The sequence below is a fragment of the Palleronia aestuarii genome, assembly GCF_003253995.1.
Taxonomy (GTDB): Bacteria; Pseudomonadota; Alphaproteobacteria; order Rhodobacterales; family Rhodobacteraceae; genus Palleronia; species Palleronia aestuarii.
Window position 1 is genome coordinate 1 of sequence record NZ_QKZL01000021.1, and the last position, 56,393, is coordinate 56,393.

56 protein-coding genes (1 of these 56 running past the window's edge) are annotated in these 56,393 nt (G+C 66.2%); 28 read left to right on the forward strand and 28 right to left on the reverse strand.

All coding sequences use genetic code 11. The features are described 5' to 3' along the window. From LX81_RS16845 to LX81_RS16855, 3 genes are all read right to left on the reverse strand, one after another. A partial coding sequence (locus tag LX81_RS16845; RefSeq protein ID WP_211322801.1) for a transposase occupies window positions 1-235 on the reverse strand: 235 nt, incomplete at its 3' end. A gap of 158 nt (window positions 236-393) precedes the next feature. After that, on the reverse strand, window positions 394-1,734 hold the full coding sequence (locus LX81_RS16850) for an ABC transporter substrate-binding protein (protein ID WP_111538478.1): 1,341 nt from the start codon (window positions 1,732-1,734) through the stop codon (window positions 394-396). A gap of 40 nt (window positions 1,735-1,774) precedes the next feature. Further along, the gene (locus LX81_RS16855) at window positions 1,775-3,004 is read right to left on the reverse strand and encodes an ROK family protein (protein ID WP_111538479.1); all 1,230 of its coding nucleotides are present in this window, start codon (window positions 3,002-3,004) and stop codon (window positions 1,775-1,777) included. A gap of 506 nt (window positions 3,005-3,510) precedes the next feature. On the opposite strand from LX81_RS16855, the gene cysP reads away from it, so the two are divergent. The 4 genes from cysP (at window position 3,511) to LX81_RS16875 (ending at window position 6,957) form a co-directional block, all read left to right on the forward strand. Further along, window positions 3,511-4,497 carry a thiosulfate ABC transporter substrate-binding protein CysP gene (cysP, locus tag LX81_RS16860; RefSeq protein ID WP_111538480.1) on the forward strand — a complete coding sequence of 329 codons (987 nt, stop codon included), beginning with the start codon at window positions 3,511-3,513 and terminating at the stop codon, window positions 4,495-4,497. A 65-nt stretch (window positions 4,498-4,562) separates the two neighbouring features. Continuing rightward, the gene (gene cysT, locus LX81_RS16865; RefSeq protein WP_111538481.1) at window positions 4,563-5,426 is read left to right on the forward strand and encodes a sulfate ABC transporter permease subunit CysT; all 864 of its coding nucleotides are present in this window, start codon (window positions 4,563-4,565) and stop codon (window positions 5,424-5,426) included. Continuing rightward, window positions 5,426-6,229, forward strand: coding sequence for a sulfate ABC transporter permease subunit CysW (gene cysW, locus LX81_RS16870; RefSeq protein ID WP_111538527.1), 804 nt, complete (start codon window positions 5,426-5,428; stop codon window positions 6,227-6,229). The genes cysT and cysW overlap by 1 nt, the downstream gene beginning before the upstream one ends. Beyond that, a complete protein-coding gene (locus LX81_RS16875; protein WP_111538482.1) occupies window positions 6,226-6,957 on the forward strand; it encodes an ABC transporter ATP-binding protein in 732 nt (243 codons plus the stop codon). The genes cysW and LX81_RS16875 overlap by 4 nt, the downstream gene beginning before the upstream one ends. 9 nt (window positions 6,958-6,966) lie before the next feature. On the opposite strand, the gene LX81_RS16880 is transcribed toward LX81_RS16875, so the two are convergent. The 6 genes from LX81_RS16880 to LX81_RS16905 are packed head-to-tail and all read right to left on the reverse strand — an operon-like array spanning window position 6,967 to window position 13,483. After that, window positions 6,967-8,310, reverse strand: a complete 1,344-nt coding sequence (locus LX81_RS16880) for an aspartate aminotransferase family protein (protein WP_111538483.1) — start codon at window positions 8,308-8,310, stop codon at window positions 6,967-6,969. 23 nt (window positions 8,311-8,333) lie between these two features. Beyond that, on the reverse strand, window positions 8,334-9,317 hold the full coding sequence (locus LX81_RS16885) for a phosphotransferase enzyme family protein (RefSeq protein ID WP_111538484.1): 984 nt from the start codon (window positions 9,315-9,317) through the stop codon (window positions 8,334-8,336). 3 nt (window positions 9,318-9,320) lie between these two features. Further along, window positions 9,321-10,436: an ABC transporter ATP-binding protein gene (locus LX81_RS16890; protein ID WP_111538485.1), complete on the reverse strand. Its 1,116-nt coding sequence runs from the start codon at window positions 10,434-10,436 to the stop codon at window positions 9,321-9,323. Between the two features lie 13 nt (window positions 10,437-10,449). Then, window positions 10,450-11,334 (reverse strand): carbohydrate ABC transporter permease, encoded by an 885-nt coding sequence (locus LX81_RS16895; RefSeq protein WP_234822667.1) that lies wholly within the window; start codon window positions 11,332-11,334, stop codon window positions 10,450-10,452. 12 nt (window positions 11,335-11,346) lie between these two features. After that, window positions 11,347-12,624: an ABC transporter substrate-binding protein gene (locus tag LX81_RS16900; protein ID WP_111538487.1), complete on the reverse strand. Its 1,278-nt coding sequence runs from the start codon at window positions 12,622-12,624 to the stop codon at window positions 11,347-11,349. 43 nt (window positions 12,625-12,667) lie between these two features. Continuing rightward, complete coding sequence (locus LX81_RS16905; protein WP_111538488.1) at window positions 12,668-13,483, reverse strand: carbohydrate ABC transporter permease; 816 nt, start codon at window positions 13,481-13,483, stop codon at window positions 12,668-12,670. A 292-nt stretch (window positions 13,484-13,775) separates the two neighbouring features. Between LX81_RS16905 and LX81_RS16910 the strand changes: the two genes are divergently transcribed. The 3 genes from LX81_RS16910 (at window position 13,776) to LX81_RS16920 (ending at window position 17,107) form a co-directional block, all read left to right on the forward strand. After that, window positions 13,776-14,576 carry a BtpA/SgcQ family protein gene (locus LX81_RS16910; protein ID WP_111538489.1) on the forward strand — a complete coding sequence of 267 codons (801 nt, stop codon included), beginning with the start codon at window positions 13,776-13,778 and terminating at the stop codon, window positions 14,574-14,576. Then, the gene (locus tag LX81_RS16915) at window positions 14,569-16,101 is read left to right on the forward strand and encodes an FGGY-family carbohydrate kinase (protein WP_111538490.1); all 1,533 of its coding nucleotides are present in this window, start codon (window positions 14,569-14,571) and stop codon (window positions 16,099-16,101) included. The genes LX81_RS16910 and LX81_RS16915 overlap by 8 nt, the downstream gene beginning before the upstream one ends. 169 nt (window positions 16,102-16,270) lie before the next feature. Then, a complete protein-coding gene (locus tag LX81_RS16920) occupies window positions 16,271-17,107 on the forward strand; it encodes a DeoR/GlpR family DNA-binding transcription regulator (protein ID WP_111538491.1) in 837 nt (278 codons plus the stop codon). A 201-nt stretch (window positions 17,108-17,308) separates the two neighbouring features. Here the strand turns inward: LX81_RS16920 and LX81_RS16925 are convergent, their stop codons facing one another. The 3 genes from LX81_RS16925 to LX81_RS16940 all read right to left on the reverse strand — a co-directional run bounded on the left by LX81_RS16925 (window position 17,309) and on the right by LX81_RS16940 (window position 20,143). Beyond that, a complete protein-coding gene (locus LX81_RS16925) occupies window positions 17,309-18,475 on the reverse strand; it encodes a M20 family metallopeptidase (RefSeq protein WP_111538492.1) in 1,167 nt (388 codons plus the stop codon). After that, window positions 18,472-19,251 carry an SDR family NAD(P)-dependent oxidoreductase gene (locus LX81_RS16930; protein WP_111538493.1) on the reverse strand — a complete coding sequence of 260 codons (780 nt, stop codon included), beginning with the start codon at window positions 19,249-19,251 and terminating at the stop codon, window positions 18,472-18,474. Before LX81_RS16930 ends, LX81_RS16925 begins: the two co-directional genes overlap by 4 nt. 193 nt (window positions 19,252-19,444) lie before the next feature. After that, window positions 19,445-20,143, reverse strand: coding sequence for an HAD family hydrolase (locus LX81_RS16940; RefSeq protein WP_170134007.1), 699 nt, complete (start codon window positions 20,141-20,143; stop codon window positions 19,445-19,447). Between the two features lie 573 nt (window positions 20,144-20,716). On the opposite strand from LX81_RS16940, the gene LX81_RS16945 reads away from it, so the two are divergent. Beyond that, window positions 20,717-22,267, forward strand: a complete 1,551-nt coding sequence (locus tag LX81_RS16945) for an FGGY-family carbohydrate kinase (RefSeq protein ID WP_111538496.1) — start codon at window positions 20,717-20,719, stop codon at window positions 22,265-22,267. A gap of 55 nt (window positions 22,268-22,322) precedes the next feature. Beyond that, a complete protein-coding gene (locus tag LX81_RS16950) occupies window positions 22,323-24,041 on the forward strand; it encodes a GMC family oxidoreductase (RefSeq protein ID WP_111538497.1) in 1,719 nt (572 codons plus the stop codon). Window positions 24,042-24,117: 76 nt separating this feature from the next. On the opposite strand, the gene LX81_RS16955 is transcribed toward LX81_RS16950, so the two are convergent. Together LX81_RS16955 and LX81_RS16960 are read right to left on the reverse strand one after the other, a co-directional pair. Further along, window positions 24,118-25,707 (reverse strand): alanine/glycine:cation symporter family protein, encoded by a 1,590-nt coding sequence (locus tag LX81_RS16955; protein ID WP_111538498.1) that lies wholly within the window; start codon window positions 25,705-25,707, stop codon window positions 24,118-24,120. A gap of 13 nt (window positions 25,708-25,720) precedes the next feature. Continuing rightward, entirely contained in the window at window positions 25,721-26,161 is a 441-nt protein-coding gene (locus tag LX81_RS16960; protein WP_111538499.1) for a universal stress protein, read from the reverse strand. Between the two features lie 157 nt (window positions 26,162-26,318). Between LX81_RS16960 and rimK the strand changes: the two genes are divergently transcribed. From rimK to LX81_RS16975, 3 genes are all read left to right on the forward strand, one after another. Continuing rightward, window positions 26,319-27,224: a 30S ribosomal protein S6--L-glutamate ligase gene (rimK, locus tag LX81_RS16965; RefSeq protein ID WP_111538500.1), complete on the forward strand. Its 906-nt coding sequence runs from the start codon at window positions 26,319-26,321 to the stop codon at window positions 27,222-27,224. Window positions 27,225-27,260: 36 nt separating this feature from the next. Beyond that, complete coding sequence (locus tag LX81_RS16970) at window positions 27,261-28,295, forward strand: succinylglutamate desuccinylase/aspartoacylase family protein (RefSeq protein ID WP_111538501.1); 1,035 nt, start codon at window positions 27,261-27,263, stop codon at window positions 28,293-28,295. 259 nt (window positions 28,296-28,554) lie between these two features. Then, window positions 28,555-29,256, forward strand: a complete 702-nt coding sequence (locus LX81_RS16975) for a hypothetical protein (protein WP_146259460.1) — start codon at window positions 28,555-28,557, stop codon at window positions 29,254-29,256. 3 nt (window positions 29,257-29,259) lie between these two features. On the opposite strand, the gene LX81_RS16980 is transcribed toward LX81_RS16975, so the two are convergent. Continuing rightward, window positions 29,260-29,688 (reverse strand): BLUF domain-containing protein, encoded by a 429-nt coding sequence (locus LX81_RS16980; protein WP_111538503.1) that lies wholly within the window; start codon window positions 29,686-29,688, stop codon window positions 29,260-29,262. 95 nt (window positions 29,689-29,783) lie between these two features. Between LX81_RS16980 and ettA the strand changes: the two genes are divergently transcribed. Continuing rightward, entirely contained in the window at window positions 29,784-31,439 is a 1,656-nt protein-coding gene (gene ettA / locus LX81_RS16985; protein WP_111538504.1) for an energy-dependent translational throttle protein EttA, read from the forward strand. 4 nt (window positions 31,440-31,443) lie between these two features. Beyond that, on the forward strand, window positions 31,444-32,370 hold the full coding sequence (locus tag LX81_RS21930) for a hypothetical protein (RefSeq protein ID WP_146259461.1): 927 nt from the start codon (window positions 31,444-31,446) through the stop codon (window positions 32,368-32,370). Window positions 32,371-32,694: 324 nt separating this feature from the next. Here the strand turns inward: LX81_RS21930 and LX81_RS22320 are convergent, their stop codons facing one another. Next, a complete protein-coding gene (locus LX81_RS22320; RefSeq protein WP_170134008.1) occupies window positions 32,695-32,862 on the reverse strand; it encodes a hypothetical protein in 168 nt (55 codons plus the stop codon). A 52-nt stretch (window positions 32,863-32,914) separates the two neighbouring features. On the opposite strand from LX81_RS22320, the gene LX81_RS16990 reads away from it, so the two are divergent. Continuing rightward, on the forward strand, window positions 32,915-33,490 hold the full coding sequence (locus LX81_RS16990) for a hypothetical protein (protein WP_146259462.1): 576 nt from the start codon (window positions 32,915-32,917) through the stop codon (window positions 33,488-33,490). A 75-nt stretch (window positions 33,491-33,565) separates the two neighbouring features. Here LX81_RS16990 and LX81_RS22325 read toward each other — a convergent pair whose 3' ends face one another. Next, complete coding sequence (locus tag LX81_RS22325; RefSeq protein ID WP_170134009.1) at window positions 33,566-33,712, reverse strand: hypothetical protein; 147 nt, start codon at window positions 33,710-33,712, stop codon at window positions 33,566-33,568. A 358-nt stretch (window positions 33,713-34,070) separates the two neighbouring features. Between LX81_RS22325 and LX81_RS16995 the strand changes: the two genes are divergently transcribed. Next, window positions 34,071-34,277, forward strand: a complete 207-nt coding sequence (locus LX81_RS16995; RefSeq protein WP_111538506.1) for a cold-shock protein — start codon at window positions 34,071-34,073, stop codon at window positions 34,275-34,277. Window positions 34,278-34,326: 49 nt separating this feature from the next. Here the strand turns inward: LX81_RS16995 and parA are convergent, their stop codons facing one another. Both parA and LX81_RS22895 read right to left on the reverse strand, forming a co-directional pair. After that, a complete protein-coding gene (parA, locus tag LX81_RS17000; RefSeq protein WP_111538507.1) occupies window positions 34,327-34,950 on the reverse strand; it encodes a ParA family partition ATPase in 624 nt (207 codons plus the stop codon). Window positions 34,951-35,009: 59 nt separating this feature from the next. Then, window positions 35,010-36,071 (reverse strand): exopolysaccharide biosynthesis protein, encoded by a 1,062-nt coding sequence (locus LX81_RS22895; protein ID WP_234822668.1) that lies wholly within the window; start codon window positions 36,069-36,071, stop codon window positions 35,010-35,012. Here LX81_RS22895 and LX81_RS17010 point away from each other — a divergent pair. Next, window positions 36,007-37,155 carry a lytic murein transglycosylase gene (locus LX81_RS17010; RefSeq protein ID WP_111538529.1) on the forward strand — a complete coding sequence of 383 codons (1,149 nt, stop codon included), beginning with the start codon at window positions 36,007-36,009 and terminating at the stop codon, window positions 37,153-37,155. The two genes, LX81_RS22895 and LX81_RS17010, sit on opposite strands and share 65 nt — an antisense overlap. Window positions 37,156-37,347: 192 nt before the next feature. Here the strand turns inward: LX81_RS17010 and LX81_RS17015 are convergent, their stop codons facing one another. From LX81_RS17015 to rpsD, 3 genes are all read right to left on the reverse strand, one after another. Continuing rightward, complete coding sequence (locus tag LX81_RS17015; protein WP_111538508.1) at window positions 37,348-39,345, reverse strand: Na+/H+ antiporter NhaC family protein; 1,998 nt, start codon at window positions 39,343-39,345, stop codon at window positions 37,348-37,350. Window positions 39,346-39,504: 159 nt separating this feature from the next. Beyond that, window positions 39,505-40,215: a DUF4396 domain-containing protein gene (locus LX81_RS17020; RefSeq protein ID WP_111538509.1), complete on the reverse strand. Its 711-nt coding sequence runs from the start codon at window positions 40,213-40,215 to the stop codon at window positions 39,505-39,507. A 335-nt stretch (window positions 40,216-40,550) separates the two neighbouring features. Continuing rightward, a complete protein-coding gene (gene rpsD / locus LX81_RS17025; protein ID WP_111538510.1) occupies window positions 40,551-41,171 on the reverse strand; it encodes a 30S ribosomal protein S4 in 621 nt (206 codons plus the stop codon). 198 nt (window positions 41,172-41,369) lie between these two features. Between rpsD and panC the strand changes: the two genes are divergently transcribed. Next, the gene (panC, locus tag LX81_RS17030) at window positions 41,370-42,218 is read left to right on the forward strand and encodes a pantoate--beta-alanine ligase (protein WP_111538511.1); all 849 of its coding nucleotides are present in this window, start codon (window positions 41,370-41,372) and stop codon (window positions 42,216-42,218) included. Further along, window positions 42,215-43,030 (forward strand): 3-methyl-2-oxobutanoate hydroxymethyltransferase, encoded by an 816-nt coding sequence (gene panB, locus LX81_RS17035; protein ID WP_111538512.1) that lies wholly within the window; start codon window positions 42,215-42,217, stop codon window positions 43,028-43,030. The genes panC and panB overlap by 4 nt, the downstream gene beginning before the upstream one ends. A gap of 193 nt (window positions 43,031-43,223) precedes the next feature. Here panB and LX81_RS17040 read toward each other — a convergent pair whose 3' ends face one another. Further along, a complete protein-coding gene (locus LX81_RS17040; protein WP_373280294.1) occupies window positions 43,224-43,451 on the reverse strand; it encodes a CsbD family protein in 228 nt (75 codons plus the stop codon). 124 nt (window positions 43,452-43,575) lie between these two features. Between LX81_RS17040 and LX81_RS17045 the strand changes: the two genes are divergently transcribed. Then, window positions 43,576-44,313 (forward strand): hypothetical protein, encoded by a 738-nt coding sequence (locus tag LX81_RS17045; protein ID WP_146259463.1) that lies wholly within the window; start codon window positions 43,576-43,578, stop codon window positions 44,311-44,313. Here the strand turns inward: LX81_RS17045 and LX81_RS17050 are convergent. Next, a complete protein-coding gene (locus LX81_RS17050) occupies window positions 44,310-45,296 on the reverse strand; it encodes a 2-hydroxyacid dehydrogenase (protein WP_111538515.1) in 987 nt (328 codons plus the stop codon). The two genes, LX81_RS17045 and LX81_RS17050, sit on opposite strands and share 4 nt — an antisense overlap. 103 nt (window positions 45,297-45,399) lie before the next feature. On the opposite strand from LX81_RS17050, the gene LX81_RS17055 reads away from it, so the two are divergent. Beyond that, the gene (locus tag LX81_RS17055) at window positions 45,400-45,924 is read left to right on the forward strand and encodes an SH3 domain-containing protein (protein WP_234822669.1); all 525 of its coding nucleotides are present in this window, start codon (window positions 45,400-45,402) and stop codon (window positions 45,922-45,924) included. 275 nt (window positions 45,925-46,199) lie between these two features. Further along, a complete protein-coding gene (locus tag LX81_RS17060) occupies window positions 46,200-46,736 on the forward strand; it encodes a P-loop NTPase family protein (RefSeq protein WP_146259464.1) in 537 nt (178 codons plus the stop codon). A 9-nt stretch (window positions 46,737-46,745) separates the two neighbouring features. On the opposite strand, the gene LX81_RS17065 is transcribed toward LX81_RS17060, so the two are convergent. Continuing rightward, window positions 46,746-46,979: a DUF1150 family protein gene (locus LX81_RS17065; RefSeq protein ID WP_111538517.1), complete on the reverse strand. Its 234-nt coding sequence runs from the start codon at window positions 46,977-46,979 to the stop codon at window positions 46,746-46,748. Next, on the reverse strand, window positions 46,976-47,422 hold the full coding sequence (locus tag LX81_RS17070; RefSeq protein WP_111538531.1) for an Hsp20 family protein: 447 nt from the start codon (window positions 47,420-47,422) through the stop codon (window positions 46,976-46,978). The genes LX81_RS17065 and LX81_RS17070 overlap by 4 nt, the downstream gene beginning before the upstream one ends. A 184-nt stretch (window positions 47,423-47,606) precedes the next feature. Between LX81_RS17070 and LX81_RS17075 the strand changes: the two genes are divergently transcribed. From LX81_RS17075 to LX81_RS17085, 3 genes are all read left to right on the forward strand, one after another. After that, window positions 47,607-47,807, forward strand: coding sequence for a YdcH family protein (locus LX81_RS17075; protein WP_111538532.1), 201 nt, complete (start codon window positions 47,607-47,609; stop codon window positions 47,805-47,807). Window positions 47,808-47,874: 67 nt separating this feature from the next. Then, entirely contained in the window at window positions 47,875-48,360 is a 486-nt protein-coding gene (gene purE / locus LX81_RS17080; RefSeq protein ID WP_111538518.1) for a 5-(carboxyamino)imidazole ribonucleotide mutase, read from the forward strand. Continuing rightward, the gene (locus tag LX81_RS17085) at window positions 48,353-49,420 is read left to right on the forward strand and encodes a 5-(carboxyamino)imidazole ribonucleotide synthase (protein WP_111538519.1); all 1,068 of its coding nucleotides are present in this window, start codon (window positions 48,353-48,355) and stop codon (window positions 49,418-49,420) included. The genes purE and LX81_RS17085 overlap by 8 nt, the downstream gene beginning before the upstream one ends. A 9-nt stretch (window positions 49,421-49,429) precedes the next feature. Here the strand turns inward: LX81_RS17085 and LX81_RS17090 are convergent, their stop codons facing one another. Then, window positions 49,430-50,125: an esterase/lipase family protein gene (locus tag LX81_RS17090; RefSeq protein WP_111538533.1), complete on the reverse strand. Its 696-nt coding sequence runs from the start codon at window positions 50,123-50,125 to the stop codon at window positions 49,430-49,432. A 186-nt stretch (window positions 50,126-50,311) separates the two neighbouring features. Here LX81_RS17090 and metG point away from each other — a divergent pair, with 186 nt between their 5' ends. Then, window positions 50,312-52,027: a methionine--tRNA ligase gene (metG, locus tag LX81_RS17095; RefSeq protein WP_111538520.1), complete on the forward strand. Its 1,716-nt coding sequence runs from the start codon at window positions 50,312-50,314 to the stop codon at window positions 52,025-52,027. 7 nt (window positions 52,028-52,034) lie between these two features. Here the strand turns inward: metG and LX81_RS17100 are convergent, their stop codons facing one another. After that, window positions 52,035-53,009 (reverse strand): zinc transporter ZntB, encoded by a 975-nt coding sequence (locus LX81_RS17100; RefSeq protein WP_234822670.1) that lies wholly within the window; start codon window positions 53,007-53,009, stop codon window positions 52,035-52,037. Window positions 53,010-53,157: 148 nt separating this feature from the next. Here LX81_RS17100 and treY point away from each other — a divergent pair, with 148 nt between their 5' ends. Together treY and LX81_RS17110 are read left to right on the forward strand one after the other, a co-directional pair. After that, a complete protein-coding gene (gene treY, locus LX81_RS17105; RefSeq protein WP_111538521.1) occupies window positions 53,158-55,326 on the forward strand; it encodes a malto-oligosyltrehalose synthase in 2,169 nt (722 codons plus the stop codon). Window positions 55,327-55,467: 141 nt separating this feature from the next. Beyond that, window positions 55,468-56,393, forward strand: partial view of a monovalent cation/H+ antiporter subunit A gene (locus LX81_RS17110; protein WP_111538522.1) — the start only. It continues 1,939 nt past the right edge of the window; only the first 926 of its 2,865 coding nucleotides appear in the window; it begins with the start codon at window positions 55,468-55,470; its stop codon lies beyond the right edge, outside the window.

The window sequence follows — 56,393 nt, forward strand, 5'->3', positions numbered from 1 at the left end:
TCGCCACGAAGCCCGTTGTCTGGCGAAGCGGCAGGCCGAACAGCACCTTGATGGTCAGGCACGCTTGGATCGCCGCGTCCGAGAAGGTTTGCTGCCGCCCCTGCTTGCCCGAAGGCGCCGCGTGCCAAGCCATGCCCGGGTCGAACCAGACCGTCAGAGACCCGCGCTCACGCAGCGACGCGTTGTAACTCGACCCGTTCAGGGTGCGGCAACGGGTGGGCGCAGGCTTGGACATGCCGGACAGCTATGTCGCTGGACTCACGATGTGAATCCCACGCAGGCTTTCTGCAACAAGGCCCCTTGTCGATCTTCGGCGCCATGGCTTGATCGGTCATCTGTCCCACCCGATGTCGAAGGGACGACGCGCCGTCGGCGCGCCATCTTTCCGGGTCGTCACGGGAGATACCCTTCGTCTTCCAGGATCTCGGTGATGCCTTCCTGCGCATCGGCAAGGGCCTCGGCGGCGCTCGACTGGCCGATCTCGACCGACTGGACCGCCTGGCCCATACGGTCGCTCACGAGTTGCCAGATCGGGGTCGGCGGATAGTAATCCGGCGGCGCCACTTCGAGGCTCGACTGATAGGCATCGAGGAACGATCCGCCGCCATAGTCGAAATTGTACTTCTCGTTGAAGGTCTCGTTCTCCCAGATCGAGGTCCGCGGCGTCGCGAGATATGTGGAGTTCTGCGAGACCTCGATCATGGTCTTCTGGCTCAGCGCCCATTCGAGGAACATGTACGCCGCTTCGGGATTGTCCGAGCTCGCCGAGATGCAGAGACCATGCGCGGCGAAGGCCGGTTTCGGCCCGGCCGGGCCGCCCGGTACGACCGCGAAACCGAGATTGCCGGCGACCCGCGATTGCTCGGGGTCGAGAATCCGGCCCGCAAGCGGCGCGCCCTCGATCGCCATGACGACGTTGCCCTGTTGCATCGCGGTGACGACATCGTCGAAGACGAAGTTCACCGAACCGTCCGGCGTGTAATCCTGCTTCAGCGTCGTGAAGAGCTCGAGCGCCTTCTGGACCTCCGGCGTGTCGACCGTCGGGGTCATGTCATCGGGGAAATCCGCGAAATACTTCCCGCCCTCGCCCAGCATGAAGACGTTGAAGATCCAGATATTGCCCGCCGTCGACGGCGGGCTGCCGCGCAGCGCGAGCGCGGGCACGTCCGGCGTGCCGACCTTCCCCGCCACCTCTAGCAGCTCGTCGAACGTCGAGGGCGGCTCCGTGATGCCGGCCTCTTCGAACTTGTCGATCTGATAATAGAGGATCACCGTCGCCGCGAAGAACGGCAGGCAATATTGCGTGTCGTCATAGGACATCGCCTGAAGCGTCGAGGGGATGAAATCGTCGAGCGCAAGTTGTTCGGGATCGGCGAATTCGCTCTCGAAGTAATCCTCGACCGGCACCACCCAGCCGTTCTCGGCGTAGAGGGGCAGGTTGCCGCTCTGGATGCCGACGATGTCGAAGGCCCCGCTTCCCGTTGCGGACTCGATCTGCGCCTTCTGGCGCGCCGCCCCCTCGGACAACGTCTCGATATTGACGGTGATGCCGGTCATCTCTTCGAAGTCCGGCAGCAGTTCGCGCAATCCCGGTATGAACGAGATCTCGGCGTAGAGCATGTCGAGCTCTGTGCCCTCGAATTGCCGCATGTCGGCATCCTGGGCTGTCGCCCCAGCAACCGACCCGATCAAGAGCGCGGCCGAGGCCGCACCGAATTTCAATGGATTTCTCATCGTTTCCTCCTCCCATGTCCGAAACGTCGGCTCACCCGCATCAGGTGGCCGTGGATCTGTCTCCCTCCGCGGCTGACCATGCGTCGGCCGACGACGCCCCGAGCCGCTTCACATGCGCGTCGGGGGCGTCGAGAAATGCCTTGAGTTCGCGATTGGCTGCACCGTAGCAGATCGCCGCGGTGCCGAGTTCAGACAGGTACAATCGATCACGCAGTGCCCGCCCACCCTCTCGGTCGGGAAGGCCGTCGAGATGCCGCCTGACCCCCTGGAGATACCAGTCGGCCATTCGCGGATGGGAACTGCCAAGGACGATGCGACCCGGCCGAAGAAGGCTGTCCGCATCGACGATTCCGTGCGCGAGATGGTCACCGGCCTCGATCAGGGCAGCCTGCGCGGCTTCGTCTCCGGCATCCGCATTGCGCGCGACGCGGGCGAAAGCGGCCCCGTCGTCGCCATCCAGACGTCCGAGCGCCTGCAGCACGGCCCGCCCGGATGAGTATTGCAGCAGGCATCCCCTGCGCCCGCATTCGCATGCGCGTCCTGCGCGATCGATCGAGAGATGGCCGAGTTCGCCCACCCCGCCATGATCGGTGATCCAGCCCTCTCCACCGGAGATCAGGCCGAGCCCGATCCCGGCATAGTCGATCACGACGAAGGCCACGGAGGTCGCAGGCCGTTGCTGGCGCCGGGCAATCCGCTCTTCGCCGTAGGCCGCGGCGACGGCACCGGTCTGGATCGTGACCGGGATGCCGTGAACCCGTTCGAGATATCCCGCGATGTCGAAGCCCCGCAGGGCCGGGAAATGGATCGACTGGATCACGCCCTCGTCCCCGACGACCGGACCGACCGATCCCACGCCGAGCGCGGTCACGGGCGAGACGGCGGCACCCATCAACTCGACCAGAAGGGCATCGATCGCTGACAGCACGTCACCGCGCGACGCGCCGATGCTGAGCTCGCGCGTGTCGAAGGCGGTCATTTCCCCACGGAGGTCGACGAGGCAGGCCGATATCTTCTCTCGCCGAATGTCCAGGCCGGCGAATTGCAATGCCGACGCCCTGATCCTGAGTGGGGTCGGCCGCGGCCCCCCACGTCTCGACGCCGATGCCGACCCTGTCTCGTAGAGAAAGCCGCAACCAAGAAGGGGACGAACGATATTCGTGACCGTCGCGCGCGTGAGGCCGGTGCGCCGCGCGAGTTCATGCCGCGAGAGGCTGTCGGCAGTGTCGAGCGCCGAAACGATCTGACCGGTCGTCGTCTTCAGGACCAATTCCTCCCAGTTGGTTAATTCATGAAACTTACTAACCGAGTTATGTCAAGGGTGATGCGATGCGCGCCTTACGCCGGTCGCGCCGTTCCACGTCGGTGATCTGCCCCTCATGTGCAGCACGCCCGAAGCCTTGGCACAGTCAGGCAGACCGGAATGACGGGGCTACGAGAAGCGCATGCGCCTTTGGTTCAGGACCTATCGATCTGATCAAGGCTGCCCGCTGGCGTTCTCCATGTCGGCGGGCTGGCCAATCGGACCGTTCCAACTTTGACGACCAATCGGTCTGGAGTCCGGTCGAACGGGTATCGTCCACCCCCGGGCCTACCGGGCGCCTCCGCGGTCCTGGGATGCCTGCCGTTTCGCGAATGGCGCCCCGACGCGAACGCCCATGCCAGACAAGCGGGCGATTGCAGAGCCATCGTCCTTTTCGCTGGAGGCCGGACTTGTCTCGCCCCGGACATCGTGCAGATGGGGAACAAACCCATCCGAACCCACTGGAGGCACGAATGTACCGCCACCTCGCCCTGGCCGCCACGATGGCGACCGGCCTCGCCGCAGGACACGCCCAGGCGCAGCAGACGGAGATCCTGAACGTCTCCTACGACATCGCGCGGGAACTCTACGCCGCGATCAACCCCGCCTTCCTTGAGCAATGGGACGGCGAGGGAGAGCTCACGATCAACCAGAGCCATGCCGGCTCCTCCACGCAGGCGCGTGCGATCCTGCAAGGGCTGCAGGCCGATCTCGTCACCTTCAACCAGGTGACGGACGTGAACATCCTCGCCGAGAACGGCTTCGTCGCGGAGGATTGGCAGGATCGGTTCCCCAACAACGCCTCCCCCTACTATTCCCTGCCCGCCTTCATGGTGCGGGAGGGCAATCCGCAAGGCGTCGAGGGCTGGGCCGATCTGGCGCGCGACGGCGTGTCGGTGATCTTCCCGAACCCCAAGACCTCCGGCAACGGTCGCTACACCTATCTCGCCGCCCTGGCCTGGGCCGAGGAGGAGTTCGACGGCAACGAGGAGGAGGTGCAGTCCTACATGCGGGACTTCATCGGCAACGTGGAGGTCTTCGACACCGGCGGACGGGGTGCGACCACCACCTTCGTCGAGCGTGGCATCGGCGACGTGCTCATCACCTTCGAAGCCGAGACGCTCAACATCTCGGAGGAGACGCCGGGCTACGAGGTCGTGGTGCCCGCGCAATCGCTCCTGGCCGAATTCCCCGTGGCCATCGTCGACCGGGTCGCCGAGAACCGCGGCACGGAAGAGATCGCCCGCGCCTATCTCGATTTCCTCTACACGACCGAGGGGCAGGAGATCGTCGCGTCCTTCAACAACCGCGTGAACGACGAGAGCGTCATGGAGGCGAATGCCGACCGCTTCCCCGAGGTGGAGCTCTTCACCGTGGAGGAGGAGTTCGGCTCCTGGGCGGAGGCGCAGGAAGCGCATTTCGCGTCGGGTGGCAGCTACGACCAGTTGCTTCGTAACTAGAAAACTCCTTATGAGCGGCCCGCGCGCGTCGGTTTTGCGCGCGCGGATGCCCAGAGGCCCAATCCATGCCCGCGTTACAGACCACGATCGGGGCGCTCTCGCGCCGACGGCGCTCGCCGCTGCCGGGCCTCGGGCTGTCGCTCGGGATCACGGTGACCTTCGTCACGCTGATCGTGCTCGTTCCGCTCGCCGGACTCTTCTGGCAGCTCGCGCAACTCGGACCGTCCGATTACCTCTTCATCGTGAGCGATCCCAGGACGCTCGCGGCCCTGCGCATCACGATCACAGCGGCGGCGGCGGCGACCCTCGTCAACGGGACCTTCGGGCTGATCCTCGCCTGGGTGATCGTGCGCTACCGCTTCCGCGGGCGGGCCGCCCTCGACGCGCTCGTGGACCTGCCCTTCGCGCTGCCCACCTCCGTCGCGGGGATCGCGCTCGTCGCGCTCTATTCGGAGAACGGCTGGATCGGCTCGCTCCTCGAACCCCTCGGGCTCCAGGTCGCCTATGCCTGGACGGGAATCGTCATCGCCATGACCTTCACCTCTATCCCCTTCGCCGTGCGTGCCATCCAGCCGCTGATCGAGGAGCTCGATCCGGACGAGGAGGCGGCGGCGCGGACGCTCGGCGCGTCGCCCGCGCAGACTTTCCTGCGCGTGACGATGCCGCAGCTCCTCCCCGGCATCCTCACGGGCACGGGGCTCAGCTTCGTGCGTTCGCTGGGCGAGTTCGGCGCGGTGATCTTCATCGCCGGCAACCGCCCCTTCGAGACCGAGGTCGCCTCCCTTCTTGTGCGGATCCGGCTGGACGAGTTCGACTATCCCGCCGCCTCCGCGATCGCGGGCACGCTTCTGGGCCTGTCGCTGATCCTGCTCGTGGCGATCAACGTGGCGCAGACGCGGATCTACCGCCGTCTCGACGGGGGCGCATGATGGCCCGCGCCGTTCTCATCGCCCTGGCCCTAGCCTTCTCCGTCCTCTTCATCGTGCTGCCGGTGGCCGCGATCTTCACCCGCGCCTTCGCGGACGGACCCGGCGCCTGGATCGCCGCGGTGACCGAGCCCGAGACGCTGGCCGCGATCCGGCTCACGGTGCTGACCGCGCTCATCGTGGTGCCGGTCAACATCGTGTTCGGCCTCGCCGCCGCCTGGGCCATCGCGCGGTTCCGGTTTCCCGGCCGCCGCGCGCTTCTCGTCCTCATCGAGGTGCCCTTCGCGATCTCGCCGATCATCGCGGGGCTGTGCTTCCTACTCGTCTACGGCGCCTATGGCCCCGTGGGGGGCGCGTTGCAGCCGCTGGGTATCCAGCTCATGTTCAACCTGACGGGTATCGTGCTCGTCTCGCTCTTCGTCACCTGCCCCTTCGTGATGCGCGAGGTGCTGCCGGCGCTTTCGGTTTCGGGCGAGGACGAGGAGCATGCGGCGCTCACGCTCGGCGCGTCGGGCTGGCAGGTCTTCCGGCTGGTGACGCTTCCGAACATCACCTGGCCGCTCGTCTACGGCGCGATCCTCGCCACCGCGCGGGCGATCGGGGAATTCGGCGCGGTCAGCGTCGTGTCGGGCGCGATCCGGGGGCAGACGATGACGCTGCCGCTGCAGATCGAGCTTCTCTACAACGATTACAACACGACGGCCGCCTTCGCCGCCGCGACGGTGCTGGCGCTCCTCGCGCTGGTCACGCTGGTGCTGCGCGGGATCGTCGATGCCATCCAGCCCGCCCGGGGAGCCACGCCATGAGCCTCGAGATCGCGAATGTCTCGAAATCCTTCGACGGCGCGGAGGCGGTGCTCGACGACGTGTCGCTCGCCATGCACGAAGGGGAATTCCTCGCACTCCTCGGCCCCTCGGGCTCGGGCAAGACGACGCTCCTGAACGTCGTCGCGGGGCTCACGCGGCCCGATCGCGGGCGGCTCGTCCTCGACGGCGAGGACATCACCGACCGGCACGCGGGGGCGCGGCGGTTCGGGATGGTGTTCCAGTCCTACGCGCTCTTCCGGCACATGAGCGTGGCGCAGAACGTCGATTTCGGGCTGCGCGTCCTGCCCCGGGCGGAGCGACCGCCCAAGGCCGAGCGCGACGCGCGGGTGCGCGAACTTCTCGACCTGATCGAGATGGGCGATCTCGGCGCGCGCTATCCCGCGCAGCTTTCGGGCGGACAGCGCCAGCGGGTGGCGATGGCGCGCGCACTCGCGATCTCCCCGAAGCTCCTCCTCCTCGACGAGCCCTTCTCCGCGCTCGACGCGCAGGTGCGCCAGTCCCTGCGCGGCTCCGTGCGGGAGTTGCAGCGCAAGGTGGGGGTCGCCGCGATCCTCGTCACCCACGACCAGACGGAGGCCTTCGCCATCGCCGATCGCGTGGCGGTGATGAATACGGGCCGGATCGAACAGATCGGTACGGAACGCGAGCTTCGCGACGCGCCGGCGAGCCCGTTCGTCCGCGACTTTCTCAAGGCCGGGGCGGGCTGACCGCCGAACTCAGGCCGCCTTTCCGAGCGATCCTGCGACCTCTTCCGTTGCGGAAAGGAAGAAGGCCGCATCTGACGCGGTGAAGCACAGCGGCGGACGGATCTTCAGTACGTTGCCGTAGGGCCCCGTCGCGCCTACCATGACGCCGCGGCTCCGAAGCCCGTTGATGAGCGCGCTCGCCGCCGCCGCATCGGGCTCCCGCGTGCCGGGCACGCTGATCTCCACGCCGATGAAGAGCCCCGCACCGCGCACGTCGCCGATGATGGAGCCCTCGCCCTGAAGCCCGCGGAGCCCCGCCCGGAGATGCTCGCCCATTGCCCGCGCATTCTCCATCAGCCCCTCCCCATGAATGGTCTCGAGCACCGCGAGCCCCGCCGCGGCCGCCAGGGGATTACCGCCGAACGTGTTGAAGTAGCCCGATCCCTGCGCGGAGAAACGGTCGACGATGTCGGGCCGGGCGACGATGCCCGACATCGGGAACCCGTTGCCCATGGGTTTGCCCATCGTGACCATGTCTGGCCGGACGGCGTGCATCTTGTAGCCCCACATTCCCGTTCCCGTGCGACCGAAGCCCGGCTGCACCTCGTCGGCGATGAAAAGCCCGCCCGCGTCCTGCACCGCCGCGACGGCGGCCGCAATGAGACCGGGCGGTGCGCAATAGACGCCGTCGCTCGAGAAGATCGTGTCGACGACGAGGCAGGAGATCCCGTGTCCCGCCGCCTCCAGATCCGCGATGGCGGCGCGGACGGCGCCCGCGAACGTGGCACCGGGATCGGCGTCGCCGCTCCGGAACGCCTCGGGCGGGGGGACGGTGCGGATATGGTCGGGCACGGAGCGGTCGGGGCGCGATCCGGGAGAGATGGCCGTCGTGGAAGCCGAATTGCCATGATAGGCGAACTCGGTGACGATCACGCCGCGTCTGCCCGTCATCGCCTCCGCCATCCTGAGCGCGAGGTCGTTGCTCTCCGATCCGGTGCAGGTCAGCACGACGTTCGACAGATCGCCCGGAAACTCGCTCAGAAGCCGCTCCGCGTAATCGTGGACGATGTCGACGAGGTAGCGGGTGTTGGTGTTGAGCACCCCGGCCTGCCTGGCGATGGCCTCCGCAACGGCGGGATGCGAATGACCGATGCAGGGGACGTTGTTGTAGAGGTCGAGATAGGGGCGATCCTCCGCGTCGTACATCCACGCGCCCTCCGCACGCGCCATGCGGATCGGCCGGTCGTAGAAGAGGACGGAGGCCGCGCCGAAACTGGCCTTCCTCCGCGCGAGCGCCCGGACGAGGCCGGGGTCGTCGGTGACCTCGCCCTCCCTGTAGCGGTTGAGCTCCATGACTTCGCTGATTTCGGGCATCTGGGGCGTCCTTCCGGGAGCGGTCAGGCGTGGTGGGTGAGATAGCGTTCGGCCAGGGCGACGGTGTCCTCGGCGAAGGCGCGGTCGACGCGCTGGCCGAAGGGGGTCTCCGCGTGGCTGACCGCCCAGGCGGTGAGCTGGATGCGGCGGATCATGACGAAACTCGGGATCATCGCCTCATTCGCGGCCGAGAGCGGGGTCGCACGGCGGTACCCTTCAAGCCAGTTTCCGAGGAACGCGTCGTATCGCGGATCGCATTCCATGAGGCTCACCGAGGCCGCGAAATCGAGCATGAACCAGCTCCAGCCGCAATCGTCGAAATCGATGACGGCAAGCCGATCCTCGTGCGCGATCAGGTTGCCGGGGCGCATATCGGCGTGGATCAGGCCCCAGGTCTGCGCGCTCCGGCCGAAGGCTTGGGTCTCGGCGCGGAGCGCGTCCACCGCGCGCCCGATCACGGCGAGCCCCGCCGCGTCGAGGTCGCGGCCCGCGCGCCAATCGCCCCAATCGGCCTCGGGGCCGATGCAGTGCTCCCAATCCCAGGTCCGCCGGGTGAAGCCCTGAGGTTTCGGCCACGTGCGGGCGTGGTGATGCATGCGACCCGTCATCTCGCCCAGCTGGTCGAACCAGGCCGTCAGGTCGCCCACCTCGTCGGGCGGTGCGCCGGGCAAAAACTCGAAGGCCGCGACGAGCATCTCCACGCCGCCCGCATCGAACCGGGCGAGAAACCCGCCACGCTCCAGCGGGATGGGCGCCGCCGCGCGGACCACCTCGTCGCTACGAAGTGCCGCGAGCCAGTCGAGCTCGGACCGGATCGCGGCTTCGGTATTGTAGCCCGGGCGCTGCACGCGGAGCGCGATCGTCCCCGAAGGCGGCTCCGCGAGATAGGTGGCGTTCTCCGACACGGTAAGGAGCCGCAAGGGCGTGTCGGGGGGAAGGCCCCATTCCGGCAGGACGCGGCGCACGCCATCCGAGAGAAGGGCAAGGAAGGCATCGTCGTAGAGCATGGATCAGTTTCCGGGAATGCTGCGGGTGGTCTCGGGATCGAAAAGGTGGAGCTTGCTTGTATCGGCGTGAAGGCGAAGGGCCGCGCCGATCCGCCAATCCCCCTCGGGCGGCAGGCGGGCGGCAAGCTCCGTGCCGTCTCGGCCCAGCCGCAGGGTCAGGATCGTCTCGGGGCCCAGCGCCTCCACCGTCTCGATAGTGCAGTCGAGCGCGGCGGTCGCGGCACCCACCGGCGCCTCGTGCAGATCCTCCGGCCGGAGGCCCAGGATCACGTCCCGGCCCGCATGGCGCGCCCAGCCGGGCCGGGAGGCCAGCGGCAGGGCGATCTCCTGACCCTCTATGCGGAGCCGCAGCGCGCCGTCGGCCACGTCGAGGCGGGCGGGGAGCAGGTTCATCGGCGGCGTGGCGAGAAAGCCCGCGACGAAGGTGTCGACCGGCTCGCGATAGACGTCCTGCGGCCGGCCGACCTGCACGATCTCGCCGCCCCGCATGATGCAGATGCGAGTGCCCATCGTCATCGCTTCCACCTGATCGTGGGTGACGTGGATCATGGTCGTCCCGAGCGTGCGGTGCAGCTTGATGAGCTCGGTGCGCATGACGGAGCGGAGTTTCGCGTCGAGATTGGAGAGCGGCTCGTCGAGCAGGAAGGCGCGCGGCTCGCGCACGAGCGCGCGGCCCAGCGCCACGCGCTGGCGCTGCCCGCCCGAGAGCTGCGCGGGCCGGCGGTCGAGAAGCGCCTCAACGCCGAGCGTCTCGGCCACGCGCGCGATGCGCGACCCGATCTCGGCCTCCGCCATGCCGCGGAGCTTCAGCCCGAAGGCCATGTTCTTGCGCACCGACATGTGGGGGTAGAGGGCGTAGTTCTGGAACACGATGGCGAGGTCGCGCTCCGCGGGATCGATATCGTTCACCCGCACCCCGTCGATCAGCAGCTCCCCCTCGGAGACCGGCTCGAGCCCCGCGATCATGCGCAGCGTCGTGGACTTGCCGCAGCCCGAGGGGCCGAGGAAGATCATGAACTCGCCATCCTCGACACGGAGGTCGATCCGGTCCACCGCGCGGATGGCCTGCGCGCCCGCGCCGAAGATGCGGGAGACGGATCTCAGTTCGATGGAGGCCATGGGGATCCGTTCCTCATTCTCCGACCTGCCGCATCGCGCGCCACAGCATCGCCGTCATCCCGGCGATCACGACGAGCAGCATGACGGCCATCGCGCAGGCCTGGCCCAGATCGAGGCTCACGAAGGCGCGGCGGTAGATGAAATAGCTGATCAGGTCGGTCGCGACCCCCGGCCCGCCGCGGGTCATGATGTAGATGATGTCGTAGGTCTTGATCGCGAAGATCATGCGGATGAGCAGCGTGACGATGATGACGGGCCGCATCAGCGGCAGCGTGATGTGCCAGAACCGCTGGAACGCCGTCGCGCCGTCGCATCTCGCCGCCTCGTAGGGCTCCGTCGGCAGGGCGCTCAGCCCCGCGAGGAGCAGCACGACCATGAACGAGACCTGGTGCCAGATGTCGACGAGCACGACCGTCCAGAACGCCATGTCGGGCGCGCCCAGCCAGTTGACCGGCGCGATCCCGACCGTGCCCAGGAGCCAGTTCACGATGCCGAGCGTCGGGTGCAGGATCATCCGCCACATGAGACCCACGACGACCGGATTGATGAGGAGCGGACAGAGGAGGATGAGGTAATAGACGCTCTTGCCGCGCCGCGCATCGTTGAGCGCGAGTGCCACGACCATGCCGATGACGAACTGGATCGCGACCACGGCCACCACGAAGAGGAGCGTGATCCAGGCGGAATGGAGAAATTCCCCCTGCCCCGCCGCCATGCGGTAGTTCCCGATCCCCACGAAGCTGTCGTAGCCCGGCATCAGGAGCGTGTAGTCGAAGAAAGAGGTGAGCCCGGCCCAGACGATCGGAAAAAGGACCACCGCCCCGAGAAGCAACAGGCCCGGCGCGCTCAGCATCCAGCCGAAGCGCCGGTCCCGCCGCTCCATATGTGTGGCGTGCACCACCTCGCAGGATCAGCCCCGGCGTCCGTCGCGCTCGGCGAGCGCATCGAATTCCTCCGCCGCCGCGTCGAGCGCTTCCCGGGCCGATTTCTCGCCCGCGACGGCGAGCGAGAGCTCGCGGCCCAGCACCTCCACGAATTGCGGCGTGTAGGTGAAGGTGGGGAAGTTGTGCGCGCCCAGGAGAAGCTCCTTCAACGCCTCGGTCTGCGGATATTCGGCGATGACCTCCGCGTCATCGAACACGTCGAGCCGGGTGGGCGAGCCGCCCATCAACGCGCGGCGCTTGGCGATCTCGGGGCTCTCGACCCATTTCAGGAATTCCCAGGCCGCGTCCGGGTCGGGAGAGGAGCGCGGGATCGCCCAGCCCCAGGCACCGTTGAGCGAGCCGCCCTCCCCGGGCGTCGGGCCCGGCACGCCCATGATCTCCGCCGCGCCCGCAACGGAGGACTGGCTCGGATCGTCCACCGCGGCGCGGAAGAAGTTGTAGGTAATGTAGCTGTAGGCCTGGCCTTGCGAGAACACGTTGAACGCCTCGTCGAAGGAGAAGCTCGCCGCGCCGACGGGGCCGTATTGATCGATATTTGCGATGTAAGCCTTGAGCGCGGCCACGCCTTCGTCGGAATTGAAGGTCGCGTGCCAGGTTTCGTCCATGAACGTGCCGCCATGCGCGAAGAGGTAGTTCGACCACTCCATCGCGATCGGGTCGGGACGGAGCCCCTGGTTGACGACGCCGTAGATCCCGTCCTTCGTGAAGAACGCCACTTGGTCGCGATACTCGTCCCATGTCTCGGGCGGGCGGAGCTCCGATCCGTGCTCTTCCTTCCAGGCCGTGCGGTTGGCCTCGTCCTCCAGAAGATCGGTGCGGTAGAGGAGCCCCATCGCGTAATTGTAGAAGGGCAGCATGTAGGTCGTGCCCTCCACCTCCCCGACGAGATCCATCATCGCGGGGACGTAGACGGAGGTGTCGAACCCGTCGGCCTCGATCCGGTCGTCGAGCGGCTGCATCCAGCCCGCGCGGTAGAACTCGCCCACCCAGTAGAAATCGACCACGATCGCAGAGTAGCTGCCCGAATTCGAGACGAGTTGCGGCACGAGCTTGGTGTGCATCTCCGCGTAGTTGACGACCTCGAGATTGACGTCGATGCCAGTCGCCTCCTCGAATTCCGGAAGCAGTTCCTGGACGTAGGTCGTGTCGGGGACCGCCTCCATCAGGATGTTGATGCTCTGGGCCTGGACGGCGCCCGCGCCCATCGCGAACGCGCCGAAGGGGATCAGGATATGCGGTCTCATGTCGTATCTCCGTGTTGGCGGGACGGCCGGTCTTGGCGCCGGCTCATTTCAGGGCACCGAGTGACAGACCCTTGACGAGGTAGGTCTGCAGGAACGGCAGCAGCAGCAGGACCGGGGCGAGTGCCAGAAGGGTGGCGGCGGCGAGCGGCGCGATGTTGACCCCGGCATGGGTCTCGAGCGAGGCGAGCCCCACGGCCAGCGTCTGGCTCGAATGGTTGCCGAGAAGGAGCGCATAGAGAAACTCGTTCCAGCTCAGGATGAAGCCCAGAAGGCCCGCGGCGATGATGCCGGGCATCGCGACGGGGACCGTGATGCGGGTGAAGGCCTGCCACCGGGTCGCCCCGTCGCAGCGCGCCGCCTCCTCCAGCATCCGCGTATCGGCGTCGAAGAAGCTCGCCATGATCCAGGCCATGAACGGAAGGTTGATGGCGACATGCGCGATGGTGATCGCGACGAGCCCCGGAACCGGCACGAGCGTGGTGAAGACGAGGAACATCGGCAGCACGAGCACGATCGGCGGGATCATCTGGCTTGCCAGCACGCCGAGCATCAGCGGCCATCCCCCGGTGCGGAAGCGCGCCGCCGCATAGGCCATCATCGCGGCCGCGGGCAGCGAGACGAGCGTGGCGAGGACCGCGACGGTCACGGAATTGCCGAACCAGCGTGTGAAGTCGAAGGCGGTGAAGACCTCGACATAGTTCTGCAGGCCGATCTCCCCGATCTCGGGCGGAAGTCGGTAGGCGGTGGCCTTGTCGGTCAGGCTGACGCGGAGCACCCAGAGAAGCGGCATTGCGATGACAGCGGAGAACCCGCCCAGGATCAGGTGGCGCAGGAGCGCGGCACCCCGGGCGGACCTCACTCGGGGCCTCCCGTCGATCCCGTGCCCGAACCGCGTCGCATCATCTCTCGCCAACCCCTGATAGTGCGTCGGACGCTTCCACAGCTTCGGCGTTCTTGCAACATGGCTTCGGGTTTCAACTTGCGTTTTTGTTCTTTCTTGTGCGGTATGATCCCTGCAAGACATTTTGCGAGCGCGGGTATGCGCATGCAGGGAATTCGAGGCCGGTCGGACGCTGCGGCTTTCGAACCCGACCGATGAGATATTAGGATCGCCTGGCACGGTCGGACCCAAATGACGAAGGCATGACACCATGACGCTCGATTTCTTCGGATCCCGCCCCAAGGGCGTCATCGCCATGGCCCATATCGGCGCCCTGCCCGGCTCCCCGCTCTACGACGCGGATGGCGGCATGGCGAAGCTGATCGACGATGTCGCGGCGGACGTGGAGAAGCTCCAGGACGGCGGCGTGCACGCCATCATGTTCGGCAACGAGAACGACCGCCCCTACCAGCTTCGCGCCTGCCCCGCCTCGCTCGCCGCGATGACGGCCGTGGTGACGGCGATCCGGCCGATGCTGAAGGTGCCGTTCGGGGTCAACTACCTCTGGGACCCCGTCGCCACCGTCGCCATGGCGAGCGCCACGGGGGCGAGCTTCGCGCGGGAGATCTTCACCGGTCTCTTCGCCTCCGACATGGGCCTTTGGGAGCCGAATGCGGGCGAGGCACTGCGGCTAAGGCGCAATCTCGGCCGCGGCGACCTGAAACTCCTCTTCAACATCAACGCCGAATTCGCCGCGACGCTCGATACCCGTCCGATCGCCCTTCGCGCGAAAAGCGCCGTTTTCTCCTCGCTCGCGGACGCGATCCTGGTCTCTGGCCCCCTTACCGGGCAATCGGCGGAGACCTCCGATCTGCGGGACGTGCGCGAGGCGGTGCCGAACACGCCCGTCCTCGCCAATACCGGCGTGAAGCTCGACAACGTGAAGGAAGTGCTCTCGATCGCCGATGGCTGCGTGATCGGGACGCATTTCAAGGTCGACGGCGATACCTGGAACAAGGTCGATGGCGACCGGGTGAAGCGTTTCATGGACGTGGTCGACGGCCTTGGCTGACGGCACCCCTCCCGGCTATGTCATCGGTCTCGACATCGGGACGACGAGCACGATCGCGGCCCTCGTGGCCCTGCCCGCGAAGATCGCGGCCACGGCAAGCCGCCCGGTGACGCTGAGCGCGCCCCGCACCGGCTGGGCGGAGGAGGATCCGGAGGAATGGTGGCGCAATTCCTGCGCCGTCCTCGGCGAGGTGATGGCGGCGCTGCCCGAGGGTGCCGCGCTCCACGGCATCTGCGTGACGGGAATGCTGCCCGCCATCGTGCTGCTCGACGCGGACGGCCAGATCCTGCGCCCCTCGATCCAGCAGAGCGACGGGCGCTGCGGGGCGGAGGTTCGCGAGCTCGCTGCCGAGGTCGCGGAAGAGGCGTTCCTCGCCCGGACCGGCAACGGCATCAATCAGCAGCTCGCCGCCGCCAAGCTACGCTGGATCGCGGCCCACGAGCCCGATGTGTTCGCGCGCGTGGCGACGGTGTTCGGCTCCTACGATTTCATCAACCTGCGCCTCACGGGGCTCCGTGGGGTGGAGCGGAACTGGGCGCTCGAGGCAGGGTTCGTCGATCTCGCCGATCACCGGATCGCGGCAGACCTCGTGGCCCTTTCGGGATTGCCCGTCGAGGCGGTGCCGCCGCTCCACGCGTCCCACGACGTGATCGGTGCGGTTACGGCAAGCGCCGCGGAAGCCACGGGACTGCCCGAGGGGCTGACGGTCTTCGGAGGCGCGGCCGACCACATCGCCTCCGCCCTCGCCGCGGGGCTCACGGCGCCGGGCGACGTGCTTCTGAAATTCGGCGGCGCGGGCGACATCATCGTGATCTCCGACAGCGTCCGGGCCGATCCGCGGATGTTTCTCGACTATCACCTCGTCCCGGACCTCTACGCGCCCAATGGCTGCATGGCCGCGACGGGCTCCGCACTCAACTGGTTCTCCGCCCTGCTCGTACCGGATGCGGGGGACGAGAAACCGCATCGACGGCTCGACCGACTCGCGGGAGAGATCCCGCCGGGCAGCGACGGCGTGCTCTGCCTGCCCTATTTCCTCGGGGAGAAGACGCCGATCCACGATCCGCTGGCCCGCGGCACCTTCACGGGCCTGTCGTTCAACCACGGAACCGGGCATCTCTGGCGCGCTCTGCTCGAGGCGGTGGCCTACGCGTTCCGCCACCATCTCGAGGTGCTCGACGAGATCGGGCATCGTCCCGTCCGCCTCTTCGCCTCGGACGGCGGCAGTGCGAGCCGGGTCTGGATGCAGATCATGGCCGACGTGGCGGGGCGGCCCGTCCAGGTCCTGGGCAACGATCACGGCTCCTGCGCGGGGGCGGCCTGGGTCGCGGCAGTGGCGTCGGGGGCGGCGGATTGGGACGAGATCGGCGCGCTCGTGACCTATGGCGAGACCTTCTCGCCCAAACCCGGCGCGGTGCGCAGCTACGACGCGCGCTACGCGGCGTTCCGTGCGCTCTACGTCGCGCTGAAGCCCATCTTTTATGCAGGCGAAACGGCGGCAGGACCCACCGATCAACCTTTTTGACCGCATACGGTGCGGGATTGTGCGGTATCGGGGATACTTTTGCGTGATTCTTGCTGTAATGTACTAGTTCGTTCGAATGATCGAGGATCGGTAACGGAACGCGGCCCTCCCGGCGGCACGACAGGAGCCCGGGCAGGCGGGCCGTCCGTCTTGTAGAGGGCGTGATGTGATGACGAAGATCTCGACCGCAGGCAGGGGAAAGCTGATCGGACGGGTCCGCAAGGACCGGATCGCACAACTCATCAGAGACAACGGCTTCATGTCGTCCGCCGACCTCGCGGATCAGTTCGAGGTCTCCGAGATGACCATCCGGCGTGATCTGGCCGAGCTCGAAGTGCAGGGCGGGATCACACGGACCCATGGCGGCGCCGTGGCGACACACGGCGCCGAACCCCGCCCCGTCGACGAGCCCTATTTCAGCGAACGGCAGAAGAGCAACGCGGAGGCCAAGCGCCGGATCGCGCAGCTTGCCGCGACGCTGGTCCAGCCCGGACAGATCACCGCCCTCGACGTGGGCACGACGACCTACGAGCTCGGAAAGCTCCTCGCGGCCGATGCGCAGAACCTCGTCTTCACCAACAATCTCAGGATCGCGCTCCTCGACACCCGCGCCGAGATCTACCTGCTTGGCGGGCGGCTCAGGGCGCACGAGAAGTCGATCGTGGGGCCGATCGCCATCGAGCAGGCGCGCAAGCTCTGGTTCGACATCGCCTTCCTCGGCGTCTCGTCGCTGTCGTCGAACGGGCTTTTCGACTATTCGATCGAGGATACGGAGATCAAGCGCGCCTATATCGGCCGCGCCACGCGCCGCGTCGTGCTGGCCGATTCCTCGAAATTCGACGAGATGGCGCTGGTGCAGGTCGGGGCGCTCGACGAGGTCGACATCCTCGTGACCGACCGGAAACCGACCGGAGGGCTCGCCGCCGACCTCGCCACGGCCAAGGTCCAGGTGATGGTCGCGGAAGCCGGACGCGGAGACGCCGCGCCCGGGCCACAGGCGCCCTGACGCCGTGGGCAAGACGGGCCCTCCTCTCTTATCAGGACAAGAGCATGGAGTACGTTCCCCAGACCGCGTCGGAACTGGAACAGGATAGCGGCGCGGCCTCGCGGGCGAACGTCGAGGCGATCATATCCGGCGTGATGTCGTCCGCATCCTCGATCGGACGAGTGGCGGGATCCGACGCGACCCGCCGCGTTCCGGACCGACCTACCCGGTCGCGCGCGCCAGATCGACGAGCATCCGGGCGGCGAGCACGACATCCGCCACCTCGACGAACTCGTCGATGGAATGCGCCTCCTCGATGCGGCCGGGGCCGAAAACGATCGTGGGAATGGCGGAAAGGTTCACCATCTTCGTCGCATCCGAGCCGAAGGGCACGCCGATTGCCGCGTCCGGAAGCCCCCTCTCCCGGCAGATCGCCGCCATCCGCGAGACGACCGACGCCACGTCCGGCACGTCCATCGCGGAGGAATCGACGAACGGCGCCCCGACCGTGACGGCGATGCCAGGCAGCGCTCCGGCTAGTCCCTCCGCGACCGCGCGAAACGCTTTGTAGACCTCCGCGCCCGTCTCGGACGGCAGGTAGCGGTAGTCGAACCTGAGCCGGGCGCGCGACGGGACGGTGTTCGGCCCCTCTCCCGCCTCGAACCCCGTGGTGACCAGCGTGGCGGGACCGAGGAGCGAATGCGTCCCCGTCCGCGTCGCCATCTCCGCGTCGTAGAGATCGAGGAGCCGCCGCCCTGCGTCGAGGGCGCTCATCCCCTCCTCGGGCCGCGCGGTATGGGCGCTCCGCCCCTCGAGCGTGACCTCCCAGCGGACGCAGCCCTTGCAGGCGCGGACCACCTGCAGCTCCGTGGGCTCGCCCGCGACGCCCAGCGCGAAGGACCCGCCACGGTCGAGGTGATGGAGTACGCCCTTGTAGGCGTATTCCTCGTCCATCGCCGCGCAGAACTCGACATCACCGGGCGGCGGATCGCGGGACAGGGCGCGAAGGGCGAGGAGGAACGCGGCGACGCAGCCCCCGTCATCGACCGCGCCCCGTCCGTGGAGCCGGCCATTCTCGAGGCGCGGCACGAAGGGTGCCTCCATACCCGTGACCTGCACGGTGTCGAGATGCCCCTCCCAGAGCATGGCGGGCCCGCCCGACCGGCCCGCGATCCGCGCGACGAGATTGGGACGGCCCGCCGTCACCTCGTCGAGTTCCGCCGCGATCCCGTTTGCCTCGAGCCAGTCGCCGAGCGCGCGTGCGAGCGCCGCCTCCCCGAACGACGCGGGATCGTCGCCCGGCATCCGGAAGGCGGGGTTGATCGAGGGGATGGAGACGATGATCCGCAGAAGCTCCAGCACGGCGTCCTCGGTGATTCCGTCCGTCACGTCGTGTAGACCCCGCCCGTGACGTTGATCCCCTGCCCCGTCATGAAGCCCGAGGCGTCGGAGGCGAGGAAGGCCACGAGCCGGGCGATGTCCTCCGGCTCCTCCAGCCGGCCGAGCGGCGTCTGCGCGATGTAGTCCGCGATCACCGCGTCGGGCGCGATCCCGCGCAGCTCCGCCTCCCAGGCGACCTCGCGGTCCTGCATCCCCGTCCGCACGAAGCCGGGACAGACGGCGTTCACCCGGATCCCCTCGGGCGCGAGCTCGCGCGCGAGCGCCTGCGTCCAGCCCAGGACCGCGAATTTCGAGGCGGAGTAATGGGCGAGGAACGGCGCCCCGACCTTCGCCGCGAGCGACGCGGTGTTGACGATGACGCCCCGCCCCGCGGCGAGGAAATCACGCGCCGCAAGCTGGTTCGTCAGGAACACGCCGCGCGTGTTGACGTCGAAATTGAAGTCCCATTCCTCGTCGGTCAGGTCGACCGCCCGGTTCATCGTGGAGACACCGGCATTGGCGCAGAGGATCTCGTATCCCCCGAGCGCAACGCGCGCGGCGGCGAAGGCGGCCTCCACGCTCTCGCGGGTCCTCACGTCGATGCCGATCCCGACATGGTCCGGCCCGAGGCGTCCGGCCGTCTCCCGCGCGGCCGCCTCGTCGAGATCGGCGATGGCGAGCGTCACGCCATGCTCCGCGAGCGTGGCCGAGATCGCCGCGCCGATCCCCTTCGCGCCCCCGGTGACGATGGCCCGCCGCCCGGCGAGGTCGGTTCCGATCTTCATCCTAGAGGCTCCTGTCCTCGCACGGGCGCGACCGCGAACGGGTCGAGAAAGCGCCACAATGCGTTTGCGGTGATCGTCGAGACGATGGCGTCGGAACCCGACCGGACGAGCGCCCTGCGCCACCCGATCCGCCACCGGAGTCCCTCGCGGTGATCCGCACGCCGTGGAGCATCCCCCGCAATCGCGCCGACCATCAGCCGTCTCCCGCGAGAACCCGCGCCTCGCCCGCGACCAGCGCGACGAGGTCGGGCAGCCGCGTGACCGTGGCCTCCGCGCCGGGCACCGCGGCATGTTCCGTGGCGATGCCGAAGACCCTGAGCCCCGCCGCCCGGGCCGAGGCGGCGCCGGTCGCGCTGTCCTCGATCGCGGCGAGCGATCCCGGGGCCAGGTCGAGGCGCCGCGCGGCCTCGAGATAGGGATCGGGGGCGGGCTTGCCGGCCCGCACGTCGTCGACGCTGATCGAGAAGTCCACGAGACGGTCGATCCCGAGTGCGGCGAGCGTCGCATCGACGACCCTCCGCCGGGAATTCGAGACGCAGACCTGCCGCAGCCCCGCCCGGCGGAAGGCCTCGAACGTCTCGTGTAGCCCCGGCATCGGTTCGAGCGTGTCGCTGCGCGCGCAGTAGGTCTCCGTGATCCTCTCCTGCCACGCCGTCGCGGTCAGGCTTTCGGGGCGCCGGGAGCCGAGGGCCGTCCAGACGTCGTCGAGATGCAGACCGCGGAAATCGTCGTCCCCGAGCCCCGAGAGATCGATCCCGCTGGCACTGCAGACCTCCCTGAAGACCGACAGATGCACCGGCTCGTTGTCGGTCAGCGTTCCGTCGATATCCCAGGCAATCGCGCGAAGCGGGGCGCCCGCGTCCGGCCCGTCCGTCAAACCATTCCGCTGCACGTCCCGCTCCTCGCGATCTCCGTCGTTCCACTCAGGACCGGACGGTCTAAAACAAATTCGAACAATGCAACCGCTACCGTGCCTGCCGGGCTGGCTCGGATCGCATCCGTCGTGCCGGAGTGTTAAGGCGGACGGCGGCGTCGTGGAAGACCCGGCGCTGTGCGATGTCCGGCAAATCGGTAGTCACTTCGCAGTAGATGTCGAGCGGCGCCCCGCCTCCGAGCGAACGCGCGTGGCGTTCCCCCGCCCCGCGATCTCCGCGCGTCCATCCTCCAGACACTGGCGCAGTACAAAGGTCGGGGGCGAGGGCCCGGAGACGGTGATCGGCCCCGCCCAACGTCCCGCTTTCCTCCCTCTCGATGCTCGGGGTTTTCCGGCTTGTCCGCCCCGGCGGACCTCCCTACGCTCCCGCCATCGAGCGAACTTGGTCACGAGGCGCCCATGGGACCGAGCGCGTCCCGATGACGAAGCGGCATTCGGAGGATCGGCGGCAGGACGGGCGGACGGCCCGGCGCGGGACATGCCGCGAATGCAGGGCCGCCGCGGCCCCGGACCGGACCTGAGACGCGCGCGATGTATGTCGGGCTCGATATCGGAACCTCCATGATCAAGGCCGCCCTGTTCGACGAACGGGGCCGGGAAATCGCCGAACGCGGACAGCGGGCGAGGCAGCTCCACGCGCCGCTCGGCTGGTCGGAGATCGACGGGGAGGCGACCTGGCGCGCGGTCTGCGCGGTCATCGGCCGCCTGATGGAGGGGCGCGATCCGCGTGCCCTGCGCGGCATGGGGCTCACCGGCGTGATGCTCGGGGCGTGGCTCGTCGACGGGCGGGGCGACGTCCTGCGCCCGCCGATCCTCTGGAACGACGCACGCACGCAATCGCTTGTCGACGGGCTCGTGGCGGAGACGCCCGACCTCATCGCGCAGATCTATGGCGAGTCGGGCTCGACCATGCAGCTCGGCTGCACACTGCCGATCCTCGCATGGCTCCGCCGCCACGAGCCGGAAATTCTCGATCGCGCAAAATGGGCTCTGCCCGCCAAGGATTACATCCGCTTCCGCCTGACCGGCGAGATCGCGACGGACGAGTCTGAGGGCGCGATGGCCCCCGGCTCGGCGCGCGACCGCACTTATTCCGCATCGCAAGCCGCACGTCTGGGCGTCTCCGGGCTCACGCATCTCCTCGCACCCGTGCGCCGCGGCGAGACGCTCGGCGGTCGGGTGACGCGCGCCGCGGCGGAGGCGACGGGCCTGCCCGAGGGCCTGCCGGTTGCGATCGGGACCGGGGACACTTCCGCCTGCGCGCTCGGGGCTGGCTGTTACCGCGCGGAGCAGGCCGCGAGCGTCCTCGGCACGACCTGCCTCAACGGCGTCCTCCTCGACGCGCCCGCCTTCGGTCCGGTGCAGGGCCTCCTCTTCATCCTGCCGGGCGGGCTCTGGATGCGGACGATGGTGAACGTCGCGGGAACCACGGTGCTCGACTGGGCGCTCGCCACGCTCTGCCGCGATCTCGCCGCCGACCCCGCGCCCTACGACACGATGGGCGCGCTCGCCGCCGCCGCGCCCGCCCATGCGGGAGGACTCGTCTTCGTCCCCTATCTGTCGGCGAGCGGCGTCATCGCACCCCGGATCGAGCCGCGGGCGCGGGCGGGCTTCATGGGCCTCGCGCCGCAGCACGACCGCGCGACGATGCTCCGTGCAATCTACGAGGGCATCGCGCACGCGATCCGCGACTGCTACGCCCAGATCGGCCGTCCGCCGAGCGATATACGGCTCTGCGGCGGCGGTGCGCGCAGTGCGTTCTGGTCGCAGATAATCGCCGACGCGACCGGCACGGTGGTCGCGGTGCCCGAGGGCAGCCAGTTCGGCGCCAAGGGCGCGGCGCTCTGCGCGGCCACGGCGATCGGCGACTTCGCCGATATCAGGGAGGCGAGCGCGGCCACCTCCATCCTGCATCGCCGCCACGAGCCCGACCCGCGCGCCGCCTCCCGCTTCGACGAGGCGCATCTGCGCTACCGCATCGCGGCGGACGCGGCGATGGGGCCGCTCACTGCGATGGCGGGACCGCCCCCGCGGGACGGAGCCGCGCGCAAGCCGGACCGATCGCATCCGGGCACGGATTGACACGGCCCGCCACTCCTCCCAACCCTGTCGCAGGCACAGGGCCCGGGGTCACCGCATGAGCGCCACGAGCGGGAGAGAGGCCGACGTCATCATCGTCGGCGGCGGCTCCGCCGGCTGCGTCCTCGCCGCGCGGCTCTCCGAACGGCCCGGGATCCGTGTCCTACTGATCGAGGCGGGCATTGACGCGGAACGGCCCGACGATCACCCCGCCCTCGCGAGCCCCTATCCCGGCAAGGCCTATACCGACCCGCGATATACCTGGCGGGGCCTGCGCGCGAACTATGGCCATACGGGCGCGAACCGCCCGGAGGCGCGGGCGACGCCGTACGAACAGGCGCGGCTTCTGGGCGGCGGCTGCGCGATCAACGGGATCGGCGCCAATCGCGGCGCGCCCGGCGATTACGACGATTGGGCGGCGGCGGGCCTGCCGGACTGGTCGTTTCGGGATTGCCTGCCCTATTTCCGCAAGCTCGAGCGCGATCTCGATTTCGGCGACGACCCGCTGCACTGTGCGGACGGGCCGTTCCCGGTCCGACGGCGCGGCGCCGGGATCTGGACGCCCTTCATCCACGCGATGCTCGCCAATTGCGAAGGGCGCGGCATCCCGTTCCTGCCCGACCAGAACGGTCCCTGGACGGACGGCACGTTCGAGATGGTCGTCAATATGGACGAAAGCCGCCGACGGGTGAGTTGCGCCTGGGCCTACCTGACCGCGGAGGTCCGCGCCCGCCCCAATCTCGAGATCCGGACGGAGACGCAGGTGGCCGAGCTTCTCTTCGAGGAGGGACGCGCGGTGGGCGTGGTCGCCATCCGTGCGGGCGTGCGGGAGACGCTCGGGGCAAGGCGCGTGATCCTCTCGGCGGGCGCCCTCGCCTCGCCGGCGATCCTGATGCGCGCGGGGATCGGTCCCGCCGCCCATCTCGCGGAATGCGGGATCGCGGTGCGGACGAACCTGCCGGGCGTAGGGCAGAACCTCATGGAGCACCCCTCCGCGGGGCTCGTGACCTATCTCAGGCCCCACGCGCGGCAGAGGGGCCCGCTCGACTACCACATCCCCATCGGCTACCGCTTCTCCTCCGGGCACGATGGCTGTCCGCCGGGCGACATGCACATGAACTTCGTCACCCGCGCCGCGTGGCACCGGATGGGCAGCCTTTTCGGCCCGCTCTTCTTCTGGGTCAACAAGTCCTACTCGACGGGCCAGCTCCTGCTCGATCCCGCCGACCCGACCGGCTTTCCGCGGATCGATTTCCGCATGCTGTCGGACCGCCGCGACCTCGTCCGGCTCGCCGACGCGTTCGAACGTGCCGTCACCCTCGCAGCCGACCCGTCGCTCGCGCGGGTCGTCGACGGCGTCTATGCCGGCGGCCTGTCGGGGCAGGCCCGCAGATACGCTGCACCCTCGCGGCGCAACGGGATCGCGACGGCGCTCGCCGCCACCGGCATCGATCTCGTCCGCCGCCTGCGGGAGACCGCCCTGCCGTACATGATCGGGAATTTCCGCGATCCCGCGGAGCTCGTCGCCGACCGCGACGGGCTCGAGGCCTATCTTCGGACGGTCGTGGGCGGCGTCTGGCATCCGTCCTGCACCTGCCGCATGGGGCCGCCGGACGACGCGATGGCGGTGACCGATGCGGGGGGCAAGGTCCGGGGCATCGACGGGCTCTATGTCTGCGATGCCTCGATCATGCCCTCCATTCCCTGCGCGAATACCAACGTGCCGACGATGATGATGGCAGAAAAGCTCGCCGACGCGCACAAGGCCACGCTCTGAACCCCGGCGCCCGATACGAGAAGGCCCGCCGCGCGGAACGCGGCGGGCCTCTGGTCCCCGATGCGGGGCCGGGTCGCTACTCGCTCGGCGTGACGCCGGGCTGGACCTTGTCGCCGCCCTTGTACTTCGTGATCTCGCCCGAGCGCAGGCGGCGGACATAGCTGTCGAGTTCGCCGCGCACGATCGGCATCAGGAAGTAGAGCGCGATGATGTTCACGATCGCCATCGAGAAGAGCATGGCGTCCGAGAAGTCGATCACCGGCCCGAGGCTCGCCGCCGCCCCGACGATGATGAAGAGGCAGAAGACGATCTTGAAGGTCAGCTCCTGCACCTTGCCCTCTCCGAAGAGGTAGGTCGTGGCCTTGAGCCCGTAATAGCTCCACGACAGCATCGTGGAGAAGGCGAAGAGCACGACGGAGATGGCGAGGAGCGGCGGGAACCACGAGAACGCCTGCGCATAGGCCTGCGAGGTCAACTCGACCCCCTGCACGCCGCCCTCGGTCGCGATCCGTCCGGCTTCCGCGTTCCAGATATAGAGGCCGGTCTCCGGGTCCTGCTGCAGCACGCCGGTGATGACGATGACGAGCGCCGTCATGGTGCAAATCACGACCGTGTCGATGAACGGCTCGAGCAGCGCCACGTAGCCTTCCGTCACCGGCTCCTTGGTCCGCACCGCCGAGTGGGCGATGGCGGCCGAGCCGATCCCCGCCTCGTTGGAGAAGGCCGCGCGCCGGAAGCCCTGGATCAGCGCCCCGGTAAAGCCGCCCGCGACACCGAGACCCGTGAACGCACCCTCGAAGATCTGGCCGAAGGCCCAGAAGATCTCGTCGTAGTTCCGAAGCAGGATGACGATGGAGACGAGGACGTAGAAGATGCCCATGAACGGCACGACCTTCTCGGTCACCCGCGCGATCGACTTCAGCCCGCCCACGATGACGATGAAGACGACGGCCGCGAGGATCACGCCGGTGATCCACCCCGGATAGCCACCCAGCACGCCCGAAAGCTGCGCATGCGCCTGATTGGCCTGGAACATGTTGCCGCCGCCCAGCGCGCCGAGGATGGTGAAGATGCAGAAGATCACGGCGAACACCTTGCCGCCCGGAAGGCCGCGTTCCTTGAAGCCCTTGACCATGTAGTACATCGGCCCGCCGGAGACGTTGCCGTCCGGGTACTCGTTGCGGTACTTCACGCCGAGTGTGCATTCGGTGAACTTCGTGGCCATCCCGAAGAGGCCCGCGATCACCATCCAGAACGTGGCGCCCGGCCCGCCGATGCCCACGGCCACCGCAACGCCCGCGATGTTACCGAGGCCCACGGTGCCCGAGAGCGCGGTGGCGAGCGCCTGGAAATGGCTCACCTCGCCCGCGTCGTTCGGGTCCGAATAATCGCCCTTCACCAGCCTTATCGAGTGCAGGAAGCCCTTGAACTGGATGAAGCCGAAATAGACCGAGAAGACGACCGCGCCGACGACGAGCCAGAGCGCGATCCAGGAGAAGTTGGTGCCGGGGAGGTTGGCGAAGATGATCGCCACGTACCAGCCGGTATAGTCGGCGAAGATGGTGTTGATCATCTCGTCGAGGCCGCCGCCTTCCGCGGCGTCCTGGGCACGCGCGAGGGTCGGCAGCAGGAGAGAGGCTGCGAGGGCCGGAGCGAAATGTCTCATGACCGGTACTCCTTCAGGGAACGATGGTGACGGGGACGGAGGATTGCGCGACGAGGCGGCCCGAGACGCCGCCGAAGATGCGCTCCGCGAGGTTCCTCTGGCCCAGGCGACCGATGATGATCTGCGTGGCGCCCTTCTCCACGGCGAGCCGGTCGAGGATGTCGGCGGCGTCGCCATGGGCCACGTGCCCCTCGACGGAGAGCCCCGCCTCCCGCAACTCCTCGATCGCGGGGTCGAGCACCTTGTCGCGGGCGACGTCGATCTCTTCCTCGCGGCGCTTGTGACGGGCCTCGTTGACCTCGGCGGACTGGAACGTGAAGGGGGACCATTCGATGACGAAGCAGGCCGTGACCTGGCAATCGGTCATCGACCCCGCCTCCTTCTTCACGAATTCGATCACCCGGCGGGCCGCATCCGATCCGTCCAGCCCGACCACGATATGCGTTGACGCCATTCCGACCTCCTTGGCAGCTACACGATTTCGCGAGCCTAACAGGCGTTGGCCGTTAACCTAGCCTTAATATTTTCGGCCCGCCTTTCGGGGAAAGGTGTGCTTGTGGCGCCTCTGGCGCCGCCATAGACTCCCCCCAACGTCCCAGACCGAGGTTGTCATGCAGATCGCGATGATGGCGCAAAACGCCAATCTTTACTCACACAAGCGCCTGAAGGAGGCGGCCGAGGCGCGCGGCCACGACTTCACCATCATCAAGACGCTCGGCTGTTACATGAACATCGCCTCGCGGCGTCCGGAGGTCTATTACAACGGCGAGAAGCTGCCCAAATATGATGCGGTCATTCCCCGGATTGGCGCGTCGGTGACCTTCTACGGTCTCGCTGTTCTGCGCCAGTTCGAGATGCAGGGCGTCTATCCGCTGAACGAGTCGGTCGCGATCGGCCGCTCCCGCGACAAGCTCCGCTCGATGCAGCTCATGGCCCGCGACGGGATCGGCCTGCCCGTCACCACCTTCGCGCACGACCCGAAGCAGACGGAGGAGGTGCTCAAGATCGCGGGCGGCGCGCCGACCGTGATCAAGCTTCTCGAGGGCACGCAGGGCATCGGCGTCGTGCTCGCCGACACCGACCGCTCCGCCAAGTCGGTGATCGAGGCGTTCCGGGGCGCCAACGTCAACATCATGGTGCAGGAATTCATCAAGGAGGCGGGCGGGACAGACATCCGCGCCCTCGTCGTCGGCGGCAAGGTCATCGCCGCGATGAAGCGCACCGGGGCCGAGGGGGAGTTCCGCTCCAATCTGCATCGCGGCGGCTCCGCCCAGACGATCAAGATTTCGCCCGAGGAACGCGCAACCGCGATCCGCGCCGCGAAGTCGATGGGGCTCAACGTCTGCGGCGTCGACATGCTGCGCGCCAATCACGGCCCCGTCGTGATGGAGGTGAACTCCTCGCCCGGCCTCGAAGGGGTGGAGAAGGCCACGGGGATCGACATCGCGGGCAAGATCGTGGAGTTCATCGAGAAGAACGCCCGTCCCGGCAAGACCAGCACCCGCGGCCGCGGCTGATCCCGCCGCCTGGCGGCAGAACAGGGAAAGGTTTCGATGGCCCGCCAGAACTTCGAGCTCGGAGGCAAGGAGGTCGCGCCCGGCACGCGCCGGACGATCGACCTGCCCGTGAGCGTCCTCTCCGACCACACGCCCGTCACGATGTCGGTGCAGGTGATCCACGGCCGCAGGCCCGGCCCCGTCCTCTTCGTCTCCGCCGCCGTCCACGGGGACGAGGTGATCGGGGTGGAGATCGCGCGCCGGCTCCTGCGCGCACCGCAGCTCGACGCCCTGCGCGGCACGCTCCTCGTCGTGCCGATCGTCAACACCTTCGGATTCCTAAACAATTCGCGCTACATGCCCGACCGGCGCGACCTCAACCGGTCGTTTCCGGGCTCCGAAGGCGGCTCGCTCGCCTCGCGGCTCGCGCATCTCTTCATGACGGAAATCGTCGCGCGGTCCGAATTCGGCATCGACCTCCATTCCGCCGCGATCCACCGCACCAACGTGCCGCAGATCCGCGTCTCCGCAAGCCGGGAGGAGACGCTGGAACGGGCCGACGCCTTCGGCGCGCCGGTCGTCGTGCGCGCCAAGCTGCGCGAGGGATCCTTGCGCGCAGCGGCGCGGGAGACGGGCTGCGACATCCTGCTCTACGAGGCCGGGGAGGCGCTGCGCTTCGACGAGATGTCGGCCCGCGTGGGAGTGAGCGGCATCCTGCGGGTCATGCACAGGATGGACATGATCGGCGGCAAGGGGCTCGGCCCCCGCCGCGCCGCGCCGATGCAATGCGCAGGCTCCGGCTGGGTCCGCGCGCCCGCGGGCGGGCTGCTCCGAAGCTTCAAGGAGGTCGGCGAGGGCGTCGAAGAGGGTACTCTGCTGGCCATCGTCGCCGATCCCTTCGGGGAGACCGAGCAGGAGATCGTCTCAACGGGCCCCGCGGTGGTGCTCGGTCGCGCGACGATGCCGGTCGTGAACGAGGGCGACGCCATCTACCACCTCGCCGCCACCAAGGCCGACGCCGACGCCCGCATGGCCCGCCTCGCCGCCGATCTCGAGGCCGATCCGATGTTCGACGAGGACGAGATCCTTTAACCCCCGCCTCGAATCACGCGCAGCCCCGCTGACGCGCGCCCGGATCGGTTTTCCGCCGCATCGACCGGTCGAACCGCCGACGCTCGACCCGGATACAACCCAGATATGCGGGGTCCATCGGATCGCTCCGGAGCGCGGCACGCTAGGGGTGTAAAACGCGGCCCGGATCCCGAGATCGGTTGCGCCGCCCCGTTCGGACCCTGATTCTGCCGCCGAAAGCGGCCATGAGGGCCGATCGCGTCTCGGAAAGGATACCAGCTTGCGACATCTTACCTTGAGTTGCGCGGCCCTCCTCGGCCTCGCCGGCGCCGCCGATGCCAGCGTCTACCAGTACGACCTGACCGCGGAACTGACCGTGAATTCGCTATATTTCGATTACGTATTCGGCGTCGGCACCATCCCGGACTCCGTTCCTCCGGGCCTGACATGCCAACAGAACGCACCGTTCGAGGGTGTCGACGATTTCAATTGCGCGGGCCGCGTGAATTTCGCCGACGATCCCGACGCCTACGGCTTTCCCTATCTTCGGGACAGGACGATCTCCGCGACCCTGATCTTCGAGGAAAGCGAATTCACGGCCAGTCCGTACGACGAGGTCAGGACGCCCGAATGCACGGGAGATGCGTTCGTCTGTTCCTACATCTCGATCGGTCCGCGGGATTTTGGCTCCTACGAGGCAAACGAGAACGGTTTCCAATACGGCGCGACCGACGGCCTGATCTACTCGTTCCAACTGAACTCGGAGGGCCTGACCTTCCAAGACGACAGCATTCAGGACTTCACCGTCGACGGGGTCTACTACCAGAGCATCAACGGCCAGAACGTGAACTACAGGGTCACATCCCTCGACATCACCGACCTGTCCGACTACCCCGCGCCGATACCGCTGCCCGCAGGCGGCGTGCTGCTGTCCTCGGCGTTCCTGGCCTTGGCGTTGAGACGGCGGCGCGGACGCGGCTGACGCCTATTCCGCGTTCACGTCCACGCCGCGGCGGATCTGTTCGAAGAAGGTGATCAGGTCCTCCACGGCGGCGTCGTGCGGCCGTGGAGGCCGCCCGGCGAGGCGCTGGAACTCGTCGAAGCGGATCTCGTCGGCCCCCGAAAAGCCCATGTCGCAGTCCTGAAACCGCCGTTTCTCGTTTTCCCCGCGCGTGAGAACGTCGATATGGCTGTGCCGCCAATCCTTGCGGATCCGGAAGAAGACGGCCCGCAGCGCCGTCCTGGGCCCCTCGATATACTGCGCGAACCAGTCGTCCTCGCGGTGCAGGATCCCGGTTATCCCGTTGCCACGGTTGTAGATTCGCGCATCCAGACAGATCGCCAGCTCCTCCGCAGAGTTCGCGGGAACGTTTGCACGACTGACATAGACGAGGTGTGAAAAAGTGGTCGCCATCCCTGCCAATCCCTTTTCTCCTCCAGCGGTTCCCACCTTCCGTTCCACCGTCCGGAGCGTTAAACCGCGCGCAAGCCTCACGAACGGAGCACGCCATGGCAGCCTATCAGTTCGTCTATCACATGGACGGAGTGTCGAAAACAATTCCCGGCGGCAAGAAGCTTTTCGAGAACATCCGACTGAACTTCCTGCCCGGCGTGAAGATCGGCGTCGTGGGCGTCAACGGCGCGGGTAAATCCACGCTGCTCAAGATCATGGCCGGTCAGGACAAGGATTTCTCCGGCGAGGCCTGGGCGGCCGAAGGCGCCCGCGTGGGTTACCTCCCGCAGGAGCCGCATCTCGACCCGGCCCTCACCGTGCGCGAGAACGTCATGCTCGGCGTGGGACAGAAACAGGCGATCCTCGACCGCTACAACGAGCTCGCCATGAACTATTCCGACGAGACCGCCGAGGAGATGGCGGAGCTCCAGGACGTGATCGACAGCCAGAACCTCTGGGATCTCGACGCACAGGTCGACATCTCCATGGAGGCGCTGCGCTGCCCCCCCGACGATGCCGACGTCACCTCGCTCTCGGGCGGTGAGGCGCGGCGCGTGGCGCTCTGCCGGCTGCTGCTCGAAGCGCCCGACATGCTGCTCCTCGACGAACCCACGAACCACCTCGACGCGGAAACGATCGCCTGGCTGCAGAACCACCTGATCGCCTATAACGGCACGATCCTGATCGTCACCCACGACCGCTACTTCCTCGACGACATCACGAGCTGGATTCTCGAACTCGACCGCGGCCGCGGCATTCCCTACGAGGGCAATTATTCCGACTGGCTGGGCCAGAAGGTCAAGCGCCTCGACCAGGAGGCGCGCGAGGACCGCACCAAGCAGAAGACGCTGGAGCGCGAGCTCGAATGGATGCGCCAGGGCGCCAAGGCGCGGCAGGCCAAGTCCAAGGCCCGCATCACCGCCTACGAGGAACTCGCCGGCCAGTCCGTGCGCGAACGCGTCGGCAAGGCGCAGATCGTCATCCCGAACGGCGAGCGTCTCGGCTCCAAGGTCATCGAGGTGGAGAACCTGCGCAAGGGCATGGGCGACAAGCTCCTGATCGAGAATCTGAGCTTCTCGCTGCCGCCGGGCGGCATCGTCGGCGTGATCGGCCCGAACGGCGCCGGCAAGACCACGCTCTTCCGCATGTTGACCGGCCAGGAGCAGCCCGACGAGGGCACCGTGGAGTTCGGCAACACGGTGCAGCTCTCCTACGTGGACCAGTCCCGCGACGCGCTCGATCCGTCGAAGACCGTCTGGGAGGAGATCTCGGGCGGCGGGGAGATCATCGACCTCGGCGACGCGCAGATGAACTCCCGCGCCTATTGCGGCGCCTTCAACTTCAAGGGCGGCGACCAGCAGAAGAAGGTGGGCCTGCTCTCGGGCGGCGAGCGCAACCGCGTCCACATGGCCAAGCTGCTGAAATCGGGCGGCAACGTGCTGCTCCTCGACGAGCCCACGAACGACCTCGACGTGGAGACGCTGAGGGCGCTCGAGGACGCGCTGCAGGATTTCGCGGGCTGCGCCGTCATCATCTCGCACGACCGCTTCTTCCTCGACCGCCTCTGCACCCACATCCTCGCCTTCGAGGGCGACGCCCATGTCGAGTGGTTCGAGGGCAATTTCGAGGATTACGAGGAAGACAAGAAGCGCCGCCTCGGCGTCGATTCGCTGGAGCCGAAGCGGGTGAAGTTCAAGAAATTCGCGCGGTGAATTGATGGCAACGTTTCGCGACTGCCAAGAAGTTGCGAGGAGATTGAGTTTCGTCCTTCTGGCCGCGTCATCACCTGATGCTGCCATTGAGGAAACTCAAGGAAACGGAGTGCCGGAGGACAGTGAACCCGGAACGGCAATTCGCTCGCATTGGCATTCCGTTTCTCACCTACTCCGCTTGGCGTCGGCAATTGAAAGAGTATATATATCCATTCCAAAATTAGACCCATTGCGGTCTGGTGACTCTTGTGAGCCGCCTTCTGCATTTAATGCTATTCATGACTGGTTGCTGCAAGACTATTTCACGGCTCATGCTCGATTCCTGCTCATATGGAATGCTTATGAATTAATTAGAGGTTCATCGGCAATTGGTCGTCATCTTATGGGCAACCATCCTTTATACACAAGTTCACACCGAACGCCATTCTGGTCGCTTGATTACTATCCCTATCTTCGGGAGTTATATGGGGATCTAGATCAAGCTTGGGTCGCGGAGCCACATCCATTCCGTACTGGCGGTCAGCCTCCCGCCCTGGAATCTCGAGATCTTCGGAAGTTGAGCGGATGCTCTATGGCGGCTCGGGCTGGACTGACACTTAATAGGTATCGGAATTACATCTTCCATGGTGATGAAGAACCGCCTTCGCCGGATGATTCGTTTGATCATTTTGGGGACAGTCCATTAGCTGGACGATCGATCAAGGCAATTCGAATGGATGCTGCAGCTAATCTGGCAATGCTTATGATATGCTTATTCTCGTCAGATTGGATGCCTAGCTTATACGCGTCGTCAGGCGCCAATTATGAAAACCTGTATTTAGTTGGTCTCGACATCGATTCCGGCAGTGAAGAACAAATCCTGCGCCAAATATTGACCGGGGTCTTTGTGATAGGTCAAGCCGGAAGCTCATCGGAGTTAGGACTGTTGTAGTATAGGTAGGGTGCGCTGAAGCGCACTCTACATGGCCGATCGATTCAAAATGAAGCTTTGGCTCCAATGAACCGATGATTACGGTCTATCCGTCGGTTCCTCAATCAATTCGTGGTCGACTGGATCGGCCCGGCGTTACCGGAAATTCATTAGATACGACTTTACATCGCGGATGTGATGCTGTGAGAACCACCTCTGCCGAATGACCTTTCCCGCCGCGTAACTTAGCTTCGGCGGCATTGGCCGGGATCGAGGCAGCGCGAGAAACGCGCCTATATCTCCCCACCACTGCCCGAAAGAATTTCGGTCGTCGACGCGCAGCGTTCACACCGCGTGGAAATAATCGGGCAGGACCACGCAGATATCGATGGCGAAGGCTTGATCGGCCAGCGCGACGGCGAAGGAGGATCCTGGCGGCGGTGATGCGCGGGCGGATATGGGCGGGCATCCCCTGCCCTGCCGGAACGGGATCGACGCCGGCCTGATCGCCATCCGGCCCCATCCGCACTAGCGGAATCTTCACCATCTTGCCCGACGATCGCCGGTGACATCCCCTGGCGACGAAGGCGGCTTCCCGATGGACGCGATCCTGTTCCTGACCTTCCTGATCTGGCTCGCGACCCCCGTTCCAGAGGCCCCGGCCTGGGAGGCGAGCTATTACGAGGCGCAGCACGGAGACGAAATGAGCGTCTGCCTCGCGGGTGTCGTATCGCCGTCGAGCCGGTTCCAGCTCCGCATCTTCGACCGGCAAATGGATTTCTACCTCCACCGGACGGACTTCGCGATCCCGCTCGACCAGCCGCTGGGGGACGTCTATCTCGACCTCGCGGAGGAGGTCTACACGCTCGCGGTGGAGCCGATCCCTATCGCGGGCGACGACGTGGAGACGAACTCGCTCCTGCTCACCCCCGCGCATGCGGACTATCTCGACATCGTCAACGGGTTGCGCGCGGGCGGCGTCGCGCGGCTCTGGTTCCCGGACGGCTCCGCCCGGAACGTGGATCTCGCGGGCAGCGAGGCCGCGCTCCTCGAAGTATTCGAGTGCTGGGACGCGCATGAAACCGGTTTCGCCGGCGGCAATCCGGTCGAATTTCCGCCAGCGGTCCAGCGCGTGGAGTGACCGGACGGTCGAACGCGAAAAGGCCACCCCGGGGGGCGGCCTTTTCGTATCGGGTCTCGATCGTCGTGGCGCTGGCTAGAGCTTCTTCTTCGCCATCTTCGCCACACCGCTCGCGATCTGCGATTCCGGGCTGCGCTTACCGGTCGAGTGGGTGGTGCCGGTCGAGTGGGTGGTGGTCCGGCGGCCGCCACCCTTGAACATGTTGAGCAGGCGTCTGAGCATTGTATCTCTCCTCTCGTTAAGGGTCCAACACGTTCGGCGCTCCGATGTTCCGCGCCCGGCCGAAACACGATGTCCGTACACGTGCTGCACATCTGCTGTACGCCCGATGCACGCGGCATGTACGCCCGCCGCACGCCTTCCATACGCCTCGTGTACGGGCTGTGTACGCCCAGTGTACGTTCGGTGTACGCGGAAAAAGCTGGACAGACGGGGCCGGACCTGTCAGACCGACGGCGCTAAGACGACCTCTATCGATCCCCTGTCTTCCCCTCGCGGGCGACACGCGCACTCGATCCGGGCACACTTCGCCACGCTGTTGCACTTCCGCGAACAGACTGAAAAGACAGGAGAATTCACGATGGCCAAAGGCACCGTGAAATGGTTCAACGCAACCAAAGGCTTCGGCTTCATCGCGCCCGAGACCGGTGGTAAGGACGTGTTCGTCCACATTTCCGCCGTCGAGCGTGCAGGCCTCACCGGCCTCGCCGACGACCAGAAAGTCGAGTACGACATCGAATCCGGCCGCGACGGCCGCCAGAGCGCGACGAACCTGCAGCTCGCCTGATAAGGCACTCGAATCATTCGGAAAGGCGCGGGCAATCCCCGCGCCTTTTTCATGCGATGCGGGCCAGGATCTCGTCCCTGAGCGCCGAAATCTCGGCACTCCAGGCCCCCTTCCCGCGTTCGAGCACGCCAAGCCCCTGGCCCAGCGTCTCCGCATAGACGACCCGGTTTCCCAATACAGTCTCCGCCCGCACCGCCTCGCGATCCGCCAGCGCCGTTGAAATCTCGTCGGAAAGCCGCGTCCCCGCCTTGTAGCGGTTGAGCACGATCATCGTCGGCCGCCCGACCCTCTCCGCAAGGTCGAGGATCGAATCCACCGCCCAGAGATCGACCTGGCTCGTCGCGACCGGAACCAGAACCAGGTCGCTTTCCCGCAGCGCCGGGCGAAGATCGGAATCGACCTTCGGTGGCGTATCGACGATCACGAAATCGCAGCTTTTCCGCAGCTTGTCGCATTCGTATCCCACGCCCCAAGCGCTCGACGTCGCGAATTCCATGCCCGGATCGCCGATCTCGCGGCGCGTCATGAACCAGCGCCCGAGGGAACCTTGAGGGTCGGTGTCGAGAACGGCGACGGCATGTCCCGCCTGCTGCAGCGCTACGGCGATGTTGGCCGCGATCGTGGTCTTGCCCGAGCCGCCCTTTTGCTGGGCGATCGTGATGACATGGGCCAATGCGGCGCCTCCCAGGGTTTTCCCCACGGACCTTACGGCAACCTTCGGTCGGGCCGCAATCACGCAGAGGCGATCCCCAGGAAGAGCGCGATCGGAATGGCGGTAGCGGCACCCGCAAAGCCGAGTCCCAGAAGTGCGATGAGGCCGTCATGCGCAAGCAGCGCCGTCACCAAACAGACCACCGCGAACCCGAGTAGCGAGGATGAAAACGGGACGATCTCGAGCATCGGCATGGTCAGGCCGCAGATCGCGATGACGAGGCCGAGTACCCGCGGGGAGCCGACGAGCAGTTCGAGGCGATCTCGCGAATACCGGTCGATGCGATCCGCCACCCATCTCAAACGCGCAAGACCGTGGCCCAGGCGCTCGCCGCCGACGCTTCGGCGCAGGATCATCCCCGGCAGCCACAGCCCCGGTCGTCGCAGCACGAACTGCCCCGCAATAAGGGCGATCGTGATGCCGCAAATGCTCGAGAAAAGCGGGATGCCGCTCAGCGGCGACACGACGAGGAGCGCGGGCACCATCATGACGGGCAGGAAAGCCGTCGCGCCGAAGGCCGTGACGACATCCGATACCGAGATTTCGTCCCTGTGTGTCAGACCCTCCAGCTTCTCGATGACGCTGCGGACATGGTGCCGTGTTTCGGTGATCTCATTGGTAGAACGCATCCTGCCGAGATAATCAGGCCGTGCGGCAAAACCACTCACGATCACGGCAGGTACACCGGTAAAGCCTGGAACGCGCGCGATGTCGCCGATTGCCGCCTCTTTCGATCTGGCATGGTTACTAGATGAGACCTCCGTGCAGATCGTCAGCCGACCAGCGGCCTCGAAGGTTCGGGCGATGCGCGTGGACCGACCGGCCCGCAAACCGGCTGTGGCGCGCGATGGCTTGGGGCGACGCTGTTTCCTAGCGATGAGCGATCCGGGCGCGTCGTCGCGCGATGCGTTGCCCGTCGATCTCACGGTTCGCGTTACGATGGTCATGGGACACTGCGCCGCTTGCCGATAGTCCCGCGCCCCGTCAAAGAGGGAATTGAGAACGAGAGGAATGCGGATGAGGATCGAGCGTCGGAGCGTGCTTCTCGGAATGGCGGCCCTGGGTCTGACGGCCTGCGGCAATGCACCGATCGCATCGCGGGAGCCGGACGGATTACCGCCCGAGATGCGTCCCGTCCCCAATCCCGGATGGGAGGCCTGGAGTCGCGGGTTCCAGGCCCGGGCCATCTCGTCGGGGATCGCGCCGGAGGTCGTTTCCCGCGCCTTCCTGCGGGCAGGCTACCTCCCCGGCGTGATCGAACGCGATCGCAACCAGACGGAATTCACGCGTTCGCTCGAAGACTATCTCTCAATCGCCGCCTCGCCCGACCGGGTAGAGACAGGCCGGCGGCAATTCGCCCGATACCGCGAGACGCTGTCCCGCATCGAGGCGAGCTACGGCGTACCGGCGCCGATCGTCACGGCGATCTGGGGGCTCGAGAGCAATTACGGGGAACGCCGGGGCCAGATTCCGGTCGTTTCCGCCCTCGGCACCCTCGCCTATGACGGGCGGCGCGGCACGTTCTTCGAAAGCCAGCTCCTGGCTGCCCTGCGCATTCTCGAGCGCGGCGACACCACCCCCGAAAGGCTTGTCGGCAGCTGGGCAGGAGCGATGGGCCATACGCAGTTCATTCCGACATCCTACCAAGCCTATGCCGTGGACTTCACCGGCGACGGACGTCGCGACATCTGGTCCGACGATCCGACCGACGCGCTCGCCTCCGCCGCATCTTATCTCGCGCGTTCGGGATGGCGGAGCGGCGAGGATTGGGGCGGGGAAATCGGCGTGGCCGGAACACCTTCAGCGGGCGGCCCCGTCATCACGCCGCAACCGGGCGGGCCGTCCTTCCGGGTCCTGCGGAACTTCGACGTGATCAAGCGCTACAACAATTCGACGAACTACGCGATCGGCGTCGGGCATCTCGCCGACCGGATCGTCGGCGGGCCGGAGATTCAGGGTCGGTTTCCACCAGATGAATACGGATTGACGAAGGAAATGCGGCAATCGCTGCAACGACGGCTTTCCGCTGCGGGATATGATACGGGCGGCGACGACGGCGTCATCGGCCCCTCCAGCCGCGCCGCGATCGAAGCCTACCAGCGCGCATCGGGCCTGCCCATCGATGGCAATCCCGGTCGCGCGCTCCTAAGTCGTCTGGGCGGCTAGACCGATACGCAAGAAAATAGGCGTTCGGTCCGTACGCCCATATCCATGCGGCCCTTCATGGACTTTCGGGATCACGCTGCATTTCGCGTCCTAGCCCCGGAGGCGTCGATACGGTCGGCTGACCGACCGCAGCAGGATGAGGAGCACGGTGCATGCCGCCGGTTGGGGCCGGCATGCACCATCCCGATTGCATCACGCCCGGGCGGTCTCTCCCTCGGCCTCCTCCGCGTCCGGCGCGACGTCGGTCCCGAGTGACGTTCCAAGCACCCAGAGAATCGCGACGAGCGCGACGGCGCCCAGAGGCAGGGTGATCCAGAAGGGGATACCATAGCCCGTCGGGATGAGCCCACAGACGATCGCCACTCCGCCAACGGTCAGCGCATAGGGGATCTGGGTACGCACGTGGTCGATATGGTTGGACCCCGAGGCGACCGAGGAGATGATCGTCGTGTCCGAGATCGGCGAGCAATGGTCGCCCCAGACCGAGCCGGCGAGGATCGTGCCGATCGTGGCGTAGAGGATGTAGCCATCCTCCTCCATCGAGAGGCCCGCATTCTGCATCAGCGCCCATATGAGCGGCACGGCCAGCGGCATGAGGATGCCCATCGTCCCCCAGGACGTACCCACGGCGAAGGAGACGGCGGCCGAGAGGCAGAAGAGGATCGCGGGCAACCATTGCGGCGGGATCGAATCGCCCAGGATCGAGACGAGCCAGGATGCGGTGTGCAGATCCTCTGCGATGGCGGCGAGCGACCAGGCGAGCGTGAGGATGATCATCACGAAGAGCACGGAGCGTAGACCCGCGAACCATGCACCCATCGTCTCCTTCATCGAAAGGAGCCCCTGCCCCATCGAAAGCCCCGCGGCGAGCACGACGGAGACGAGCGCCGCCCAGACAAGCGCCGTGTTGCCGTCCGCGCTTCCCATGATCTCCCTCAGTGTGCTGCCTTCGCCGGTGACGTAGAGACCGGCCGCGACCATCACGATGAGCGTGCCGATGGGCAGGATGGCGTTGATCGAGCGCTGCGTCACGTCATCCTTGAGATAGAGTTCACCCCCCTCCTCGTCGTCGCTCTCCTCCGCGTCGGCATCCTGGCGGATCACCTGTCCTTCCTCGAGCGCCCGGCGCTCCGCCTTGGCCATCGGACCAAAATCACGGCCCATCGCACCGATCAGGATCACCATGACGAGCGCCAGGATCGGGTAGAAGTTGTAGGGGATCGCGTTGAGAAAGATGGAATAAGCGCTCTGGTTCACGCCGATGCCGCTCACCGCCTCTTCGATGAGACCGAGCTGGTAGCCGATCCACGTCGAGATGATGGCGATGGAGGCCAGGGGGGCTGCGGTGGAATCGACGATATAGGCAAGTTTCTCGCGACTGATCTTCATGCGGTCCGTGACGGGACGCATCGTGTTCCCGACGATGAGGGAGTTCGCATAGGTCGAAAAGAAGATGGCGAAGCCGAGGCCGCATGCGCCGAGCTGCGTCTTGCGACGGGTATTGGCGATGGAGGCGATGCGCGCGGCGATCGCGTGGGCACCGCCGTTGCGATAGATGATGCCGATCATTCCGCCCATCATCAGGGTGAAGATGACGATCTGCATGTGGCTCTTCGAGCCGTCGGGCGGCACGAGGGCCTCGAGCACGTAGATCTGGATCGTGTCGAGCAGGCCGAACCAGAGGCCGGGAAGCGACATTCCGTAGGTGAACCACGAACCGAGCACGATGCCGAGGAAAAGCGCGGGGATCACCTGCCGTGTGGCAAGTGCGATGCCGATGGCGATCAGCGCGGGCAGGATCGAAAGCCAGCCGGCAATGGCGTTTGTCGTACCCTCCGCGACGACTTCCCCGTCCTCGAGAAGCCGCATCGTCACCTCGTCACCCGTGGCCGTGACGTCCTCGACTTCCGCGAGATAGGCGACGCTGTCGGCAAGCTGCGTGAAATCGTCCGGCGCAACCTCGTAGCTCTCCTCGCCCACCTCGAGCGTGAGCGGCGCCGCTGGCGGAACGGAGGCACGAATGGACTGCGTGAACGGCACCCCGTCGAGCACCACGCGCGGCGCCTCGATCGTGTAGGGCGTGGGCGGTTCGTCCTCCTTCAAATCCTGCGCGGCGACGGGCAGGCAGAACGCGAGAGTTGCGAAGATGGCCAGGACGAGACGGATGGCGGGATGGCGGCGATCGGGCATTGCGGCTCCTTTATGGGGGGCCTCCGGGGCGGAAGAAGAGAAGCCGCCCAAGACGCTTTGACCGCCTCGGGGACGGATCACACGATGGTGAAGCGCCGCGCGACGTTGCGTCAACCTTTTTCCAACCTGCACCTCCCTCGGGACGTGCAGTGCTGCCTGTTACATCGCCTCCTTAAGTCCCGCGCGGATCAGCCACCAATTCACCGGATACGCGGTGGCGAAACCGCAGAGCATCGCGATCTGCATCATGAACCAGAATTCGAACGAGAGCGGGTCGAGCGCGACACCCAGGATCCGCCCGAAGATCCAAAAATGCGCGATCGCCATGAAGCCGTACATGCCGACCTGCCAAGCGGTAAGCGATAATGCGTCGGCCTTGACGGCAGCCCAGAGACCCGGCAGCAGCGACAACCCGCGCATCGGCACAATGGTGAAGTACTGGAACACCACACCGATCGCAAAGGCCAGGATATAGTCGAGTACCCAGATCGCGAAGATCCGCTCCGAGAAGAGCGTGCCGTAGCCCATCAACGCGACGATTCCGGGAAAGAGCACGGCAAACCATTCGGCAAGGATGTCGCCAAGCGTGCAGCCCGCGCCGCAATGCGAGGCGCCCTTGCCGACCTTCACGAAGAACGGAAGCTCTGCCTGATGCGGTGTCTCGCCCCGCTCCTGCGTCGCACGTCGCCCCGCCAGGAAATAGAAAAGCAGCCCGATCGGCCCGGCGAAGAGACCCGTGATCGGCCACACGACGTTCATGATCCTCATCTTCTGAGGATGGGCACAGATATCGAGCGCGACGACTGCCGCGCACACGAAACCACCGAGGACCGAGATGAGTGCAAGGATGTGCAGCCAGTAGGGGATCATCGTGACGGCCTCTCTTCTTCTTTCGAAGGGAAACGGCGTAAGTAATCGAAGTTCCCCCGGAGTCACGATGGGGCAGGCCGCGACCTCCACGTGATGTCGCACGAGACCCGCATAGACGCCGTACGGTTCCGCACACGGTTGTTGCGCAGACCGCTTTTAAGCGACAGCGGCGTACCGCCCGGGATCATCACGTGGAACAGGCGTTGAACGGGCTTGCGCAATCCTCTCGATCGCGTCGTCGATGGCTTAGAAAAAAGAATGCTCCCGCAGTTTCCCGCGGGAGCATGATGCGGCTGATATCCGTCGGCGGCCTTGGCGCCACCTCCGGATGCCGATCAGTTCTGGGCGTAGTATTCGATGACGAGGTTCGGCTCCATCTGCACGGCGAAAGGTACGTCGCCTAATCCCGGGGTACGGGTGAAGGTGCAGGTCATCTTGGAATGGTCGACCTCGAGATAGTCGGGCACGTCACGCTCCGCCAGGCCAACGGCTTCGAGCACGGAGGCGAGCTGCTTCGACTTCTGGCGCACCTCGATCACGTCACCTTCCTTCACCTGATAGGAGGGGATGTTCACGCGGCGGCCATTCACCAGGACGTGGCCGTGGTTCACGAATTGCCGCGCGGCGAAAACGGTTGCGACGAACTTCGCGCGGTACACGACGGCGTCGAGCCGACGCTCCAGCAGGCCGATGAGGTTCTCGCCGGTATCGCCGCGGACCCGCTCGGCTTCCGCGAAGATGCGGCGGAACTGCTTCTCGGTCAGGTCGCCGTAATGGCCCTTCAGCTTCTGCTTGGCACGGAGCTGGATGCCGAAGTCGGACATCTTGCCCTTGCGGCGCTGGCCATGCTGGCCGGGGCCGTATTCACGGCGGTTCACGGGGCTCTTCGGGCGGCCCCAGATGTTCTCGCCCATGCGGCGGTCGAGCTTGTACTTGGCAGACGTGCGTTTGGTCACGGCTGATCTCCTTTCGCGGTCACAAAAGGGCGTTGTCCTCTGGGCCTCAGGCCCTGACAGGGTTCCCCTCGCGGGGTCCACCAACACCAATGAAGGGCGCCTTATATGCGGTCGCGCTCCCATGTCAACATCGCGCGACCGGCTTGGAACGGGGAACGCGCCGCGGTATGGGGCAGGCCCGATCCGAGGAGGATTTGCATGATCGTCTGCCGCACGAAAACCGAATTGCGCGCGGCGCGAGCGGATATGGCGGGTCGCGTCGGGCTCGTGCCCACCATGGGGTATCTTCACGACGGACACATGGCACTCGTCGCGCGCGCCCGTTCCGAGAATGACGCGGTCCTCGCCACGATCTTCGTCAATCCCATGCAATTCGGGCCGAACGAGGATCTCGATACCTATCCCCGGGCGATCGAGCGCGATCTCGCGATGCTGGAGGCGGCGGGCGTCGACGCGGTCTTCGTCCCGGATGCGCAGGAGATGTATCACGAGGACGCGCAGACGCATGTGGAAACCACGGGCCTCTCCCGGATCCTGATCGGACGGCTTCGGCCCGGTCACTTCCGCGGCGTGGCGACGGTGGTCCTGAAGCTCTTCAACCTCGCACGGCCCGACGCGGCGTATTTCGGATGGAAAGACTATCAGCAGGTCCAGGTCATCCGCACCATGGTGCGCGACCTTGATGTCCCCGTCCGGATCACCGGGGTGGAAATCGTTCGCGAGGAAGACGGACTGGCCATGTCCTCGCGCAATGTCCGATTGTCGCCCGAGGCCCGGGCAGCGGCCCCTGTCCTGCATGCCGCGCTTCTCGAGGCCGAAACGTTATCGCGGGGTGGTGCAAGCGTCGCGCGGATCACGGCCCGGCTGCGCGCCCGGATCGCCACCGCCCCGGAGGCGGAGCTGCTCTCCATCGACCTGCGCGACGCAGAGACGCTCGCTCCCGTTCGCGGACGCCCCACGCGCCCCGTCGTCGCGCTTCTGGCGGCACGGTTCGGGGACGTGCTCCTGATCGACAACAAGGTCCTGAACCCGGAGGAAACCCGATGAGTACCGAGACCGCGAAACCCGTCCGCCGGATCACCGTGCCCGAGATCGCCGGCCGCAAGGGTGGCCAGCCGATCGTCTCCCTCACCTCCTACCATGCGCATACCGCCGCGATCGTCGACAGGCACGCGGACTTCATCCTGGTGGGAGACAGCCTCGGAATGGTGATGCACGGCATGGAAACGACCGTGGGCGTCCCGCTGGACCTCATGATCATGCATGGCCGCGCGGTGGTGCGGGGGACGCGACGCGCTCTGATCGTCGTGGACATGCCGTTCGGAAGCTACGAGGAGAGCCCGGCCGCTGCGTTCCGCAATGCGGCGCACGTGATGAAGGAAACACAGTGCGGCGCCGTGAAGCTTGAGGGCGGCGCCCGCATGGCCGAGACGATCCGGTTCCTCACCGATCGCGGTATTCCGGTCATGGCCCATATCGGACTCACGCCCCAAAGCTCCCACACGATGGGTGGATTCCGGACGCAGGGCCGGGATCGGGAAAGCTGGCCGCACCATATCGCCGACGCGGTGGCGGTAGCGGAGGCCGGGGCCTTCGCGATCGTGATCGAGGGGGTGGTCGAGCCGCTTGCGCGCGAGATTACCGAAGCGGTGCCGATCCCCACGATCGGCATCGGAGCCTCCGCGCATTGCGACGGGCAGATCCTGGTGCTGGAAGACATGCTCGGGCTCAATGCCAGGCCGCCGAAATTCGTGAAGGTCTATGGCGATCTCGGCGCGCAAATCGAACGCGCGGTAGAGGCTTACGCTACTGACGTTCGCGAAAGGACTTTTCCCGACGACAACCAGGTATATCGGTGAAAAAAATTCTAATGTGCGTCAGAGCATATACGGATTGACGAGGCTTCAATCTGAACGCGTATCCGGGAGGGTAATCGCCTTGAGATCGACGATTGTCTTCAATCGAATTCGAGGCATCGGACTCGAGTAGTCACCGAATTAAGGGTGCCGGCTCCGCAATGGGACCAACGCGGAGCCGGGTACGATCGGTGTCTCAATGTTCAGCAAGCCATTCGTCGACCTCGCGCCGCGCTTCCTCTTTCGTCTTGCCGTACCGTTCCTGCAGAATTCCCTCGAACCGCTCCCGATCGCCTGCCGCGACATCGGTATCGTCGTCCGTGAGTCGGCCCCATTTCTCCTGTGCCCGACCCTTAAATTGTTTCCAATTTCCTTCGACTTGATCCCAGTTCATGGTATTTCCTTTTCTTCCGTCAACAGTCACCTTGCCAACTCATTGAAGAAACCGTGGTTCCGCCGAGGCAGGGCGGTATTAACCATTCATTTTCTTTGCCTGACGGTACGATTCTATCTTATTCAATTTGAAATAATTCGATGGGGATCGAACCGTGTATTTTCGCAGATTGGCCACGACCATGAAATTGGTCGAGGCACAGCTTGTTGTTGCCATTCGTCATGGCGCTTCCGCGCGGGTCCACGCCGCGCTTTTCACCCGTTCTTCGTCCCTGATGGATGAACTGGAAGCCTACGTTCCGACGTCGCAGGCCGAGTTGCGTGACATGGTGGGCTTCTTCGTCCGACGCTCCTCCAGTTTACAACGGACCGGCGACGGAGATCGCGCGCTCGAAATCGCGATGAAATTGACCCGACAATACCGCGACCGGGACCTGCCGGTGGAGGCGGACCAGCCCTACGCGTCCTTCCAGCCCGCCCGGCCGATCCGTTCGGCCCTCGACCCGGAGGAACTGGCGGCACTCGTTTCCAGTTCACCCGACAAGATCGCCCTCGTTGATGAGCAATTCCACATCCTGGGGTCCAGCGAGAGTTGCGCCCGGAGCCATCGCTCCACGCCGATCGGCATGATGGGCCTTCATGTGGCCGAGGTCGTCGGCCGCCGCGCGTTCGAGCAACACAAGCGGGCGCGTCTGGTCGCGTGCTTTGACGGCGTTCCGCAGGATTTTCCCTACGAGGTCGAGGATCCACTGGGCGGAGCGCAAAGGCTTCAATGCCGGATGACCCCGATCACGGATCGCACCCGGCTGCTGTATTGTGCGCTCATCCAGTTCGTGGATACCGGCGGCTCTTCGTCCGCCGTCCCGGAGGATCAGGACGTCTCGTTCGGCTAGAGCATCGACGGCACGACCTGATCGGGGGGGCGATGGCCGTCCGCGAAGGTCTTGATGTTGATGATCACCTTCTCGCCCATCTCGATCCGGCCCTCTCGCGTGGCCGATCCCATATGCGGCAGGAGCACGACGTTGGGCAATGCGCGAAGCTGAGGATGGATCTCCGTCCCGTGCTCGAACACATCGAGCCCTGCCCCGGCAATCGCGCCCGCCGAAAGCGCACGCGCGAGGGCGTTCTCGTCCACGACCTCTCCCCGCGACGTGTTGACCACGACCGCGTCCGGCTTGAGGAGCCCGATCCGCCGGGCATTGAGGAGATGGAACGTGCTCGGCGTATGCGGGCAATTGATCGAGACGATGTCGACCCGAGACAGCATATGGTCGAGGCTGTCGTGATACGTCGCTTCCAGGTCATCGACATGCGGCGGCTGCAATGGCGTGCGGTTGTGATAGTGGATATGCATCCCGAAGACACGCGCGCGACGCGCGACCGCGCGACCGATCCGCCCCATCCCGAGTATCCCGAGCCGGCGACCGGCAATCCGCCCACCCAGAAGCGCGTTGGGGGCCCAGCCATGCCAGGCATCGCTCTGCATCACGGTGAGGCCTTCCGGAATGCGGCGCGTGACGGCCAGCATCAGGGCGATCGCCATGTCCGCCGTATCCTCGGTCGTCACGCCGGGCGTGTTCGAAACGAGGATGCCCCGTTCGCGTGCTGTCGCCACATCGAGATTGTCGACGCCCGAGCCGTAATGCGCGATCAGTTTCAGCCGATCGCCAGCGCGCGCGAGAATGCCGGCATCGATTTGGTCGGTGATCGTCGGGACCAGCACGTCGGCGCGGCCCACGGCGTCGATCAGTTCCTCCCGCGTCATCGGCCGGTCATCCGTCCGGAGTTCCGCGTCGAAAAGCTCCCGCAGGCGTGATTCCACGGGATCGGGCAACCGTCGCGTGACGACAACAGTTAGGCGATCGGCTGACATATAAGGTACTCCGCGACTTTCCTTCCGCATCTCCGGAATGCAAGGTGACCCGTAAAGGGGCGTGGCACAAGCCGGAAGACCCCGGATAAAGACGCCACCCGCGATGTGGCAGATCGAGCAGGCGGACGACATGACGCGGATATTGCTTCTCCCGGCGCTCGTTTTGTCGATGATGACCGCGGGTTTCGCCGCAGAGGCGACGCGCGGCGCGGTTACGAACCTTCCCCTGCCGAGATTCGTTTCCGTGAAGGCATCCGAAGCGAATGTCCGCCGCGGACCGTCGCGGGCCCACCGTATCGACTGGGTTTACACGCGTCGCGACCTGCCGTTGCGCATCGTCGCGGAGCATGGCCATTGGCGCCGGGTGGAGGATCGCGACGGGCTAGGCGGCTGGGTGCATTACTCGCTCCTGTCAGGAAAACGGACGGCGCTCGTTGAAAGCGATCAGATCGTGCTGCGGATGCGCCCCCTCGACACCGCGCCGGAGAATGCCCGGGCCGGCCGCGGGGTCGTCGTCCGGATCGAAAGCTGCGCGATCGACTGGTGCCACCTCATGGCTGGCGGTTATCGCGGATGGGCGCGGAAGGACGGTCTATGGGGCGTAGCGGCGGACGAGATCATCGATTAGGCCGCGTTCTCGGCAAGGTCAGCTTGCAGCATTGGCGTGGTTTTAATGATCGGGTAAGCTCGCGGTCATCTTCACCGGATTATGCCAACCATGAACGATCTCCCCGCCATCTCTTCGAGGTCGATCGGGCTGGAAACGGCGGCTTTCATGTTTGGCGTTGAAGATCCGGGAAGCCGTTCCGCGGCGCCGTGTCCACTCCTATGAAGGGGCAGGCCCGAATCCATGTCATGGGCGCCGCGTGCAGCGGCACGACCACGTTGGGCCGGCGCCTCGCCATGGCGCTCGATTGCCCGCATCTCGACGCCGATGCCTTCTACTGGAAAAGCGCGGCCATTCCGTTCACGCGTCGCCGTCCGCCGGCCGAGCGCCGGACGTTGCTGCGCACCGCACAGGCCGATGCAGGCTGGGTGTTGTCAGGGTCGGTGGTGGGATGGGGAGAAGAGGTACTGGACGATGTTCATCTGATCGTTTTCCTTACCGCCGATACGGCGACGCGGCTCACGCGCCTGCGATATCGCGAGAGCAAGCTGCATGGTGCACGGATCGCAGAGGGCGGCGACATGTACCACATCCACCAAGCGTTTCTGGAGCGGACGAGGAGCTACGACCTGCCGGACCTGGGAAAACCCTGCAGGGTCTCGCATGAATTGTGGCTCGACGGGCAAACCGCGCCAGTGCTGAGGCTCGATGGAACGCTCCCACCCGACGAACTTGCAAGAGTAACTCTCTCGCGGGCCGCGCAATTGACCGGCGAAAAGGACGCAGCCCAACTTTCGCACCCGGGACAGATCGCTTCGCCGCCCGGGCGCTGAGCCGGTCCTTCAGTGGACGCTGACGGGCGCCATGTCGTTTTGTCGGGCGACGAAGAAGGCAAGCTTGCGGTCGCGCACGAGAGCGAGGCGTTCGCCTTCCGCGCTATGGACCGCATATAGCTCCGTCAGTCCTTCGGTATGTACCTGCGCCTGCAGATCATCGGGCAGATCGCCCACGGCCACCGATCGAACGTACACGATCTTCTCGCGATCCTCGATCTTGATATCCTGAAACTCGTTCATGACTTCTCCCGATCGTTATCATCCCCACCACGAGGACGGGAGATTTCGATTGTCTTGACGACCTGCTCGATTGGCGCACGAAGCAGATCGATATGCAACAACCCGTCCTTCATGAAGGCACCTTCGACTTCCACACCATGTGCCAAAACAAAGCTGCGCTGAAATTGCCGTGACGCGATGCCACGGTGGAAGAACGTCCGGTCGGATGAGGGATCCGGCAGCCGGCCGCGCACCCTGAGTTGGCGGTCCTCTATTGTAATTGACAAATCCTCCCGTGCAAATCCTGCAACGGCGAGCGAAATGCGATATGACCTCTCATCCACCTGCTCGATGTTGAAAGGCGGGTAGTTTCCACTGTCTGACCTTGCCGTTCGCTCGACCAGTTGCTCGAGCTGCTCGAACCCGAGCAGAAACGGGTGGCCCCCCAGACCGATCTTCGTCATGGACACGTCCTTCTCAAAGCGATCGTGTTGCGCTCCGTCCCGCATGCGGCAACGGCTCTGGTGACAATGTGGGGCCTCAAACGCCAGCCGACAAGAGATCTCGGATGCCCGTGGCTTGCCCGCGGGTCGGGGTTCGGGCATCATCACCATCATGGACGATGCGCCCCGCAATCACACCCATCGCATGATGGAGGACGAGATCCTGCGCGTCAGGCTCGAGGTGCTTCGGCGCGAGCATCGCGATCTCGACGAATCCGTCGCGGCATTGCAGGCACGCGGGACGGCCGACATGCTGACGCTGCAGCGATTGAAGCGGCGAAAGCTGGTCCTGAAGGACAAGATCGCCGCGCTGGAAGATCGCCTCCTGCCGGACATCATCGCCTGACTTCGCTTTGCGTTGCGGCGGCAGGATCGGCTGATATTGTCCCTGCGGCGACGAACGGGGGACGGGCATGAGCACGGTTGTGGGCATCATCATGGGCAGCCAGTCAGACTGGCCGACGATGCGGGAGGCGGCGGAGATCCTCGACGCGCTCGGAATTTCGTATGAGGCGCGAATCGTCTCTGCCCATCGCACGCCCGACCGGCTCTGGTCTTACGGGCGGGAGGCGGCGGGACGTGGCCTTAAGGTAATCGTCGCGGGCGCCGGCGGGGCGGCGCATCTGCCCGGCATGATGGCGTCGAAGACGCGGCTTCCCGTGATCGGCGTGCCGGTCCAGACCCGCGCGCTCTCGGGCGTCGATTCGCTCTATTCGATCGTGCAGATGCCGCGCGGATTTCCGGTGGCGACGATGGCGATCGGCGCCGCGGGGGCGGCCAATGGCGGCCTCATGGCCGCGTCGATCCTTGCTCTCGGGGACGCGGCGCTCGCGGAGCGGCTGGAGGCCTGGCGCGCAGACCTCTCGAATTCCATCCCGGAGGTGCCGGAAGATGTCTGAGCAGCTACGACCCGGTGCCACGATCGGCATCCTCGGCGGCGGACAGCTCGGCCGCATGCTCGCCGTCGCCGCGGCACGGCTGGGGCTCCACGTCCATGTCTTCGACCCCGATCCCGCCTGCCCCGCAAGGGACGTGGCACGGGCCGCGACCCACGCGGGCTATGACGATGCCGACAGCCTGAAGGCGTTCGCCGCAGCGGTGGATGTCGTCACCTACGAGTTCGAGAACATTCCCACCGAAACGCTCGACCTGATCGAGGCGGCGCGGCCGATCCGTCCGAGCCGCGAGGCGCTTCGCGTGAGCCAGGACCGGCTGACGGAGAAGACCTGGCTAGAGGAATTGGGGCTGACCTGCGCGCCCTTCGCCGCGGTCGACGATGCGGAGGGGCTTGCGCGCGCTGTGGAGCGGATCGGAACGCCCGCGATCCTGAAGACGCGGCGCTTCGGCTATGACGGCAAGGGACAGGCGCGGATCGCGACGCCGGGGGAGGCCGGCGCGGCGTGGGAGGCGATCGGCGGCGCGCCTGCCGTACTCGAGGGCCACGTCGATTTCCTGCGGGAGATCTCCGTGATCGGCGCCCGCGGGCTCGACGGAAAGGTGGCCTGCTTCGATCCGGGCGAGAACCACCACGAGGGCGGCATCCTGAAGACGACGCGGATCCCTGCGGAGATTTCTCATGCCTTGGCGACCGATGCGGTCCTGCTCGCGGGCCGGATCCTCACCGCGCTCGATTACGTGGGCGTGCTCGGCGTCGAACTCTTCGTCACCGAAACCGGGCTCGTGGTGAACGAGATCGCCCCGAGGGTCCACAATTCCGGGCATTGGACGCAGAACGGAACGATGATCGACCAGTTCGAGCAGCATATCCGCGCCGTGGCCGGCTGGCCCCTCGGCGACGGTCGGCGCCACTGCGACATCGTCATGGAGAACCTGATCGGCGACGAGGTCGAGACGGCGCTTGCCCTCGCGGCCGATCCCGCCGTGGCGCTGCATCTTTACGGCAAGGCAGAAAGTCGTCCGGGTCGGAAGATGGGTCACGTGAACCGGCGGATCGACTGACCCCGCGGATCAGGAATGGTCGAACGACCCGGTCTCGAGGAAACGGATGACCTGATCGATCACGAGCGGGCTCATCATCATGAAGGTATGCGTCACCGGCAAGACGATATGGTCGTCCATCCCCTCGATCCGGGTCGATGCGACGGAGACCTTGCCGTCGTCCGGTCCGTCGATGAGCGTGGAATAGAACGGGTTCAGCGAGCGGCTTCCGGCGATCACGCCGAGTTCGAACCGCGGCAGGTCCAGCCGGTTCGGCACGCTGTCGGGGCCGGTGCCGAGCTGCATGCCCGCAGGACCGTTCATCCATTCGAAGGGGCGAAGGTCGTCGAACGTGTCGACGAGCTGCGAGCCGTGATTGGGCGGTCCGAGCATGACGGCGCGGCCCATCCGCTCGGGGCGGTGATCGGCGAGCCAGGCGCGCACGAGGATGCCGCCGAGCGAATGGGCGACGAAATTGACCTCCCGGTCGCCACAGACCTCGACCGCGCCGGGGATCGCACGTTCGACGAGCTCCGCCACGGGCGCCTCCGTCGAGGGGTAATCGACATTGACCGTATCGAATCCGTCCTCGCGAAGCGCCTCGGCGAGTACGTCCATCGACGCGGCGCCACGGGCGAGGCCGTGCAGAAGAATCACGCAGCGATCGGCAGCGCGCGCCGGGGCGGCGGCGAGGAACAGGAGAAGGAGCAGAGATAGGGCGCGCATGAGATGCAGATAGCGCCCGCGTCCGTCTCCCGCCAGTCGCAGCCGGCACGGTGACGCTTCGGAATCCACACGCCGCATCGCGAATGACGCGCCGCGATCCTGCAGGGTCGGGGGGAGAGGCGCCGCTGGCTTCCGCGCCGCCGCTGGTCTATGACGCCGCCCGACACCAAATTTCGGAGCTTGCCAGTGGACCGCATCCTCATCACCTCCGCGATCCCCTACATCAACGGCATCAAGCATCTCGGAAACCTCGTGGGCAGCCAGCTCCCCGCGGACCTTCATGCGCGCTACCATCGGGGGCGGGGCCGGGAGGTGATGTTCCTTTGCGCCACCGACGAGCACGGCACCCCGGCGGAACTCGCCGCGGCGAAGGCGGGCAAGCCGGTTGCGGAATATTGCGCCGAAATGTGGCAGGTGCAGAAGGATCTCTCCGACGGCTTCCGGCTCAGCTTCGACATGTTCGGTCGGTCGTCCTCGCCGCAGAACCGCACGCTCACGCAGCACTTCGCCGGACGCCTTTTCGACGCGGGACTGATCGAGGAGGTGTCGGAGACGCAGATCTATTCGCCCGCCGACGGACGCTTCCTGCCGGACCGCTACATCGAGGGGACCTGCCCCAATTGCGGCTACGACCGTGCGCGGGGCGATCAGTGCGAGAACTGCACCAAGCAGCTCGACCCGACGGACCTCATCGATCCGCGCTCCGCCGTGTCGGGATCGACCGACCTGGAGCCGCGGCAGACGACACATCTCTACCTGCGCCAGAGCCTGATGCGCGACCGGCTGCGCGACTGGATCGACGGACAGAAGGACTGGCCGGTGCTCACGACCTCAATCGCGAAGAAATGGCTCGACGACGGCGAGGGCCTGCGCGACCGCGGCATCACCCGCGATCTCGACTGGGGGGTGCCGGTCAAGCGCGGGACGGAAGAATGGCCGGGCATGGAAGGCAAAGTCTTCTACGTCTGGTTCGACGCGCCGATCGAGTACATCGCCGCCGCGCACGAATGGGCGGATGCGCAGGGCCTCGGGCAGGAGCAGTGGTATCGCTGGTGGCGGACCGATGCGGGCGCGGACGACGTGCGCTACGTGCAATTCATGGGCAAGGACAACGTGCCTTTCCACACGCTCTCGTTCCCGGTGACGATCATGGGCTCCGGAGAGCCGTGGAAGCTCGTCGATTACATCAAATCGTTCAACTACCTCAATTACGACGGCGGTCAGTTCTCCACCTCGCAGGGCCGCGGCGTCTTCATGGACCAGGCGCTGTCGATCCTGCCGGCCGATTACTGGCGCTGGTGGCTGCTCAGGAACGCGCCGGAGACGGGGGATTCCGAGTTTACCTGGGAAAGTTTCCAGCTCGCCTCGAACCGCGACCTCGCCGACGTGCTCGGCAATTTCGTGAGCCGGGTGACGAAGTTCTGCCGCTCGAAATTCGGAGAAGCCGTGCCCGCGGGCGGCGCGTACGGCCCCGCGGAGGCGGCGCTGATCGCCGATCTCGAGACGCGCGTGCGCACCTACGAACGGCACATGGAGGCGATCGAGATCCGCAAGGCCGCGGCGGAATTGCGCGCGATCTGGGTCGCCGGGAACGAGTACCTCCAATCGGCGGCGCCCTGGGCCGCGATCAAGGAGGACGAGGATCGGGCCGCGGCGATCATCCGGTTGTCGCTGAACCTCGTACGGCTCTACGCGGTGCTCTCGCAGCCCTTCATCCCCGATGCCGCCGGCAAGATGCTCGACGCGATGGGGGCAAGCGCGGACTGGCCGGACGATCTCTCCGAGGCGCTCCGGACGATGGCGGAAGGTCAGCTCTTCACGGTGCCCGAGAACCTTTTCGCGAAGATCACGGACGCGGAGCGCGACGACTGGGCCACACGGTTCTCCGGCCGACGCGACTGATCGCGCGTCAGAGGATCCGCATCCAGCGCAGGATCCCGAGCGCGCCGATACCGAGCAGGACGAGAAGCCCCGTGAAGGTCCAGAAGGCCGGGCTCCACGAGGCGCCCGGCATACCCGCGAGATTGATGCCCATCAGACCCGTCAGGAAGCTCAGGGGCAGGAACACGGCGGAGATGACAGAAAGGACGTAGAGGTTGCGGTTCAGCCGGTCCGCGCGGTCCCGTTCGAGCTCGTCGCGCAGCGTCTGCAACTGCTCGCGCAGCGCTTCCAGGCTCTCGGTGACGCGCGTCAGTTGATCGGCCTGCTCCCCGAGCTTGCGCCTGTCCGCGTCCGTCAGCCAGGGCATGGGCGCGCGCAGGATATCACGGACCGCATCGCGCTGCGGCGGCAGATAGCGGCGCAGCTCCGTCAGCTCCAGCCGCTGGTCCGCCACCTCCGCACCGAGATCGGCATGCGGACCGGCGATCACGTCGGCCTCGAGCTGCTCGGTCCGATCGTCGAGATCGTTGACCTGCACCTCGATCCTGTCCGTGAGCTCGTCGATCAAGTCGGCGAGGAACGCCCCGGTCCGCTCCGGCCCGGTCCCCTCTCCGATCCGTTCCGCAAGCGCATCGACAGAGCGCAGCGGCCTCCGCGAGAGAGAGACGATGCAGCGCGGATCGAGCCAGAGCCTGAGCGAAATCATGTCCTCCGGATCGCTGCCCTGGTTGAAATTGATCCCGCGCAGGAAGAGCAGGAGCCCGTCGCCTATCCGAAGGGCGCGCGGCCGGGTCTCGGGTTCGACGAGCGCCGCGCGGATCGACGGGTCGAGATGGCCCAGATGCGCATCGACCCAGGCCGGGGTATCGGGGTGGTTTGCCGAAAGGTGCAGCCAGGCCGGAGGGTCCGCGCGCAGGGCCGCGGAGATGACCTCCGGATCCTCCATCCTGCGCTCTTCCGGATCGGGGCCGAGGCGCAGGGCAAAAGCGATATGCGTGTCCATTTCCGAGACCTAGCCGTCGTCTCGTCGGTTTGGAAGTGGCGCCAACGGGATGAAACATCGCGCCTTATGGAACAAGATGCCCGGTGAACCGGATTTACCGTCGAAGCCGGTGCCGGACCGGCCCGCCGCCATGGAGATAAGAGCACACATGAAACCATTCGTCGCCACCTACCGCCTGCAATTGCGTGGCGATGTCGATTTCGATGCCGCGGCGTCGTACCTGCCGCTCCTCGGCGCCTACGGGATCAGCCATCTCTACCTCTCGCCGATCTTCACCGCGGCGACGGGCTCAACGCATGGCTACGACATCACCGATCCGTCGGAGATCGATCCGGTGCTCGGCGGGGAGGAAGGTTTCACGCGGCTCTCGCGGCGGGCGGGGGAAGCGGGGATCGGCCTCGTCATCGACATGGTGCCCAATCACACCGCCTTCTCCGTGGAGAACCCATGGCTCCGCGACGTGCTGCGTCATGGACCCGCAAGCAGGTATGCGAAGCATTTCGACATCGACTGGGCGGCGGGACCGCTGATCATCCCGACACTTGGGGAGACATTCGAGGATATGGTGGCTGCGGGAGAGATCCGGGTCGAGGATGACGCGATGATCGCCCACGACAAGGCCTATCCGCTCCGCCCCGACGGGCCCGAGACGGACGATCTGGAGACGCTCCATGCGGCGCAGCACTGGCGCCTCGTCCACTGGCACCACGGCCGCGACAGCGTCACCCACCGCCGGTTCTTCAATGTGACCGACCTCATCGGCATGCGAGTCGAGGATCCGGACGTGTTCGACGACATGGACGCCTTGCCGATCCGACTGTCGAAGGACGGGCTCGTCGACGGACTTCGGCTCGACCATATCGACGGGCTCGCCGATCCGACCGAATATCTCGAGCGACTGAGAAAGCGGCTGCCCGACACGCCGATCTGGGTGGAGAAGATCCTGACGGGCGACGAGACCCTGCCCGACTGGCCCGTCGAAGGGACGACCGGCTATGAGGCGGGGCGGCGTATCGCGATGCTGCTGACCGACCCGGAGGGCCATGCCCGGCTCGTCGAGCAATGGCAGGAGGTTGCGGGGATCGACAGCGACTTCGAGGGCGCGCTCGAATGGGCGAAGGGCGAGGTCATGACCGACGAACTCGCCGCGGAACTGCACCAGCTTATCGCGCTCGCGGGCGAAGTCGTGCCCGATGCGGGCGCGGAGACGCGGCGCGAGGCTGTGATGGCGCTCCTGCGCGCCTTTCCGCGCTACCGGACCTACATCACCGACGATCACGTGTCCGGAGCCGATGCCGCGCTGATGCGGAAGGTCGCCGATCACGCCGCCGAATGGGTGCGCGTGCGGGACACGGTCGACGCCCTCACGGACGCGATCGTGACGCCGGGCGAAGCCCCCACGTTCACGGTGCGGTTCCAGCAGGTGACGGGGGCGCTGCTCGCCAAGGCGCACGAGGACACGGCGGGCTTTCGCTGGAACGCTTATCTCGCCGCGAACGAGGTCGGCGCCGATCCGGCGGAGGTATCGACCGACGCCGCGGGCTTTACCGCGTGGTGCGCCGACCGGACGCCCCTCGCCCTGACGTTGACATCCTCGCACGACACGAAGAGGTCCGAGGACGCCCGGATGCGGCTCGTCGCGATCAGCCGCTGCCCCGACGCGTTCGCGGCGCTGTGGAAGGCGGCCCCGCCTTCGGACGCGGTAACGCCGAACCGGCGCTGGTATCTGCTGCAATCCGCGCTGGCCATCTGGGACCCGGAGGATTCCGATCTCGAGCAACGGCTCCGCGACCATACGATGAAGGCGATGCGGGAGGCGAAGACGACGTCGAACTGGACCCAGCCCGACGAAGACGCCGAAGAAGCCGCGGGCGACTGGGTAGCGGGACTCGTCGCGGGTTGGCGAAAGGCGGAACCGGAGGCGCTCCGCGAACTCGTCGAGGTCGGTGCGCGGCTTTCTCTCGTGCAGCTTGCTCTGAAGGTGATGATGCCGGGCGTTCCCGACTTCTATCAGGGCTGCCTTGGTCGCGATCTGTCGTTGACGGACCCGGACAATCGCCGTCCGGTCGATCCGGACACGCAGCGCGCGCTTCTCGATCGGACCGACCTGCACGGCGACAAGGCGCGACTGAGCCGTGATCTCATCGCGCTCCGGCGCGAGGATCCGGCCTTCTTCGAACACGCGGCCTTCGCGGTGGAGGGGACCCGCGACATGCTGCGGCTGACACGGACCGGCGACAGGCGGACGATCGCCGTGGAGGCCGATCTGGGCGACGCGGACGGCACGAAGCGGGTGCGGATCGTCGAAGGCGGCTGACGCCTAGAGGGTTCTGCCGGCCCAATGCCCCGATACCGCGGCGGACCGGTCCGCCGCGACGGATGACGATAGGTCAAAAATTCGTCAGGCCGGGGGGTGGGGGGCATTGCCCATCCGGCGGCGTTTGCGGATAGTCCCCCCATGTCGCTATTCCTGATCGTCGCATTGCCCTTTCTGGGCGCCCTTCTCCCGGGCCTCATGATAAAGGCAGGCCGTCAGGCCTGCTTCTCCGCGACCTTTCTGGTCACCTTGACGGCCTTCGTAGGCCTCGTGAGCCAGGCGCCGGCGGTACTCCGCGGCGAGACGGTCACGGCCCGTGTCGAATGGCTGCCGGGCCTCGGTATGAACGCGAACCTCTTCCTCGATCCGCTGGGCCTCTTCTTCGCCGGGCTGATCCTCGGGATCGGGCTCCTCATCGTGGCCTATGCCCGCTCGTATCTCTCCCGCGACGACAATATGGGTGAGTTCTTCACCTATCTGCTGCTCTTCCAGGGCGCGATGGTCGGCATCGTGCTTTCCGACAACATCCTGATGCTGCTGGTCTTCTGGGAGCTCACTTCGCTTTCCTCCTTCCTGCTCATCGGGTTCTGGAAGCACCTGCCCGAAGGCCGGCAGGGCGCGCGGATGGCTCTGACGGTCACCGGGATGGGCGGGCTCGCCATGATCGGCGGGATGCTGCTTCTGGGCGAGATCGTCGGCAGCTACGACCTGACGGTCATCCTCGAGAACCGCGATCTGATCCAGGCGTCGCCCCTCTACATCCCGGCGCTCCTGTTGATTCTCCTTGGCTGCTTCACGAAATCGGCGCAGTTTCCCTTTCATTTCTGGTTGCCGCACGCGATGGCGGCGCCCACGCCCGTATCCGCCTATCTCCACTCCGCGACGATGGTGAAGGCGGGGATTTTCCTCATGGCACGGATGTGGCCTGTCCTCTCCGGTAGCGACGCATGGTTCTGGCTCGTCTCGGGCGCGGGGCTCGCAACGATGGTGATCGGCGCCGTTATCGCGCTCTTCAAGCACGATCTGAAGGCCCTCCTCGCCTTCTCCACGGTCAGTCACCTGGGCTT

Bases quoted from the DNA above. Each gene is read 5' to 3' on its own strand.
- LX81_RS16850 (WP_111538478.1), bottom strand. From the start codon at position 1,734: ATGAGAAATCCATTGAAATTCGGTGCGGCCTCGGCCGCGCTCTTGATC.
- cysP (WP_111538480.1), top strand. From the start codon at position 3,511: ATGTACCGCCACCTCGCCCTGGCCGCCACGATGGCGACCGGCCTCGCC.
- cysT (WP_111538481.1), top strand. From the start codon at position 4,563: ATGCCCGCGTTACAGACCACGATCGGGGCGCTCTCGCGCCGACGGCGC.
- cysW (WP_111538527.1), top strand. From the start codon at position 5,426: ATGGCCCGCGCCGTTCTCATCGCCCTGGCCCTAGCCTTCTCCGTCCTC.
- LX81_RS16875 (WP_111538482.1), top strand. From the start codon at position 6,226: ATGAGCCTCGAGATCGCGAATGTCTCGAAATCCTTCGACGGCGCGGAG.
- LX81_RS16880 (WP_111538483.1), bottom strand. From the start codon at position 8,310: ATGCCCGAAATCAGCGAAGTCATGGAGCTCAACCGCTACAGGGAGGGC.
- LX81_RS16885 (WP_111538484.1), bottom strand. From the start codon at position 9,317: ATGCTCTACGACGATGCCTTCCTTGCCCTTCTCTCGGATGGCGTGCGC.
- LX81_RS16890 (WP_111538485.1), bottom strand. From the start codon at position 10,436: ATGGCCTCCATCGAACTGAGATCCGTCTCCCGCATCTTCGGCGCGGGC.
- LX81_RS16900 (WP_111538487.1), bottom strand. From the start codon at position 12,624: ATGAGACCGCATATCCTGATCCCCTTCGGCGCGTTCGCGATGGGCGCG.
- LX81_RS16910 (WP_111538489.1), top strand. From the start codon at position 13,776: ATGACGCTCGATTTCTTCGGATCCCGCCCCAAGGGCGTCATCGCCATG.
- LX81_RS16920 (WP_111538491.1), top strand. From the start codon at position 16,271: ATGACGAAGATCTCGACCGCAGGCAGGGGAAAGCTGATCGGACGGGTC.
- LX81_RS16930 (WP_111538493.1), bottom strand. From the start codon at position 19,251: ATGAAGATCGGAACCGACCTCGCCGGGCGGCGGGCCATCGTCACCGGG.
- LX81_RS16945 (WP_111538496.1), top strand. From the start codon at position 20,717: ATGTATGTCGGGCTCGATATCGGAACCTCCATGATCAAGGCCGCCCTG.
- LX81_RS16950 (WP_111538497.1), top strand. From the start codon at position 22,323: ATGAGCGCCACGAGCGGGAGAGAGGCCGACGTCATCATCGTCGGCGGC.
- LX81_RS16955 (WP_111538498.1), bottom strand. From the start codon at position 25,707: ATGAGACATTTCGCTCCGGCCCTCGCAGCCTCTCTCCTGCTGCCGACC.
- LX81_RS16960 (WP_111538499.1), bottom strand. From the start codon at position 26,161: ATGGCGTCAACGCATATCGTGGTCGGGCTGGACGGATCGGATGCGGCC.
- rimK (WP_111538500.1), top strand. From the start codon at position 26,319: ATGCAGATCGCGATGATGGCGCAAAACGCCAATCTTTACTCACACAAG.
- LX81_RS16970 (WP_111538501.1), top strand. From the start codon at position 27,261: ATGGCCCGCCAGAACTTCGAGCTCGGAGGCAAGGAGGTCGCGCCCGGC.
- LX81_RS16980 (WP_111538503.1), bottom strand. From the start codon at position 29,688: ATGGCGACCACTTTTTCACACCTCGTCTATGTCAGTCGTGCAAACGTT.
- ettA (WP_111538504.1), top strand. From the start codon at position 29,784: ATGGCAGCCTATCAGTTCGTCTATCACATGGACGGAGTGTCGAAAACA.
- LX81_RS21930 (WP_146259461.1), top strand. From the start codon at position 31,444: ATGGCAACGTTTCGCGACTGCCAAGAAGTTGCGAGGAGATTGAGTTTC.
- LX81_RS22320 (WP_170134008.1), bottom strand. From the start codon at position 32,862: ATGGCGATCAGGCCGGCGTCGATCCCGTTCCGGCAGGGCAGGGGATGC.
- LX81_RS22325 (WP_170134009.1), bottom strand. From the start codon at position 33,712: ATGCTCAGACGCCTGCTCAACATGTTCAAGGGTGGCGGCCGCCGGACC.
- LX81_RS16995 (WP_111538506.1), top strand. From the start codon at position 34,071: ATGGCCAAAGGCACCGTGAAATGGTTCAACGCAACCAAAGGCTTCGGC.
- LX81_RS17010 (WP_111538529.1), top strand. From the start codon at position 36,007: ATGAGGATCGAGCGTCGGAGCGTGCTTCTCGGAATGGCGGCCCTGGGT.
- LX81_RS17015 (WP_111538508.1), bottom strand. From the start codon at position 39,345: ATGCCCGATCGCCGCCATCCCGCCATCCGTCTCGTCCTGGCCATCTTC.
- LX81_RS17020 (WP_111538509.1), bottom strand. From the start codon at position 40,215: ATGATCCCCTACTGGCTGCACATCCTTGCACTCATCTCGGTCCTCGGT.
- panC (WP_111538511.1), top strand. From the start codon at position 41,370: ATGATCGTCTGCCGCACGAAAACCGAATTGCGCGCGGCGCGAGCGGAT.
- panB (WP_111538512.1), top strand. From the start codon at position 42,215: ATGAGTACCGAGACCGCGAAACCCGTCCGCCGGATCACCGTGCCCGAG.
- LX81_RS17050 (WP_111538515.1), bottom strand. From the start codon at position 45,296: ATGTCAGCCGATCGCCTAACTGTTGTCGTCACGCGACGGTTGCCCGAT.
- LX81_RS17055 (WP_234822669.1), top strand. From the start codon at position 45,400: ATGTGGCAGATCGAGCAGGCGGACGACATGACGCGGATATTGCTTCTC.
- LX81_RS17060 (WP_146259464.1), top strand. From the start codon at position 46,200: ATGGCGCTCGATTGCCCGCATCTCGACGCCGATGCCTTCTACTGGAAA.
- LX81_RS17065 (WP_111538517.1), bottom strand. From the start codon at position 46,979: ATGAACGAGTTTCAGGATATCAAGATCGAGGATCGCGAGAAGATCGTG.
- LX81_RS17070 (WP_111538531.1), bottom strand. From the start codon at position 47,422: ATGACGAAGATCGGTCTGGGGGGCCACCCGTTTCTGCTCGGGTTCGAG.
- LX81_RS17075 (WP_111538532.1), top strand. From the start codon at position 47,607: ATGATGGAGGACGAGATCCTGCGCGTCAGGCTCGAGGTGCTTCGGCGC.
- purE (WP_111538518.1), top strand. From the start codon at position 47,875: ATGAGCACGGTTGTGGGCATCATCATGGGCAGCCAGTCAGACTGGCCG.
- LX81_RS17085 (WP_111538519.1), top strand. From the start codon at position 48,353: ATGTCTGAGCAGCTACGACCCGGTGCCACGATCGGCATCCTCGGCGGC.
- LX81_RS17090 (WP_111538533.1), bottom strand. From the start codon at position 50,125: ATGCGCGCCCTATCTCTGCTCCTTCTCCTGTTCCTCGCCGCCGCCCCG.
- LX81_RS17100 (WP_234822670.1), bottom strand. From the start codon at position 53,009: ATGGACACGCATATCGCTTTTGCCCTGCGCCTCGGCCCCGATCCGGAA.
- treY (WP_111538521.1), top strand. From the start codon at position 53,158: ATGAAACCATTCGTCGCCACCTACCGCCTGCAATTGCGTGGCGATGTC.